Genomic DNA, 55,456 nt, shown 5'->3' with positions numbered 1-55,456 from the left:
CCGGGGTGGGCCGCGGTGGAGCCGGCGGGAGGGCGGTCCAGCGGCGCCCGCGGTGGACGCCGGAGGTTAACGATCGCTAACCTGCGGGCGTGACGACCCTCAAGGCGCTGACCGACGACCTGCACGAACGCCTGGCCGTCGTCCGGCGCGGCGGCAGCGAGAAGTCCCGGGAGCGTCACGTCGCCCGCGGGAAGCTCCTGGCCCGCGACCGCGTCGACCGGCTGCTCGACCCGGGCAGCCCGTTCCTGGAGCTCGCCCCCCTCGCCGCGACCGGCATGTACGACGACGAGGTCCCCTCGGCAGGCATCGTCGCCGGTATCGGCCGCGTGTCCGGCCGCGAGTGCGTGATCGCCGCGAACGACGCCACCGTCAAGGGCGGCACCTACTACCCGATGACGGTGAAGAAGCACCTCCGCGCGCAGACGATCGCGGCCGAGCACCGCCTGCCGTGCCTCTACCTCGTCGACTCCGGTGGCGCCTACCTGCCGATGCAGGACGAGGTCTTCCCCGACCGCGACCACTTCGGCCGGATCTTCTTCCACCAGGCCCGGATGTCCGCCCGCGGCATCCCGCAGCTCGCGGCCGTCATGGGCTCGTGCACCGCGGGCGGCGCCTACGTGCCCGCGATGTCGGACGAGTCGGTCATCGTCCGCAACCAGGGCACGATCTTCCTCGGCGGACCGCCGCTGGTGAAGGCGGCGACCGGCGAGGTCGTCACGGCCGAGGACCTCGGCGGCGGGGACGTCCACGCCCGCACCTCCGGCGTCGTCGACCACCTCGCGAACGACGACGCCCACGCCCTGCGCATCCTCCGCTCCATCGTCGAGACGCTGCCCGCCGTCCCCGAGCCGACCCACGCCGAGGTGAGCGAGCCCCTCGAGGACCCCGCCACCCTGCTCGACGTCGTCCCCGCCGACGCGCGGACGCCGTACGACGTCCGCGAGGTGATCCGCCGCGTCGTCGACGGCAGCCGGTTCCACGAGTTCAAGGCGCTGTACGGCGAGACGCTCGTCTGCGGGTTCGCCCGCATCCACGGCTTCGAGGTCGGCGTCGTCGCCAACAACGGCATCCTCTTCAGCGAGTCGGCCACCAAGGGCGCCCACTTCATCGAGCTCTGCGAGCAGCGCGGCATCCCGCTGCTGTTCCTGCAGAACATCACCGGCTTCATGGTCGGCCGCGACTACGAGAACGGCGGCATCGCCCGCCACGGCGCCAAGCTCGTCACCGCCGTCGCGAGCTGCACCGTGCCGAAGCTGACCGTCGTCATCGGCGGCTCCTACGGCGCCGGCAACTACGGCATGTGCGGCCGCGCCTACGACCCCCGCTTCCTCTGGGTCTGGCCCAACGCCCGCATCTCCGTCATGGGCGGCGAGCAGGCCGCGAGCGTGCTGGCCACCGTCCGCCGCGACGGCCTCGAGGCCCGCGGCGAGGAGTGGTCGACCGAGGACGAGGAGGCATTCAAGGCCCCGATCCGCGACCAGTACGAGACCCAGGGCTCGCCGTACTACTCCACCGCCCGTCTCTGGGACGACGGCGTCATCGACCCCACCGACACCCGCCGCGTGGTCGGGATGGCGCTGCACCTCGCCGCCCGCGCCACCCCCGAGCCCGAGCACGCCGGCTTCGGCGTGTTCAGGATGTGAGGACCCCGTGACCACCCTCCTCGTGGCCAACCGCGGCGAGATCGCGCTGCGGGTCTTCCGCACCGCCTCGGCGATGGGCATGCGCACCGTCGCCGTCCACACCGACCTCGACGCCTCCGCCCCGCACGTCCGCGGGGCCGACGCCGCCGTCCGCGTCGACAGCTACCTCGACGTGGACGACGTCGTCCGCGCCGCCCGGGAGTCGGGGGCCGACCTGGTCCACCCCGGCTACGGCTTCCTCTCCGAGCGCGCCGCGTTCGCCCGCGCCCTCGACGACGCCGGGATCACCCTCGTGGGCCCCAGCGCCGACGTCATGGACGCGATGGGCCGCAAGGACCACGCCCGCGCGATCGCCGAGCGCGCCGGCGTCCCCGTCGTCCCGTCGTACGACGTGGAGCGCCCCGAGGCGATGACCTTCCCCGTCCTCGTGAAGGCCGCCGCCGGGGGCGGCGGCAAGGGGATGCGGGTCGTCCGCTCCGCCGGTGAGTACGACGAGGCGCTGGCCGCCGCCCGCCGCGAGGCCGCCGCCGGGTTCGGCGACGACACGATGCTGGTCGAGCGGTACGTCGAGCGCGGCCGCCACGTCGAGGTCCAGGTCGTCGGCGACACCCACGGCACGGTGATCCACTGCTTCGAGCGGGACTGCTCCACCCAGCGGCGCCACCAGAAGGTCCTCGAGGAGGCCCCGGCCCCCACCCTCACGCCGGAGCAGCGCACCGAGATCACCGAGGCCGGGGCCCGGCTGGCCCGCGAGGTCGGCTACGTCGGCGCCGGCACCGTCGAGTTCCTCCTCGACGCCGACACCGGCGAGTTCTTCTTCCTCGAGATGAACACCCGCCTCCAGGTCGAGCACCCCGTCACCGAGATGGTCACCGGCCTCGACCTCGTCGCCCTCCAGCTCCGCGTCGCCCTCGGCGAGCCGCTCGGGCTCGCCCAGGACGACGTCACGCTCACCGGCCACGCCGTCGAGGCCCGGGTGTACGCCGAGGACTCCTGGGCGGGCTTCCTGCCGCAGGCCGGCACCGCCACGCTCGTGCGCTGGCCGTCCGGCGAGGGCGTGCGGGTCGACCACGCGCTGGAGTCCGGCCAGGTCGTGCCCACGGCGTACGACCCGATGCTCGGCAAGGTGGTCGCCGCCGGCGCCGACCGCGAGGAGGCCCGCGCGCGCCTGCTGGACGCCCTCGACGGCACCGGGGTGCTCGGGCTGACGACCAACGCCGGGTTCCTCCGCGCCCTGGTGGCCACCGACGCCTTCCGCGACGCGACCATCGACACCGCCTGGCTCGACCGCACGACCCTCGAGCCGCCCACCGCGGACGTCGCCCGCACGGCCGCCGCCTGGGTCTCCGCGATGCTGGCCGCCCACGCCTCCCCGCCCGGCCCGTTCGCCGCCGACGGGTTCCGCGCCGGCGGCCCCGCCGCGCCCACGCTGGTGGACCTGGACCACGTGGTCGCCGTCGACCGCGCCGCCGGCACGGTCGACGGGGTCCCGGTCACCCAGGTCTCGGCCGCGGACCACGTCCTCGAGCTGCGGGTGGACGGCGAGCCCGTCCGGTCCGTGGTGAACGTGCAGCCCCACGAGGTCGAGGCGACCCACCGGGGGCAACGGTGGGTGCTGACCCCGCCCGACCCCGCCGCCGGGGACGCCGTCGACGTCGCGGGCGGCACCGTGCTCGCCCCGATGCCCGGCACCGTCGTCGACGTCCGCGTCGCCGAGGGCGACGCGGTCACCGAGGGCCAGGTCCTCGGGACGATGGAGGCCATGAAGATGGAGCTCGCCCTCAAGGCGCCCTACGACGGCACCGTCACCGCCGTCGGCGCCTCCGCCGGGGCACAGGTGCCGATGGGCCACGAGCTGTTCGTCGTGGAGGGGGCGGAGGAGGCATGAGCACGCCGATCGCCGGCCTGCCCGAGCGCATCACGATCTACGAGGTCGGCCCCCGCGACGGCCTGCAGAACGAGTCCGAGCCGATCCCCACCGCCGTGAAGGCCGGGCTGGTCACGCGTCTGCTGGACGCCGGGCTGCCGGTCGTCGAGGCCACGAGCTTCGTCCACCCCCGCTGGGTGCCGCAGCTCGCCGACGCCGGGGAGCTCCTCGACACCCTCGCCGCCGAGCTCGGCGACGGGGCCAAGGACCTCCCCGTGCTCGTGCCGAACGACCGCGGCCTCGACCGGGCGCTGGAGCGCGGCTGCCGCCACGTGGCGGTCTTCGGCTCGGCCACCGAGACGTTCGCGCAGCGCAACCTCAACCGGTCCTGGGACGCCCAGTTCGCCATGTTCGAGCCCGTCGTGCAGCGGGCCCTGGCGGCGGGTGCGACTGTCCGCGCCTACGTGTCGATGTGCTTCGGCGACCCCTGGGAGGGCGCGGTCGAGGTGGACCGCGTCGTCGAGACCGGGCAGCGGCTGCTCGCGATGGGCGCCACCCAGCTCAGCCTCGGCGACACCATCGGCGTCGGCACCGCGGGCCAGGTCGGCGACCTCGTCGCCCGGTTCGTCGCCGCCGGTACCCCGCTGGAGGCGCTCGCCCTGCACTTCCACGACACCTACGGCCAGGCGCTGGCCAACGTCCTGGCCGGCCTGCACGCCGGCGTCACGACGTACGACGCCAGCGCGGGCGGTCTCGGCGGCTGCCCGTACGCCGAGTCGGCCACCGGGAACCTCGCCACGGAGGACCTCCTGTGGCTCTGCCGCGGCCTCGGGATCGAGACCGGCGTTGACCTCGACGCGGTCGTCGCCACGAGCCGGTGGGTCGCCGGGCACCTGGGTCGGCCCAGCCCCAGTGCGGTCGTGAGGGCGCTGGCAGACTGACCCGGTGAGCCGCCGCGTCATCCTCCACGTCGGTGCCCCGAAGACCGGCACGACCTACGTGCAGGACCGCCTCAGCCTCAACGCGGTCGAGCTGGCGCGGCACGGCGTCCACTTCCCGTCGCGCAACCGGCTCGTCGACGCCTCCCGCTTCCACTTCCGCGCGGCCCTCGACCTGCTCGGCGAGGACTGGGGCGGCGAGCCCGGCCACGCCGAGGGCTCCTGGGACGCCATGGTCCGCCGCGTACGACGGGTCTCCGGCACCGCGATCATCAGCCACGAGATCCTCGCGCCGGCCCCGAAGGCGGCGATCGCCCGGGCGATGGCCGACCTGGCGGGCCGCGACGTCCACATCGTGTACGCCGTCCGCGACCCCGCCCGCCAGCTGCCCGCCGCGTGGCAGGAGAGCGTGAAGCAGGGCGGCCGCTGGACCTTCGCGAACTTCCTCGACCGCGTCGAGAAGGGCAAGCCCTGGTTCTTCCACGCCCTCGACCTGCCCCGGGTGCTGTCCCGGTGGGGCGCGCAGCTCCCCCCGGAGAACGTGCACGTCGTCACCGTGCCGCACCAGCGCGACGAGCGGCTGTGGCAGCGCTACCGCCAGGCGTTCGGCATCGAGGAGGCGTGGGCGCCGGTGGACAGCGAGGCCGTCAACACCTCCCTCGGGATCGCCGAGACCCAGCTGGTCCGTCAGCTCAACCGTCGGGTCGAGCGCGGGGCGCGCAAGTCCACGGCGTACGACCGGCTGATCCGGGAGATGCTCGCCCAGGAGCACCTCGTCCACCGCCGCTCGCCCCCGGTGCGGCTGCCCCCGGACCGCTACGGGTGGTCCTACGAGCAGGCCGACCTGTGGATCGACTGGCTGAAGGGCAGCGGTGTCGACGTCATCGGCGACGTCGAGGACCTCCGCCCGGTGCCGCCCGACCCCGACGTCCGCTGGCGCGACCCCGACAAGGTCACGGCGCGGCCCCTGCTCGCCGCCGCCCTCGACGCGCTCGAGGCGATGACCGACGAGGCCGCCACCCGGACCCCGAACGAGATGCAGCTCTCCAGCCGGGTCCGCACCGGCGTCGACCGCCTGCGGGGGCGCTGACGTGGCCGACCCGACACCGGACCCCGTCGCGCTCGCCCACGCCTGGGTCGCCCACCTCGTCGACGGCGGGACGACCCCGTGGACCGACGTCCTCGCCGCGGGCTCGGTCCCCGGCCGGGTGCTCGACGCCGAGGCCGACACTGCGCCGCTCCCCGGCGCCCAGCAGCTCGAGGTCGTCCGGCAGCTCAACGCCCGCAGCGCCGCCGACGGGCACGGCACCCACGACCCCCGCCTCGCCGCCGAGGTCTTCGCCGTCGCCCCACCGGGCCGCGGAGCGCTCGACCTCCCCCTGGTCGGCCTGCCCGCCCGCACGTACGGCGCCCGCCCGGTCGACCCCGCGGCCCTGCCCGCCCCCGAGCTGCTGCGGGTGGCCACCGGCGTCCTCGCCGAGCGCCTGGTCGGCGAGCTGCTGCCCGACGAGCCGACCGAGCCCGCCGCCCGGCGGGTGACCGGGGCCGTGGCCCGCCACCTGCCCCGCCGCCGCGCGTTCCGGCTGGCCGGGCCCGCCGTCCGCGTCGACGGCCTGCGCCACCGCCTGGCGGAGCTCGGTCGCCGCCCGGGCGGGCGGGACGCCACGACGTACGTCGTCGGTGCCGGGATGGGCCGCCTCGTCACCGACGCCTGGACCACGCGCGTGCTCGACGGTGCCGCGCCGTCGTGGCCCGAGTGGCTCGCGACCTGGGCGGACCGCGACGCCTGCCCCCGCCGGGCCGACCTCGCCGCGACCGCCGACGCCTGGGCCGAGCGGTCCGGCGGGCCGGGCCGCGTCGAGGTGCTGCTCGACCCCGGGGTGCTCGCCGACCTGCTCGCCGTCCGTGGACCCGTGCGGACCACCCCGGCGATGCCCGCGGCCGCGGTGGAGCTGCTGCGGCAGGTCTCCGGGGTGCTCGGCGTCCTCGTCGACCGTCCCCGTCGCAGCCGGCTGCTCACCGAGGGCCTGCGCCCCCGCCTCGTCGGCGCCGCCGGACCGCCCCTCGTCGTCCCCGCGGCGTACGCCGACTGGCTCACGCGACGTGGCCAGGGGCTGCTCGGCGACCTCCGCGCCGGTGGCTACCGTGTGCACGGCCCGACGGACCTCCTCGAGCACCCGCTGACCGACGCGTCGGTGCCGGGGGTCGGCGAGCCGGACGACGACCGCGTCCTCGCGCTCGCCCTCGACACCCTCGCCGACAGGAGGACCCCGTGAGCCACACCGTCCTCCTCCACGTGGGGACCCCCAAGACGGGGACCTCGCACCTCCAGGACGTCCTCTTCCGCAACCGCGAGCGGCTCGCCGAGCAGGGCGTGCACTACCCGGCGGAGCGGTTCGACGGGCAGTTCCTCGCCGCCCTGGACCTGATGCGGATGCCGTGGGGCGGTCTCGAGACGCAGGCCGTCGGCGCCTGGAACGCGCTCGCCGCCCAGGTCCGCGAGGCCGACGGCCTGAGCATCGTGTCCCACGAGGTGCTCGCCGCGGCCTCGGCCTCGGAGGTCGCGCGGGCGCTGGCCTCGCTCGGCCACGGCGACGGCACCGAGGTCCACCTCGTGCTGTCGGTCCGCGACCTCGCGCGGCAGGTCCCCGCCGAGTGGCAGGAGAACGTCAAGCACCGCGCGACGCTGCCCTACGGCCGGTTCCTCGACAAGATCCGGGACCCGGAGCGCCGGGGCCGCATCCCCAGCTGGTTCTGGGCGGTGCAGGAGGTGCCCGACATCCTCGACCGGTGGGGCGCCGCGCTGCCGCCGGAGCGGGTGCACGTGGTCACCGTGCCGCAGCCCGACGCGCCCCGCTCGCTGCTGTGGGAGCGGTTCTCGTCGGTGATGCGGCTCGACGGCCTCGACCTGGACCTCGACTCCGAACGGTCCAACCCGTCGCTCGGCGTCCCCGAGACCGCGATGCTGCGGCGGCTGAACCGCAAGGTGAACCGTGTCGTCGAGCCCGCGGCGTACCGGCCCCTGGTGCGGGAGCTCATTGCCCACCGCACGCTGTCACAGCGCACGAACACGGCCCGGCTCACGCTGCCCCCCGACGTCCACCCGTGGGCGGTCGAGCTCTCGGACACGTGGATCAGCGAGATCCGGTCCCGCGGCTACGACGTCGTCGGGGACCTCGAGGAGATGCGCTGCGGCCCGCCGCCGAAGCGGTACGTCGACCCCGACGCGCCCCGCGAGAAGCAGGTGGCGTCGGCGGCGACCACGGCGCTGCGCGCGGTCCTGGAGGAGCACGTCCGGCTCCTCGAGGAGCGGGACCGGCTGGTCGAGGAGCGCGACGAGGCGCGGTGGCGCGCCGACGCCGCCCTGTCGTCGCGCGTGCGGGCGCGGCTCGAGGGCAACCTGGCGGGCCGGGCGGCCGTGAGGGCCTACCGCTGGGGGCGGGGCAGGAACTCCTTGTCCGCGTAGCGGCCGAGCTTCCAGGTCGAGTAGCCGTCGGTGCTGGCGCCCACGACGCCGCCGACCACCGGGACGCGTCGTCCGACGGTGCCGGCCAGGCGCTTGCCGATCACGCGGCCGATGAGCTCCTGGGCCACCGCGTTCGACAGGGCCGTCGCCAGCTCGGGGTCGTCCGCGGGGGCGGTCGCCATGGCCATCGGGGGAGCGGGGATGATCTTCTTCTTGATCATCCGCTTGACGTCCTCCTCGCCGAGCAGGCAGACGAGGACGGCGTTGCGGACGCGCGCGTCGGCGAGGTCGTAGCCACGCAGGTGCGCGATGGCGGCGATCAGCCGGCACTGCAGCAGCGCCAGGCCCGTGATGTTCGCGGGGGCGGCCACCGTCATCACCGCGATGCCGCCGAGGTTGGTCACGAAGCCCTGGGCGCCGCCGAGCCGCACGTGGGTCTCGATGAGGGCCTTGACGGCCTTCTCCTGGTCGCCGTTGGTCTTCGCCAGCGCCTTGTCGGCGGCCGCGGCGGCGCCGGGCAGCGGGCCCACCCCCTCGATCGCCCGGGCGAGCGCCTCACGCACGAGGCTCGCCGTCATGCGGGGCGAGATGTTGGTGACCTTGGGCGCCAGCGAGCGCCCCACGTTCTGACCGATACCCATGCGGGGATCCTACGGAGGTCACCCCCGCGGCGGCCTAGGTTGGTCGGGTGCCCCTCGAACCGAGTCCGTCCGCCTGGGACATGGCCGCCGTCGCGCGCGCCGTCGCCGACGGAGAGGCGGACGGCGACCTGGTCGCGGTCGGGGCCGACCTCGAGCCGGGCACGCTCCTGGCGGCGTACCGCACCGGCCTCTTCCCGATGCCCGCCGGGCCCACCGGCTCGCGGCGCAGCCGCCGCTCGCCCCCGGCCTGGTACTCCCCGGTCGACCGCGGCGTCCTGCCTCTCGACGGGCTCGTGGTGTCGCGGTCCCTGCGCCGCTCCGCCCGGGACCTCGAGGTCCGCGTCGACACGGCGTTCACCGACGTCGTCCGCGCCTGCGCCGACCCGTCGCGCGACGGGTCGTGGATCTCGACCGAGATCAGCGACGCGTACGTCTGGCTGCACGAGCTCGGCTGGGCGCACAGCGTCGAGACGTGGCGCGACGGCGAGCTCGTGGGCGGCCTGTACGGCGTCGCCATCGGCGGGCTGTTCGCGGGGGAGTCGATGTTCCACCGCGCCACCGACGCCTCCAAGGTCGCCCTGATGGGCCTGGTCGACGTGCTCCGGGCCGACGGCGACGAGCGGCGGCTGCTCGACGTCCAGTGGCGCACCGACCACCTCGCGACCCTCGGGGTGGTCGAGGTCGGGCGGTCCGACTACCTGGAGCGGCTGTCCGTCGCGCTCACCGCACCGCTGCCGGAGCGGTGGCGTTGAGCCCTGGCGACGAGCCCTGGCGACGGGCCCTGGCGACGGGCCCTGGCGCTAGCTGACGTACGGCGCGGCGTCGGTCTCGCTGACCATCGGCCGGCCGGCGGCCTCCCAGTCGAGCATGCCGCCGTCGAGGTTGACGGCGTCACGGCCCTGCGAGGTCAGCCAGGCCACGACACGCGCGGAGCGGCCGCCGACCTTGCAGACCACGAGGAGCTGGCCGTCGGGGACCTCGTCGGCGCGCTGGCCGAGCTCGGACAGCGGCAGGTGGACGGCGCCCTCGACGTGCCCCGCCTGCCACTCGTCGTCCTCGCGGACGTCGAGCACGGTGAGGTCCGCGGGGACCGGGTCGGGGACGGCGTCGATCGCGACGGACGGCACGGGCGGGTGCATGCGGCCATCCTGCCCCGGATCCCGCCGCCCCGTACGCTCGGGGACATGAGCAGGGGTGTCGCGCTCCGGTTGCTCGGGGCCTGCCTGGTGGCCGTCCTCGCGGGCGGCCTGCTCGGCATGCACACCCTCGGCCTCCACGGGACCGCCCACGGCGGGCACTCCTCCGACGCGGTCCACGCCGCGAGCGACGGCCACCACGCCGGGCCGGCCGACCGGGCGGCCGACCACCAGGAGGACGGCGGCCCCGCGGACGGGACGGCCATGGCCTGCCTCTTCCTGCTGGTCACCCTCGGCGCGCTGCTCCTGCTGCCCCGCACGGGCGGCGGGCTGCGCGGAGGGCTGGGGCTGCCGCGGCCGCCCCCGCTCGCCCGTCTCCTGCCGGTGCTCGTCGTCGACCGCCGGCCACCACCCGTCCACGCCTGGTCCGTCGTCCGGTGCTGAGGGGTCGGCACACCGCCGACCCCCGACGTACCGATCACCGACGACCCCAGGAGACCCACCGATGCGCACCACCACCGCGCTGCTCGCCGCCGCCCTCACGACCACGCTGCTCGCCGGCTGCGGCGCCGACGACTCGTCCGCGACCGAGCAGACCCTGTCCGACACCGAGCACAACGACGCCGACGTGACGTTCGCGCAGGACATGATCCCGCACCACGCCCAGGCGCTGACCCTCGTCGACCTCACCCTCGACCGCGACGTCGACCCCGGGATCGCCGACCTCGCCGAGCAGATCCGCGCCGAGCAGGCCCCCGAGATCGAGACCATGGCCGGCTGGCTGTCCGACTGGGACGAGGAGGTCCCCGAGACCGTCCGCGACCACTCCAACGCCGGCCACGGCGGCGGGGCCGCCTCCGACGCGATGCGGGAGATGGAGGCCGACGGCGACGCGCCCGCGATGGCCGGCATGCTCACCGCCGACCAGCTCGAGGCGCTCGAGCAGGCCTCCGACGACGAGTTCGGCGCGCTGTGGGTCGACGCGATGATCGCCCACCACACCGGCGCCATCGCCATGGCCGAGGCGGAGCAGGCCGACGGCAGGTACCGCCCCGCCGTCGAGCTCGCCGGCGACGTCGTCGAGGCCCAGACGGCGGAGATCGCCGAGCTGGAGCAGCTGCTCGGTGGTTGAGGTGTGAGGGCCCCCGGGCCCGAGCCTCGAAACCCGGTGAGGTGGAGACCGTCCGCTCACCGGGTCTCGTGGCTCGTCGCTGGCGCTCCTCGCACCTCGACCTCCGGGCGCCGCGCGGGTCGAGACCGTCGGGCGCGTCAGCGCGTCTGGCGGCTCAGCAGCTCGAGGAACTCGTCGGCCATGTCGAGCTGCCGGGCGAGCGCCGTACGCCGCTCCTCGGCCTCGACGGACACCTGCCGGAGGCGGTCGCGGGCGGCGGCGCGCGAGGCGTCGTCCGCGTCCGACCCGCGCAGCACCTCGAGGTCGTCCATGACCGCGCCCATGGCCTCGAGGGTGAAGCCCAGGGGCTTCATCCGGCGGATGACGAGGATCTTGTCCACGTCGTCCTCGGTGTAGAGCCGGAAGCCGCCGTCCGTGCGGCCGGAGGGCCGGAGGAGGCCGACCTCCTCCCAGTGGCGCAGGCTCCGCAGCGACAGCTCCGTGCGGGCGGCCACCTCCCCGATGTGCATCACGGTGACCATCCTGTCGTGTCCGCGGATTCGGACTCTACCCTTACGTAAGGGTAGGTTTGCGTCCCGTGCCCACCGCCACCCTGACGACGTCCCCCACCGTGCGCGACGTCCTCCGCTCGCCCCGCCTGCTGCGCACCGAGGCCCTGGCCGGTCTCGTGGTCGCGCTGGCCCTCATCCCCGAGGCGATCTCGTTCTCCATCATCGCCGGCGTCGACCCGCGGGTCGGGCTGTTCGCGTCGTTCACGATGGCGGTCTCGATCGCCTTCCTCGGCGGACGTCCCGCGATGATCTCGGCCGCGACCGGGGCGATCGCCCTGGTCATCGCGCCGGTGATGCGGGACCACGGCCTGGACTACCTGCTCGCGACCGTCGTCCTGGGCGGGCTCATCCAGGTGGTGCTGGGGCTCGCCGGCTTCGGCCGGTTGATGCGCTTCATCCCGCGCTCGGTGATGGTCGGGTTCGTCAACGCCCTGGCGATCCTCATCTTCATGGCGCAGGTCCCGTACCTCGTCGACGTCCCGTGGGTCGTCTACCCGATGGTCGCCGTCGGCATCGCGATCATCGCCGGCCTGCCGCGGGTCACCACCGTGGTCCCGGCCCCGCTGGTGGCGATCGTCGCCCTGACCGGCTTCACCGTCCTCGGCGCCCTCACCGTGCCGGACGTCGGCGGTGAGGGGGAGCTGCCGGACTCGCTGCCGTCGCTGCTGGTCCCGAACGTGCCCCTGACGCTCGAGACGCTGCAGATCGTCGCGCCGTACGCGCTCGCGATGGCGCTCGTCGGGCTGCTGGAGTCGCTGATGACGGCCAAGCTCGTCGACGACATCACCGACACGCCCTCGAGCAAGACCCGCGAGTCGTGGGGCCAGGGCGCCGCGAACGTGATCACCGGCTTCACCGGTGGCATGGGCGGCTGCGCGATGATCGGCCAGACGATGATCAACGTGAAGGTCTCGGGTGCCCGCAGCCGGGTCTCGACCTTCCTCGCCGGCCTCCTGCTGCTCGTGCTGGTGGTCGGGTTCGGCGACGTGGTGGCGATCATCCCCATGGCCGCCCTCGTCGCGGTGATGGTCATGGTCTCGGTGGCGACCTTCGACTGGCACTCGGTCCGGCCCGCGACGCTGCGCCGGATGCCGCGCTCGGAGACCCTCGTGATGCTCTCGACCGTGGTCGTCACCGTCGCCACCCACAACCTGGCGATCGGCGTCGTGGTCGGGGTCCTGGTGGCGATGACCCTGTTCGCCCGCCGCGTCGCGCACGTGACGGACACCGAGCGGTCGGTGGTGACCGACCCGGACGGCGTCCCCGCCGCGGTGTACCGCGTGACCGGCGAGCTCTTCTTCGCCTCCTCGCACGACCTGGTGACGCAGTTCGACTACGTCGCCGACCCCGAGCGGGTCCGCATCGACCTGACCGACGCGCACGTCTGGGACGCCTCCACCGTCGCCTCGCTCGACGCGATCACCACCAAGTACGCCCGCCGCGGCCACGAGGTCGAGATCGTCGGCCTCGCCGGACCCAGCGCCGAGCGCCACGAGCGCCTCACCGGGCGGCTCACGTCGCACTGAGGTGGCGGTCGGCTCCGGCGGCCGCGCGGTCGGTACTCCCGGACGTTCAAACCGTGACTTCAGCCGGATCCGGGCCGCAACGGGGAGTACGGCGGCTGCCGGTCCCGCAGTGGGCTGTGGCGGGCAGTCCCTGACGTTCTGGCCCATTTCGGTGTGCCGCCGGGCCTTCAGCCCGACCACGTGCGGGTGGTCCGGGCGCAGCTCGCGGGCGTCCTCGACCAGCACTATCCGCTTCGCGGGAGGCACGGTCGAGAGCAGCGGCGCCAGCAGCGTCGTCTTGCTCAAGCCGGTGCCGCCGGAGTCAAGGAACGCCGCCCGGGAGGCCACGAGGTCGACGAGCACGCGCGCCGTCGGCGCTCACCGAGCCCGCGGCGACGAGCTCGGCCAGCGTGTGGGCGCGCATGCGCGGGACGCGCAGCGACAGCACCGTGCCGGTCCGGGCGACAGGGGCGAGGACGGCGTGGAAGCGGCGGACGGCCGCGTGAGAGGCGAAGAGAACGCCCGTCGGCTCCAGCCCGTCCCGCGGTCGACGAACACCTGCTCGGGGCCGTTGACCAGCACCTCGGTCACCCCGGGCGATCGAAACAGGGGCTCCAGCGGCCCGGCGCCGACGACGTCGCGGCGAAGCACCTCGTGCACGGCGAGGACCGTGGCGTCGCCTACCGGGCAAACCGTCTCGCCGAGCGCGGCGGCGACGCAGTGGGGGGTCAGGCCGGCGGGCTCGTTGGCCCGGATCCGGGTCACAACGTTCGGATTACGGGAGTCCCGGGGCCAGGCTGGTTCCTGACGTTTCGACCGTCTCTAGGGCGGGATCGTGGTCGCACCGTCAGGAATGGAGCTCGCCGCCGGCCCTCGGTGGGCCGCAGCGGGTAGTCCCCGACGTTCTGACCGTGTTTCGGCCCGAATCCGGGCCGTAACGTCGGGGAGTACGTCGGCTCACCGGGTCTCGAGGCTCCTCGCCAAGGCTCGTCGCACCTCGACCGGCGGGAGTGGCGCTACTTCAGCAGCCGCGACATCCGCCGGTCGGCGAGCGGCTTGCCGCCGGTCTGGCAGGTCGGGCAGTACTGCAGGCTCGAGTCCGCGAAGGACACCTCGCGGACCGTGTCCCCGCACACCGGGCAGGTCTGGCCGGTGCGGCCGTGGACGGCGAGGTTGGCCTTCTTCTCGCCCTTGAGGTCGGCGGCGGGCTTGCCGCTGGCGCGGGCGACGGCGGCGCCGAGGACGTCGCGGATGGCGGCGTACAGGGTCTCGACCTCTGTCTCGCTCAGCGAGCTCGCGGGCTTGAACGGCGACATCCGCGCCGCGTGCAGGAGCTCGTCGGAGTAGGCGTTGCCGATGCCGGCGATGGTGCCCTGGTGGCGCAGGACGCCCTTGACCTGGGCGCGGCCGGCGTCGGCGAGGATCCGGCGCAGGACGTCGATCGTGAACGCGTCGGCCAGCGGGTCCGGGCCGAGGCGGGCGATGCCCTCGACGTCGGCGGGGTCGCGGACGACGTACAGCGCGAGCGACTTCCGGGTGCCGGCCTCGGTGACGTCGAGCCCGGACGGCGCCTGCTGGCCCTCGGGGGTGTCGAGGACGATGCGGGCGGCCATCGGGGACTTGTTGCTCGGCTTCGGCGGCAGGGTCGGGACCTCGTCGCGCCACCGGACCCAGCCCGCACGCGCCAGGTGCATCACCAGGTGCAGCCCGGACGCCGAGATGTCGAGGAACTTGCCGTGCCGGGTCACGTCGTCCACGAGCGTCCCGTCGAGGGCGGACGCCGGGGGGTCGTAGGTCTTCAGCGCGCTGAACGCGGCGAGGTGGACGTTCGTGATCGCGCGGCCGGACAGCCGACCCCGCAGGTCCAGGGCCAGCGCCTCCACCTCGGGCAGCTCGGGCACGGCGTCATCCTATTCACCGCACCGTTCACCTCCGGGTCCCTCGCGGGGCGTAGCCTCCCCGCGCCCCAGCAGCGAGGACCGGAGGCGGCCCATGACCGTGCTCGACAACGCCGTCTACGTCGACGGACGACGTCACGCCGAACCCCCGACGCTCGAGGTCACCTACGAGCTGCTGCGCGACCAGCAGGGGATGGGGTGGATCGGCCTGTACCGCCCCGACCCGGGGGAGGTGCGGTCGGTGGCGGCCGAGTTCGCGATCCACGAGCTGGCCGTCGAGGACACGATCGCCGCCCACCAGCGGGCCAAGCTCGAGCGGTACGGCGACGTCCTGTTCACCGTCCTGCGCCCCGCCCGCTACGTCGAGGCCGACGAGCGGGTCGAGTTCGGCGAGCTCCACGTCTTCACCGGCGACGACTTCGTCGTCACGGTCCGTCACGCCGAGTCGCCGGACCTGGCCCGGGTACGCCGTCGGCTCGAGTCGCAGCCCGCCCTGCTGCGGCTGGGCCCCGAGGCGGTCCTCTACGCGATCCTCGACCAGGTCGTCGACGAGTACCTCCCCGTCGTCGAGGGCCTCGAGAACGACATCGACGAGATCGAGGACCAGGTGTTCGCCGGCGACCCGTCGGTCTCGCGGCGCATCTACGAGCTGTTCCGCGAGGTCATCGAGTTCCAGCGGGCCACCCGCCCGCTGCTGCGGATGCTGACCGACCTGGCCGCCGGCTTCGAGAAGTACGGCGTGGACGACGAGCTGCGGCGCTACCTGCGCGACGTCCACGACCACGCGATCCCGATCGTCGAGCGCGCCGACGGCTTCCGGGTGCTGCTGCAGAACATCCTCACCGTCAACGCGACCCTGGTCGGTCAGCGCCAGAACGAGGAGACCCAGCAGCTCACGGCCACCAGCCTCGCCCAGAACGAGGAGGTCAAGCGGATCTCGGCGTGGGCGGCCATCCTCTTCGCCCCGACCCTGGTCGGCACCGTCTACGGCATGAACTTCGAGGTCATGCCCGAGCTCGACTGGACCTACGGCTACCCGATGGCGATCGGGCTGATGCTGCTCATGGGCGTCGCCCTGTACGCCGCCTTCACGCGCCGCGGCTGGCTCTGAGCCGCGCCGTCGTCGCCAGGGCGACGACCGACGGAAGCCGTGCGGATCGGGTCGGCGTGGGGCATGATGCCGCCCGTGACCGACGGTGGGGGCGGGCCCAGGACGCTGCCACGCTCCCCGCAGGGCGGGCCGACCTCCCTGGACGACGTCGCCGACGGTGACCTCGACGACCCGGTCCTGCGGCGACGCGCCTTCCTCGCCTGCGCCTGGCTGGCCGCCCTGTCCATGGTCTACGCGGTCCTCTTCCTCGGCGGCTGGCTGCTGCTCGACAACCGGCGGCTGGCCGGGGTGGCGGTCCTCGCCGTCGTCGGGGGAGCGGTCGACCTCCTGTGCGCACGGCTGGTCCTGGCCGGACGGCTCCAGGCCGGCGTCCTGCTGTTCGCGGTCAACGTCCTCGGGGTGATCTGCGCGATCTCGTTGCTGGTGCCCGAGGAGGTCATCACCGTCGTGGTGGCCAGCATGCTGCCGGTGGTGTTCACCATGCAGTTCGTGGCCGGGTGGCCGGCGCGGCTGATCGCGGTCGCGGGCCTCGCCGTGGCCCTCGTCGCGATGGTCGGGAGCCACGGGCTGGGTCGAAGCTCGGGCCTCGACCCCGAGGTGCTCGCGTGGGTCGACACCGGCGGCGGGATGCTCGCCCTCGTCGGGCTCGTCGTCTTGTTCGCCCAGGCTCGCGGCGTGCTCGAGACCCGGACCCGGCTGCTCATCGACTCGCGGCGCGAGGCGGAGGAGCGTCGTGTCGGCCTGGAGGTCGCGCGCCGGTCCGCAGCACTCCAGGACGAGTTCGTGAACCTCGTGAGCCACGAGCTGCGCACCCCGCTGAGCTCCATCCTCGGCTACACCGAGCTGGTGCTCGACCAGGTCGCCGACCGCGCCGACCGCGCCGACCGCGCCGACCAGGCCGACCACGCCGACCACGCCGACCACGGAGCGGCCCCGGACCCGCAACGGCGGATGCTCGAGGTCGTGCTGGCCAACGCCCACCGGCTCGACACCCTGGTCGCCGACCTGCTCGACGTGGCGCGCCTCGAGCCCGGCACCCTGCGGATCGAGGTCGAGCCGCTCGACGTCGTGGCACTCGTCGGCGACGTGGCGAGCGCCGTCGCGCCGCTGGTGTCGGGCAAGGACCAGACGCTCGCCGTCAGCTCGTCCGCGGCGTCGGTGCCCCTCGTGGGCGACCCCCGCCGGCTCGAGCAGGTCGTCACGAACCTGGTCTCGAACGCCCACAAGTACAGCCCGCCCCGGTCGACGATCGACGTCACCGTGGGGCTCGACGGGTCGGAGGTCACCATCGCGGTGCGCGACCGCGGCATCGGGATGACCACCGCGGAGCTGGACCAGCTCTTCACCAAGTTCTTCCGGGCCGACCGGGCCTCCGTGCGCGACACCCCCGGCACCGGTCTGGGGCTCGTCATCACCCGCTCCATCGTCGAGCTCCACGGCGGCCGTGTCGGTGTCGAGAGCGAGCTCGGCGCCGGCAGCACCTTCACCGTCCACCTCCCGCTCGACCCGGAGGCCGCGGCGGCGGGGTGAGACGCAGGGTCAGGCGTCCTCGTGCTGCTCGCGGTGCCGCTTCTTCATCCGCCGGTACGTCGGGTCGTCGGCCGCCGCGCGCCAGGCCGCCTTGAACACGGCCGCGGCCGCCACCTTCTCCGGGTCCTGGTCCTCCCGCTCGAGCCGCGGTTTCTCGGCCCGGCCGTGGGCCCCGCTGACCCCCTTCTTGTCCTCCGGCACCGGGCCGTCGTACTTCTTGCCGCCGCGGTGGTTGGCGTACCGGCGTGAGCGGGTGTAGCCCATCTGCAGGAACTTGCGCGCCATGTCGGCGCCGACGAAGTCGTCGTCCGCGAGGTAGGCGTGGAAGCGCTCGGTGATCGCCTCGGAGGACTCGCGGGCGGCCTCCTCCGTCGCGAACCGCCACAGCGGCAGGAGCTCGGACTTGTACGGCTGCACCCGCAGCACCCCCTGCTCGCCGCGGCCCACCGAGTAGAGCTCGGGGTGCTCGCGGAGGTCCAGGGAGTCGTAGTCCAGGGAGTAGTCGAACTCGCGCACGTCGCAGCGGTACCCCGGCGCCGCGATGGGGCAGGATGCCGCAGCATGAGGCCGCAGGTCGTGTCGCACCGCGGGACCGGGGACTCGGTCGCCGAGCACACGCTCGGGGGCTACCTGAAGGCGCTCGAGGACGGCGCCGACGCGCTGGAGTGCGACGTCCGCCTGACCGCCGACGGCCACCTGGTCTGCGTCCACGACCGCTCGATGGGTCGCGACACCGTCGGGCCGCAGCTGATCTCGACGCTGACCCTGGACCAGCTGGACGACACCGACCTCACCGCCCTTCACCGGCCCTGGGCCGACCTCGACGACGAGGCGCCCGAGCGGGACGAGGACGGAGACCGGGTCCTCACGTTGCGTCGCCTGATGGAGTGCGTGGCCGATCACCGCACCGCGTCGGGCCAGCGCGTCGAGCTCGCGGTCGAGACCAAGCACCCCACCCGGTACGCCGGGCTGGTCGAGCGCCGCGTCGTCGAGCTGCTCCGCGACTTCGGCTGGGGCCGGGAGGGCTCCCCGGCCCGGGTCATGAGCTTCTCCTACGTCGCCCTCCAGCGGGTACGCCGGCTCGCGCCGCGGGTGCCCGTCGTGATGCTGGTCGACCACGCCCACTACTGGCCGTTCCTCCGACAGGTGGTGGGCGACGACTGGATCATCGGCCCCGGCGTCGAGGACCTCCGGGACCACCCCGGCCTGGGGCGGCGCCTCGTGGAGGCCGGCCGCGAGATCCACGTGTGGACCGTCAACACCCGCGCCGACGTGGAGCTGTGCCGGTCCTTCGGTGTCTCGGCGTACATCACCGACCGGCCGGCGTTCGTGAGGTCCCTGGTCGACGGCTAACTTGGCGCCCATGGCGAAGACGTCCCGCACCCGAGCCCAGACCGCGAGCAGCACCACCGGCGCGAGCGCCGGCGCGGGGGGCGAGGGCCAGGTCGGTCCCCGCCAGCCCTGCCCCTGCGGCTCCGGCAAGCGCTACAAGAACTGCCACGGCGGCGCGGACGGCGGCGCCACGGCGTACGTCGCCCGCCCCTTCGCGGGCCTCGCGATGGAGTGCGACCTCGTCGCGCTCAAGGACCTCGTCCCCGCCGCCACCGCGCCGCTGACGCTGAGCGACGCCGCGGAGAACCCCCACGACCGGGCGGTCCGGCTCTGCACCCTGCTGCCCGGCGCCACGCCGGCGCTGGTCCGCGAGGACGGCACCGTCTGGCTGGGCCTCCAGGTCCAGCACGCGTACGGCGACCCGTCGCGCGACCTGGCCGCCGTCCTGGAGCGGGCGCTCGTCGCGCCGGCCGGGGAGGCGGTCGTCGTGACGGCAGCGCCCGGCGCCGGGCCGCGGCTGCAGGACCTCGTGGCCGATGTCGAGCTCGACGTGACCGTCCACGACGGCTTCTCCTTCTGGGCCGACGACCTGGACCAGGAGTCCCGCGACGCGATGGGGGAGGCGCTCGGCCAGGCCGACTCCGCGGCTGTCCCGACCGTCCGGCTCGACGGCGTGGGCGCGGCGTACTGGTGCGACGTGTCCACCAAGGAGCACCTGCGCTGGGTGCGCCCCGAGCCCGAGGACGCGCTGCTCGACGCCCTCGCGCGGCTGCACGCCGCCGACGCCAGCCGCCTGACCGACGACTCCCGCCTGGTGGGGATGTTCCGCTCCCACGGCGTGCTGTGCCCGGTGTGGGACCTCGCGGTCGGCACCGGCGCCGGGGCGGTCCAGGAGCCCGCCGAGCGCTTCGACGCCGCGCTCACCGAGGCGCTCGCCGCCACCGGGTCGCTCTCCGCCGCCGAGCGCGCCGCCCGCAGCGGCCTGGCCAACCGGCAGGTCACGATCCGCTGACCGCACCCGCCTCGGCGTGGCTGAGCACGGCGTCGACGAACAGCGGCCACAGGTGCGGCGGCGGCAGCTGGTGGCCGACGCCCGGCAGCTCGACGTACGACGCCCCGAGCTGCTCAGCGAGGACGGCGCCGTGGCCGGGGAACAGCGGGTCGGCGTCCCCGTGCACCACCAGCGCCGGCACGCGGGCGACGTCGGCCGCGCGGACGGTGGCGCCCTCACGCTCGACCGCGACGAGGTGGTTCGTCAGGCTCGCCGCCAGGTCCGGCGTCCGCGCGACGACCCGGGCGGCCAGGGCCCGCAGGCGCGGCTCGTCCCAGCCGTCGGGCCCGGCGAAGGCCCGCTCGCCCTCGACCAGGGCGTCGACGGCGGCGGCCGGGTCGGACCAGTCGGGTGTCGGGGACTCCTCGGCGAACGTCGCCATCAGCGCCTCCGTGGGCGGGGCGAGGTCGAGCCCGTCGGCATCCGCGGGGGAGGTCGAGACCAGGGTCATCGAGACGACCCGCTCGGGCGCGGTCGCCGCGAGCCGCTGTGCGAGCCCGCCGCCCATGGACAGCCCCACCGCGTGGAACCGGGTCGCGCCCGCCGCGCGGGCGACGGCGAGGGCGTCGGCGGCGAGCTCGTCGGGGCCGTACCCGGGCTCGCCCACCGGCCACTGGGTGGAGCCGCCGGTGTCCCGGGCGTCGAACCGGACGACGGGCCGCGAGGCGGCGAGCTCCTCGCAGAGGTCGTCCTCCCACCAGTCCATCGACCAGGTCGCCCCGCCGAGCAGCAGCAACGGAGCCCCTGCGGCGGCGTCCTCACCCCCGACCTGCCAGGTCAGACGGGTGCCGTCGTCGGTCGTGAGCGTGCGCAGCGGTCCCATGGCGGGCCACCCTCGCACGGGCGTGAGCGATCCCACACGCATCGATCACGGAATTGTGGGACCTGAGGTGGTCCGGCGTGCCCTGATCGACTAACTTTCAACAAGTCCGGCCGCTGTTGCCTCCCCCGTCAGCAGCGGCCGGGCATCCACCTCCGGCGGACCCTCAGACGTGGACGCCGAAGTCGGTGGCCACGCCGCGCAGCCCCGAGGCCCAGCCCTGGCCGACGGCCATGACCTTCCACTCCTCGCCCGCGCGGTAGACCTCGACCAGCGACACCGCGGTCTGGATCGTCGTCTCGACGTCGAGGTCGTAGCGGACGACCTCGGCGCCGTCGGGGCCGAGCACCCGCGCCCGGATGCCGGTCGCGTCGGCGAGCGTCTGCTCGCGCTCCTCCGCCTCGTAGACGGAGACGACGACCAGCACGCGGTCGACGCCCTCCTCGAGGTGGGCGAGGTCGACGGAGAGCACCTGGCGGTCGGCGCCCGGGACCTCGTCGACGGGCTCGTCGCTCAGCGTGACCGTGCCGTCGGGGCTCGTGCGCTGGTTGTAGAACACGAGATGGGCGTCGGACAGCACCGTGCCCTCGACACCGATCAGCAGCGCTGCGGCCTGCAGGTCGAGACCGCTGCCCGCGGTCGTGGGCTCCCAGCCGAGGGCGACCCGCACGGTCGCGTCCGCCGGCACGAGGTCGCTGAGGACGAGGTTGTGGCCGCGGGTCAGGGTGGTGCTCGAGGTGTCCGACACGCGGCCAGTTCTACCCCGTGCGGTCGCCGTCCCCGCGCCGCAGGGCCCAGACACGCAGGCCGGAGTAGTCCTTCACCGAGGCCCGTCGTACGCGGCGGAGGGCGAAGCGGCGGTCCTCGGCGGCCGGGGAGTCGCCGTGGTCGGGGCACAGCAGGTCGTGGACGCCCTGGTCGACGAGCACCGCGCCGGGCCGCGCCGCCGAGGTGACCCGGGCGGCGAGGTTGACCGTCTGGCCGAAGACGTCGCCGAGGCGCTGGACGACGGGTCCGTGGGCGATCCCGGCGCGGACGCGGGGGAACGGGTCGTCGTCGTCCTCGCCGCGCTCCACCAGGCCCAGGGCGATCGACGCGGCGGCGGCGGGGCCGTCGGTGACGAGCAGCACCTCGTCGCCGATGCCCTTGATGACGCGACCGCCGGCGGCGGCGTGGTCGGCCACGGCGGCCGCGACCTCGTCCTCGAACGCCTCGACCCACCGCACGAGCTCGCCGGAGTCGAGCCGCTTGCTGGTCGCGGTGTAGCCGACGATGTCGACGAAGACGACGGACAGGGAGCCCGCGCCGTCGTCGGCTGCCCCGTCGTCACCGGGCGCGGCGCCCAGCAGCTCGCCGGACGCGCTGACGAGGTGGCGGCGCCAGATGTAGTTCTGCAGGGTCTCGACCCGGGGGAGCACCTCGTCGGTCAGGGAGGTCAGCGCGGTCAGCCGCCCGGCGGGGTCGTCGCCGGCCGAGGCCGCGACCTGCGCGAGCAGGGCGGTCTGCCACTCCGCGAGCCGGGCGAAGCTGCGGCCCCAGGTCCGGACCAGCGCCGCCTGCGAGTCCTCGGAGAGGACACCGAGCTCGACCAGCTCGCGCGCCAGGCGCAGCGCCTCGACGTCGCGCTCGCCGAACGCGACGGCGTCGTCGTCGACCTGCGCGAAGCCGAGGCGTCGCCACAGCTCCGTCGCCAGCTCGAGCGGTACGCCGGCCTCCGTGGCGACCTGCGTGCGCGTCAGGGTCGGCGGCGCGCCGAGCAGCAGGGACTCGACGTCCGGCCCGGCCTCGCTGTCGGGCTCGGCCACGGGCTCAGCCCTCGATGCGCTCGCGGGCCAGCTCGTCCAGGGCGTCCTTGAACTTCGGGTGGTCGGCGAGCAGCTTCTCGAACTTCTCGCGCGTGTAGTGCAGCAGCACGAGGTCGGTGAGGCTGACGACGGAGGCGGTCCGCAGCGTGTGGTTGACGATCGACATCTCGCCGAGGACGGCCCCCGGGCCGACGCGCGCGAGCTCCTCGCCGCCCTTGCGGACCGAGGCCTCGCCCTCGAGGAGGATGTAGGCCTTGTCGGAGCCGGTGCCCTGGTTGATCGGCGACCAGCCCTCGGGCACGGTCACGCGGGTTCCCGCGGCCTTCACGGCCTTGGCGTCGCCCGAGGGGAGCTTGTCGAAGATCGAGCCGGTCATGGCGTGATCCTACCCAGGTGTAACAGTCGTTTACATCGATCTGTGAGCAGCGTGACGTCCGGGACAGCGCTCAGCCGACCGGGAGCGGCTCGCGGGCGATCGGGCAGCTCATGCAGCGGGGACCGCCACGGCCCGAGCCGAGCTCGGAGCCGGCGATGCGGAGGACCTCGATGCCGGCGGCCTCGAGACGGTCGTTGGTCTCGTCGTTGCGCTCGTAGGCCATGGCGACCCGCGGGGCGATCGCGAGCGTGTTGTTGCCGTCGTCCCACTGCTCGCGCTCGGCGGTGACCGGGTCGAGGCCGGTGTCGATCTGCTCGAGGGTGTCGATGCCCATCGCCTTCGCGGCGGCGACGAGGAACGGCTCGGGCTCCGCCACGCGCAGGCGGACGTCGGCGGCGCCGGCCTCCATGCCTCCTCCGGCGCCCTCCGCCGTCACGGTGTGGGCGACGAGGCTGTCGGCGACGTTGGCGTAGACGACCATCTTGTCGACGTCGACCATCGTGCAGATCGTGTCGAGGTGCATCGTCGCCCGCTCCTGGGCGATCGGCACGGCGAGGACCGTGTGGGCCAGGTCGGCGTGGAAGACCTGGCGGGCGAGGCGCTCGACGCCGGCGGGCGTCGTCCGCTCGCCCACGCCGACGGCGACGACACCGGGGGCGAGCAGGAGGACGTCGCCGCCCTCGACGTGCTCGTGGTGCCAGCCGTGGATCGTGCGGGTCCCGGCGAAGCGCGGGTGGGCGGTGTAGATCAGCTCGGTCAGCTGGGTCTCGCGGCGCCGGGCGGGCATCGCGAGGCTGGTGATGGCGACGCGGTCGCGGACCCACACGCTGGAGTCGCGGGTGAAGAGCAGGTTCGGCAGCGGGTCGATGAGGAAGTCGTCGGGGGCCAGGAGGCTCGTCACGAGCCCGTGGCCGCCGCGGACCTCGTCGTTGCGGATGCCGGCCGTCAGGAGGGTCATCAGCTCGGCCGGCGCGGCGTCGCGCAGCGCCTCGGCGAGGTAGGACCGCAGCGTGTCGCCGAGGTGGAGGCCCGCCAGCGCGGTGGTGATCGCGTGGTTGCGGGCGTCGCGGGACTCGAGGGTCTCGGTGAGCAGCTCGGTCAGGTACAGCACCTCGACGTCCCGGTCGCGCAGCGCCTGGGCGAACGCGTCGTGCTCGTCCTGCGCCCGCGAGACCCACGGCAGGCCGTCGAACAGCAGCCGGTCGTTGTTGCGGGGGGTGAGGCGCTTCAGCTCCGGTCCGGGGCGGTGCAGCATCACGGTCCGCAGCGTCCCGACCTCGCTGTCGGCCCCGGTCGTCGCCCTCGTGTCGTCGCTCATGCGCGTCAGCCTAGGGCTCGACGCCGCCGGTGGCGTCCGGGCGTGGTGGAGCCTCCGCGCGGCCCGCGGGCCCTAGGGTCGCGGGCGTGGAGGTCTCCCTGGTCGTCTCGGTCGTGGTCGCCGTCGTCCTCGCGGGGCTGATCGCGGCCGTCGCGTCCCTGACCGGCACCGTGCGCCGCCTCGACGCCGAGCGCGGCGATGCCGAGCCGGGCGTCGAGCCCCTGCCGGCCGACGTACGCGGGCTCCGGCAGGAGGTCGCCGCCCTGCGCGCCGAGTCGAAGGACGCGCTGCGCCACCTCGCCGTCGTCCGCTACGACGCGTTCGGCGACATGGGCGGCCACCTGTCGTGGTCCGTCGCCCTGCTAGACGACAACGGCCACGGCGTCGTCCTCACCAGCATCCACGGCCGCGCCGAGTCCCGCACCTACGCCAAGAACATCGCCTCGTGGCGCTGCGAGCAGGCCCTCTCCCCCGAGGAGGAGGAGGCCGTCGGCCACGCCCGGCCCGACGCCCCCTGAGTGTCGAGTCGGCACGTCTGCGCAGCTGTACGGCGTCGAGTCGGCACGTCTGCGCAGCTGTTGGGCGTCGAGTCGGCACGTCTGCGCAGGCGTACGGCGGCTCAGCCGCCCGACCCGAAGCCCTCGAGGTGCGCAGACGTGCCGAGTCGACCTTCCTGGGCTGCGCAGACGTGCCGACTCGAGCTCGCTGGGCTGCGCAGACGTGCCGACTCGACGTGACGGGGTCTAGCGGGGGACGCGGACGAGGACGCGGCCGGGCTCGCAGCGCAGGTGCAGCTCGTGGCCGGGGCCGATGGTGTCGCCGTCGAGCTGGCGGGGCGTCTCACCGGGGGTGCGGATGGAGATGGTGCGGCCGGTCATGCGGTTGACGAGGTCGTCGGTGTGGGGGCGGCGGGCGATGACGCGCCAGGCCAGCGGGATCCAGGAGAAGAACCTCCGCGGGTGCAGCAGCACGAGGTCCAGGACGCCGTCGTCGATGGCGGCGTCGGGCAGCAGCGGCATGCCGGCCTGGAGGTAGCCGACGTTGCCGACCACGATCGTGCGGGCGCGGTGCTTCGTGGGCTCGCCTCCGTCGATGCTGACCTCGACGCGGACGGCGGGGTACATGATCGCCTTCACCCCGGAGACGACGTACGCCAGCCAGCCGACGCGGCGCTTGAAGTCCTCGTTGACGCCCTCCATGATCGCGGCGTCGAAGCCCATCCCGGCCATGACCATGAAGTGGGTGTCCTCCATGTTGTCGCCGGACACGGTGCCGAGGTCGATGGCCCGGTCCTGGCCCGACAGGGCGACGTCGAGCGCGGAGCGCTGCACCAGCGGGATGCCGAGGTTGCGGGCCAGCAGGTTCCCGGTGCCCGCGGGCACGATCCCGACGGGGATGCCGGTGCCGGCGAGCTCCGCGCAGACCTCGCGGACGGTGCCGTCGCCGCCGCAGACGATCACCAGGTCGGCGCCGTCGACCGCGGCCGCCTCGGCCATGCCCGTGCCGGGGTCCTCGACGGTGGTCTCGCGGAAGGTCGGCTCCGACCAGCCCGCCGCCTCCGCCATCGTCGTCAGCGTCGAGCGGAAGCGGGGGAGGTCGTCGACCTTCGTCGGGTTGAGGACGACGGCGAGCCGGCGCTCCGAGGCGTAGACCTGCGGCAGCGGCACCGCGTCGACCGCGCGGCTCGTGGGGGGCGGGTTGACCGCCGCCCACAGCACGAGCAGGACGCCGCCGCCGAGCAGGAACCCACCGATCGCGTCGGAGGGGTAGTGGCGTCCGAGGAGCACGCGGTCCAGCAGGACCAGGACGATCAGCACCGGCGCCACCACGGCGACCAGCCGCCGCAGCGCCACGGACCGCACGTGCAGCAGCGTCACCAGCAGGACGACGCCCGCCAGCGCGGTGATCGACGAGGCGTGGCCCGACGGGAACGCGAAGTTCGAGAGCAGGTCGCCGGTGTCCTGCCAGACCGGGCGGTCGCGGGCGACGGCGGTCTTGACCAGGGTGGTCGCGCCCGCGGTGATCCCCATGACCAGCGCCACGAGGACGCCGCTGCGGCGCTGCCCGGTCGCCAGGAGCGCCACGGACAGGACGACGGTGTACATCGTCATGGCCACGGTGCCGAAGAGGTCCTCGACCACGGCGAGCGTCGAGCGCAGCCACGCCATGTCGGTCGCCCACGCCTCGGCGGGCCGGCCCCGGTCGTCGAGACCGCGCAGTGGGGCCCAGTCGGCGAGGACGGCGTACGTCAGGACGGCGAGCAGCGCCAGCAGGACCACGCCCCAGGCGAGCCTCGCACCGCGCGACATGGACAGCACCGTCTGACGTCTCCCTCCGGACCACCCCCACGACGTCCGGGACTCCGGTCCTGGACGACCAGTCAGTATGCCGCCCGCGGGCCCGCCGACGGATATCGACTCCTGGTGCGTCGGTGACCACGTCTAGCCTTGCCGCATGATCGATCCACGGGTGCTCCGCGAGGAACCGGACCGGGTGCGCACGGCGCAGACCAGGCGCGGGCTGTCCTCCGCGCCCGTCGACGACGCGCTGGCCGCCGACGAGGCGCGGCGCCGCACCATCGCCGACTACGAGACCCGCCGCGCCGAGCAGAAGTCGCTCGGCAAGGAGGTGGCGCGCGCCTCCGGTGAGGAGAAGGCCGAGCTGCTCGCCCGCACCCGCGCCCTCTCGGCGGAGGTCAAGGAGCTCGAGGCCGCGCAGGGCGCCGCCGAGCAGGCCTGGCGCGACGCCGTGCTGGCGATCCCCAACCTCGCGCACCCCGACATCCCCGCCGGCGGCGAGGAGCAGTTCGCGCTGCTCGAGACCCGCGGCGAGATGCCGGAGTTCGACTTCACCCCGCGCGACCACGTCGAGCTCGGCGCCATGCTCGGCGCGATCGACGTCGAGCGCGGCGCGAAGGTCTCGGGCAGCCGCTTCTACTACCTCACCGGCGTCGGCGCCGAGCTCGAGCTGGCGCTCGTGATGATGGCGATGGACCAGGCCCGGGCCACCGGGTTCACCCCGATGATCCCGCCGTCGCTGGTCAAGCCCCGCGCCATGGAGGGCACCGGCTTCCTCGGCCAGGCCGCCGACGACGTGTACCGGATCGAGGGCCAGGACCTCTACCTCGTCGGCACCAGCGAGGTCCCGCTGGCGGCGTACCACTCCGACGAGATCCTGGACGGCGCCCAGCTGCCGCTGCGGTACGCCGCCTTCAGCCCCTGCTTCCGCAAGGAGGCCGGCTCGCACGGCAAGGACACCCGCGGCATCTTCCGGACCCACTGGTTCGACAAGGTCGAGATGTTCGTCTTCACCACCCTCGACGAGGCCGAGGCGGAGCACGAGCGCCTGCTCGAGCACGAGAAGGCGTTCATGGACAAGCTCGAGCTGCATTACCGCGTCATCGACGTGGCCGCGGGCGACCTCGGCCTGTCGGCGTCGCGCAAGTACGACTGCGAGGCGTGGCTGCCCAGCCAGGAGCGCTTCCGCGAGCTCACGAGCACGTCGAACTGCAACGACTTCCAGACGCGTCGCCTCGACACCCGCGCCCGGTACGCCGAGGGGATCGGCCCCGTCGCGACCCTCAACGGCACGCTGTGCTCGACCAACCGCCCGATCATCGCCCTGCTCGAGACCCACCAGCAGGCCGACGGGTCGGTGCGGGTGCCGGCCGCGCTCCAGCCGTACCTGGGCGGCCGCGAGGTGCTCGAGCCCCGATGAGCCAGCACACGGTCAACCACGGACACCCCTCCGACGGCTGGCAGCCGAAGCTCGTCGCGCTCGACATCGACGGCACGCTCCTGCGCTGGAACGACACCGACGAGGGCCCCGGGGCCAGCGTCGAGGAGGTCACGCCCGCCGTCCGCGACGCCGTGCGCCGGGTGGTCGACGCCGGGGTGGAGGTCGTCCTCGCGAGCGGCCGGTCGCCGTACGACATGACGCGGATCGCCGACCTCCTCGAGCTGCACGTCGCCGGCGCGCAGCCGCTGTGGGTCGTCGCGGCGAACGGTGCCGTGGTGTTCCGCTACCCGCCGGTCGACGTCGTCCACGAGGAGACCTTCGACGCCCGCGAGTCGGTCGTCGCGGCCCTGGAGCGCCACCCGGAGGCGATCGTGGCGGTCGAGGAGCGCGGCGTCGGCTACCGGATGAACCGGCCCTTCCCGCCCGGGGAGCTCACCGGGGAGCACACGATCGTCGACGTCGCCGAGCTCGTCTCCGAGCCCGTGACCCGCGTGATCATCCGCGACCCGCAGGCCTCCGTCGACGACTTCGTCGACCTCGCCGAGAACCTCGGCCTGGCCGGCACGCAGTACGTCGTCGGCTGGACCGCGTGGCTCGACCTGATGCCCGTCGGGGTCGACAAGTCCTCCGGGCTGTCCCACGTCTGCGAGGCGCTCGGGGTCGACCCCACCGACGTCCTCGCCATCGGCGACGGCCGCAACGACGTCGAGATGCTGTCGTGGGCCGGCCGGGGCGTCGCCATGGGCCAGGCCGTCGACGTCGTCCACGACGCCGCCGACGCCACCACCGGCACCGTCGACGACGACGGCGCCGCCCAGGAGATCACCCGCTGGTTCTGATCGGCTACGACCGAGGGACGAGGTCGTGGCGCCGATCAGGTCGAGCGAGCGTCGCGGCTGAGGGACGAAGCCGCGGCAGCGTGTCGAGACCCGGTGAGACGGGCGACGACCGCGGCCACCTCATGGCGGTCACAGCGACAGCGCGTGGTCCCTCGGCGGCACCCACTGGCCGTCGGCCTCGAGCCGGGCCCAGATGTCGTACTCGGGCGCGAAGAACTCCTCGGCCCGCCGGCGCAGGCCGGGGTCGAGGTCGGCGGGACGGCGGGCGGAGACGTTGGCGCGGCGGAAGCCGAGGTCGACCCCCACGTGCGCGGTGAGGTAGCCCTGCCAGACCTCGGTGGACTCGTAGCGCAGGATCCGGTCGACCCCGACCACCTGTCCCTCGAAGGAGCAGAACCGCGCCGGGCGGCCGATCCCGGTCAGGCTGGGGTGGCGGTCGACGTACCGGGCCACGAACTCGTCGAACGCCATGTCGCCGGTGTAGTTGTGCGCCTTGGCGGTCTCGAGGATCTCGGGGCGGGCGCGGTAGCGCCACCAGCTCTCCAGCCAGCTGACCGGCTCCCGGAACAGGCAGACCACCTCGTACGACGGCCGCTGGTGGCCGAACCCGGCGAGCAGCGGCTCGATCCGCTTGGTGAAGCCCGTGTAGTTGAGGTGCTTGAACTCGTGGCGCAGGACGACGGCGGAGTGCACGTCGAGCGCCTCCTCGACCGCGGTCGAGGCGCACTTGGGCGCGGAGAGCCACACGAATCCTCGGTGGGGCAAGGCCATCACGCCACGACACTCTAGGTGCGCTCTACGGTGTGCGGGTGTCCGCACCCCCGCCGCCGCCCCTGCCGCGGCTGGTGGCGACCGACCTGGACGGCACGCTCCTCGACGCCGCCGGCCGGGTGACCGAGCGGACCCGCGAGGTGCTCGCCGCGCTGGAGGACCTCGGCGTGCCGACCGTGTTCGTCACCGGCCGCCCGGTCCGCTGGATGGAGACGCTGTGGGCGGAGGTCGGAGACGTCGGCCTGGCGATCTGCAGCAACGGCGCGGTGGTGTACGACGTCGCGCGGCACGAGGTCCGCGACGCCCGCCCGGTGCCCGCGGCGACGGTCCTCGCGATCGCCGAGCGGGTGCGGGCGGTGGAGTCGGGCGCCCGGTTCGCCGTCGAGCGGCTCGACGGGATGGCGCACGAGCCGGACTTCGTCGTCGACCCCGAGCGGTTCCGGCCCACCGCCGTCGGTGAGCTGGCCGACCTGCTCGAAGGGCCGGCGGTGGTCAAGGTGCTCGTCCGGCACCCGGAGGCCGACCCGGAGACGTTCTGGCGGGCCGTCGAGGGTGCCTGCGACGGTCTCGCGACCACCACCTGGTCGTCGGTCGGGGCGCTGGTCGAGATCAGCGACCACGGCGTCACCAAGGCGACCACCCTCGAGCTGCTCTGCGCCGACCTCGGGATCGCCGCCGAGGAGGTCGTGGCCTTCGGGGACATGCCGAACGACGTCCCGCTGCTCGCGTGGGCCGGGCGGTCCTACGCCATGGCCGACGCGCACCCCACCGCGCGCGCCGCCGCCGGGGCCGTCGCCGGCCGCCACGACGAGGACGGCGTCGCGGAGGTCCTGGCCGGGCTGTTCGGCCTCGGCCGCTGACCCGACCCCCGCGGTCCGTCGGGGAACCCTCCGGTTTCGTCACCCGTCAGACTGGGGAGAGGTCCGACGGCGAGCAGAGGAGGCGGTCACGGTGGTGCCAGTGGTGACCCGTCTCCTCGCGACCCTGCTCACCACGGTGGTGCTCGCCGGCTCCGCGGTGCTCCTCGGCGCGGCCCCGGCACAGGCGTGCCGCTGCGTGCAGCAGGGCGTGACCCAGCAGGCGCGGGCGGCGGACCTGGTCGTGACCGGGACGATCGAGGGCGTCCGCCAGGGCGGCGCCGACACCGAGCGCGGCACGCAGCAGCAGGGCCGAGGGACCCGCCAGCTCGGGAACCTGACCCTCCTCGTCGCCGTCGACCGCGTGTACGCCGGCGCGCTGCCGGACCGCACCCTCGAGGTGACCACCGCGGCGTCGACGTCCGCCTGCGGGTTGGGCCGGCTGCCCCGCGGCGAGCGCTACGTCTTCTTCCTCACCGCCGACACCCGCGCCCTCCGGGCGACGTCCTGCAACGGCACGGCCCCCGCCCGGACCAGCGAGATCGCCCAGGTCGAGCGCGTCCTCGGCGAGGGCCGGACCCCGGGCACCGGTGCCGACGGCGGCGCTGACGGAGGCACCGATGGCGGTACCGGTGGCGGTACCGGTGGCACCGACGGCGGGTCCGCGGAGCCCGCGGCCGTGGAGCTGACCGTCGTCGACGACGCCCCGCCGCCGGACGCGACCCGGACGGCACTGCCGGGCGGTCTCCTCGCGGTGGTCGGCCTGGTGGGCCTGCTCGTGCTCGGTCGCCTCGGGTCCCGCCGGGCGGGGTAGTCCCTGACGCTGTGACCGTGTCTCGGGCCGGATCCGGGTCGCAACGTCAGGGACTACCCGCGCCGCCCGCCACCCCTGACTGAGCCCTGACCGGGACCCGACGGCGCCGCGACCCGAGTCCCGAGGGCGGCGCAGGGCGCATGCGGAGGGGGCGGTCGGGTACCACGAGATGACCCGGCGACCCCGGGTCGGCCGGTGGCGAACCGGCCGCACGCCGCACGGGAGGGTGCCGCCACGACCGCGCACGCGACCGCGAGACCCGAGACCGACGTCCCGTCGGTCGAGGTCGTCGAGCCTGCCGCCGGGCCATCCGCCGGGCTCACCGCAGGGCCACGGAGCGACGCGGACGCCGTCGACGCCCTGCTGGCCACGACGCTGCGGCGCCGCGGCCGGACCCTCACCGCGCTGTCTCCCGAGCTGGCGCCGATGGTCGCGGCCCTCGAGGCCGCCGGACGCGGCGGCAAGCGGCTCCGCGCGACGTTCTGCCTGCTCGGGGCCCGCTCGACCGCCGCGGGACCCGCCCCCGGGGACGTCGAGGTCGGCGCCGCGGTGGAGATGTTCCACCTCGCGGCCCTCGTGCACGACGACCTCATGGACCGCAGTGACACCCGCCGCAACGAGCCGACGGTGCACCGCCGCTTCAGCGACTCCCACCACGAGGCGGCGGGCCGTGGGGACTCCGAGCACTACGGCCAGGCGATGGCCGTGCTGGCGGGCGACCTGTGCCTGACCTGGTCCGACGACCTCCTGGCGACCGGGGCCGGGCGGGCCGAGGACCCCGCCCACGCCGCCGCCGTCCGGGAGTCGTGGTCCCGGATGCGCGACGAGACCATCGCCGGGCAGTACCTCGACGTCCTGGGCCACACCCGGGACGGCGTCTCCCCGGCGTACGCGCGACGGGTGCTGCGCTACAAGGCCGCGTCGTACACGGTCCAGCAGCCGCTGCTGCTCGGCGCCCGGCTCGCCGGGGCGCCCGACGGGCTGCTCGCGGCGTACAGCGAGATCGGGCTCGCGGCCGGGGAGGCGTTCCAGCTGCGGGACGACGTCCTCGGGGTGCTCGGTGACCCGACCCTCACGGGCAAGCCGGTGCTGGACGACGTCCGGGAGGGCAAGCGGACCGTGCTGGTCGCCCTCGCGGGCGACGCCGCCACCTCGGCGCAGCGCCGCGTCCTCGACGCGGCGCTCGGCGACCCGGAGCTGGGTGCCGAGGGGCTCGGAGCGGTGCAGGAGGTCCTGGTCGCGACCGGCGCGGTCGCGCAGGTGGAGGACCGCATCACGTCGCTGGCCACCCGGGCGCTCACGCTCACCTCGGCGCTGCCCGTCGACGTCGAGCACCGCGAGCGCCTGGCGGCCCTCATCGGCCTCTGCGCGTGGCGGGACGCCTGAGCGAGGGCCGCGGGCCGGGAGGGACCTCGGCCTGGACGCCGCGCCGTCCCCACCAGACCCACCAGATCATGGACTGGGCGACCAGACTGAACCCGAAGAGGAAGTCCTCGACCGGTGCGTGGCCGACGCGCCAGCCGAGGATGGCGTCGGGGTCGTACAGGAAGACCCCCCGCGAGGTCAGCCACTCGTTGGTGAGGGTCTGGAAGAACAGCACGATGGCGTACGAGACCCAGAACGCACGACGGGTCAGCAGGCGGGTGCGCAGCACCCACAGGTCCAGCACGACGGTGACGACGATGCCGAGGAGGGAGGCTTCCGTGTGGGTCACGACGCCTCCCCGGGTCCGCCCGGGGCGTCCCGCGGTACGCCCGCCTCGTCGCCGACCGGCCAGCCCCGCATCGACCGCACCGCCTCGAGCGTCATGACGGACGCGAGCGGGACGACGAGGAAGAACAGCCACTCCTCGACCGGCAGGCCGCCCGGCAGGTCCAGGCCGAGCGTCTGGTCGTGGTCGAAGCGCCAGTGCCCCGCGGCGGTGGCGGCGAGGTCCCACAGCACGAACGGCACCCCGACGCAGACGACGACGAGCGCGAGCCGCCGCAGCCGGGCGTACACCCGGGTCCGCAGCAGCACCTCCAGCGGCAGCGTCGCGACGACGACGAAGACGAGCATCGCGACGTACGTGAGGCGCTCCACGCCCCCATCCTTGCGCGGTGGGTCATGAGCGCGGCGGCCCCGTCCGGTGCGTCGAGGGCGGCCGCCGAGGTCCGTGGCCTGGCCCGCGGCACCCGGGAGGTGCTCGCCGGGCGCGACCTCGGCGCGGCGGCGGCGACGCTGACGTACTACGCGGGGATCGCGGTCGTGCCCTGGCTGCTGCTCGCCGTGTGGACGACGACCTGGTGGTGGGGCACCGACGGCGCCGAGCGGCGCCTCTCGGCGCTGCGGGTGCTGGTGCCGGACGACATGGGCGGCCGGATGCCGTACGACGAGCTGGTGCGCGCCGGCACCCACCTCGGTCTGGTCGGGGCGCTGATCGTGCTGTTCCCCGCGTCGTTCTACGGCGAGGGCCTGCGGCGGGCGGCGCTCGCGCTCGCGCCGGCGCCGGACCGCTTCACCGGCTGGCGCGGCCGCGCGCTGGTGATGGTGCCGCTGGTGGTGCTCCCGGGCCTCGCGTGGGTGTTCTTCGCCGTGGGCGAGCGGATGGTGCCGCTGAGCCCCGAGGGCGGCGGCGGGGGCGCGACCACCCTGGTGATCCGGGTGCTGGTGGGGTTCACCCTCGTCTGGCTGGTGCTGTCCCCGCTGCTGGCGTGGACCTTCCGGTACGTCGTCCCCGGCCGCCCACGGTGGTGGGTCGCGGTCCTCGGCGGCCTCGCGACGGGCTCCTGCCTCGCCGGCTTCCTCCACGGCTTCCAGCTGTTCCTGGCCATCCCGATCGACGTCGGCATCCCCTTCGGCGGACTCGGGGTCGTCGGCGGCGTCGTCGCGGTGGGGCTGTGGCTGTTCGTGCTGCACCTGTGCCTGCTGCTCGGCTGGGCCACCACCACCGCGCTCGAGGCCCGCGCCGCCCGTGGGTCGGTCGCCGGCGGGGAGGACGCGCCGTGAGCCGCTGGGAGGGCCAGGGCCCGTACGCCGAGCTGCGGGTCTGGGGCACCGCGTCCGTCCTGCCCGCCCTCGGTCGGATGGCGCTGGGGCGCCGGCACCTGCGCGACGTGCCCGGGCTGCGGTTCGCGAAGCTGCTCGGGACCGGGTCCGGCGAGACGTTCCGGCCGCAGGACGCCGACCCCGGTCACTGGGCGCTGCTCACGGTCTGGGCCGACGAGGACGCCCGGTCCGCGTTCGCCGAGTCGCGGCTGGTGCGCGCCTGGCAGGGCGACGCGACCGAGGAGCTCACGGTGTCGATGACCCCGCTCACCAGCCGCGGCCGCTGGTCGGGGGTCGAGCCGTTCGCGGAGCCCGTGGCCGGTCCGGAGGGGACCGAGGGTGGGGGGCGGTGGCGCGGCCCGGTCGCCGCGATCACCCGCGCGCGGCTGCGGACGCTGCGCACGCCGTCGTTCTGGCGGGCCGTCCCGGCCGTCGCCGACGACCTCGGTTCGGCCGCCGGGTTGCGGGTCGCCGTCGGGATCGGCGAGTCACCGGTGGGGTTGCAGGGAACCTTCTCGATGTGGGAATCGACCGACGCCCTCGTCGGCTTCGCCTACCGCAGCGCCGCCCACCGCGAGGTGGTGCGCCGTACGACGCCCGCTCGGTGGTACGCCGAGGAGATGTTCGCCCGCTTCGCCGTCACCGGCACCAGTGGGACCTACCGAGGAGAGGCACCATGAGGCTGCTCGCCGCGCTGCTCGCCGGTGGCGCGGTCGTGGTGCAGATGGCGTTCCCGTTCACCGACGGCGGCACGCTGCTGCTGACCGTCGCCAGCGTCGTCCTGCTCTCCGGCGCGGCCGTCGTCCACGCGGCGGCGTCGCGGGGCGTCCGCGCGGCCGTCGTCCTGGTCGCGGTCGCGGGTGGCGGCGGTCTCGTCGCGGAGGCGGTCGGCGTCCGCACCGGGGTCCCGTTCGGCGACTACGCGTACTCCGGGACGCTCGGCTGGGAGGTCCTCGGCGTCCCGGCCCTGGTGCCGATGGCCTGGACGATGATGGCCTGGCCCGCCCTGCTCGTCGCGCGGTGGCTGGTGTCGCGGGCCGTGCCCGGCGGCTCGCCCGTCGCCGTGGCGCTGCTCGGCGCCTGGACGCTCACCGCCTGGGACGTCTTCCTCGACCCGCAGATGGTCGACCTCGGTCACTGGACCTGGGAGGACCCGACCCCCGGGCTGCCCGGCGTCGACGGCATCCCGCTCACCAACTTCGCCGGCTGGCTGCTGGTGTCGCTGGCGATGGTCGCCGTGCTGGACCGGCTGGTGCCGGAGGGCGAGGGACGCGCCGCCGTCCGCGACGCCGTCCCGTTCGCGGTCTACCTGTGGACCTACTCCTCCTCCGTCCTGGCGCACGCCGTCTTCTTCGGCCGCCCGCCGGTGGCTCTCGTCGGGGCGGTCGTGATGGGGCTCGTCGCGGTGCCGCTGGCGATCACCTGGGCCCGTTCGCGCTCGCGCTCCGCCCCGACGCGGGTCCCGGAGCGGGTCGGGCGGTGACGGGGGCCCCGGTGCGTCTGCTCGCTCGGCTGGGGGCGGGTCTCGCGGTGGCCTCGCTCGGGCTGACGCTCGACAACCTGCGCCGCGTCCGCAGCCCCGACCCTGACGCCGTCCCCGCACCCGAGCGCCTGGCCGTGCTGCTGCCCGTCCGCGACGAGGCCGCCCACGTCGCCGGGTGCCTCACCGCGGTCCTGGCGGCCGCCGACTGCTGGCCGGGGCCCGTCCGGGTCCTCGTCCTCGACGACGGGTCGACCGACGCGACGCCCGCCGTGCTGCGCGAGTACGCCGTCGACCCCCGGGTCGAGGTCCTCGCCGGCATCGAGCGGCCCGCCGGGTGGCTCGGCAAGCCGTGGGCCTGCGAGCAGCTGGGTCTCGCCGCGCTGTCGGGCGGCGCCGACGTGCTCGTGTACGTCGACGCCGACGTCCGGCTCGCGCCCCGGGCGCTGAGCTCCTCGGTGGCGCTGCTCCGCGACGCGGGCCTCGACCTGGTCTGCCCCTACCCGCGGCAGGTGGCCGACGGCCCGCTCGAGCGGCTGGTGCAGCCGCTGCTGCAGTGGTCCTGGATGAGCACGCTGCCCCTCGGGCTCGCCGAGACGTCGCCGCGGCCCTCGCTGGCCGCGGCGAACGGCCAGCTGCTCGTCGTCGACGCCGCGGCGTACGTCCGCGCCGGCGGCCACGCCGCCGTCCGGGGCGAGGTCGTCGAGGACGTCGCGCTCCTGCGTGCCCTCAAGGCCGCCGGTGGTCGCGGTGTCGTCGCCGAGGGCAGCGGGGTCGCCACCTGCCGGATGTACGACGGCCCGCGGGCGCTGCGAGAGGGCTACACCAAGTCGCTCTGGGCGGCCTTCGGCTCACCCGCCGGCGCGGTGGGGGTGACCGCACTGCTGACCCTGGCGCACGTCGTCCCGGCCGCCGCGGCGCTGCGGGGCTCACGGGTCGGGGCCGTGGGGTGGCTGGCGAGCACGGCCTCCCGGGTGCTGGTGGCGCGTCGTACGCGGGGGCGGGCGCTGGACGCGCTCGCCCACCCGGTCTCGGTCCTAGCGTTCGCCGGGCTGGTCGGGGAGTCGCTGGTCGCCCGCCGCCGGGGGACGCTGACGTGGAAGGGGCGACCGGTCCATGGCTGAGTCCGTGGCTGAGGCCGAGGGCCGCCGGGTCGTCGTCGTCGGCGCCGGCGTCGGCGGACTCGCCGCGGCGGCACGGCTGGCGGCGCGGGGCCACCGGGTGACGGTGCTGGAGCAGGGCGACACGGTCGGCGGCAAGCTCGGGACGCTGCGACGCGACGGGTTCGTGTTCGACACCGGCCCGTCGCTGGTGACGATGCCGCACGTGCTCGCCGACCTGCTGGCCGCGATCGGGGCGGACGCCGACGCCGTCCCTCTCGAGCGGCTCGACGTGGCGTGCCGCTACCGGTTCGCCGACGGCGTCGTGCTGGACCTGCCGGGGGACGTCGCCGCCGTGCCGGCCGCCCTCGACGCTGCGCTCGGCTCCGGCCGGGGTGAGCAGTGGACGGCGTTCCTGGCGCGCGCGGAGCGGATCTGGGACGTCACCCACGGTCCGTTCCTGGAGTCCCCGATCACCCTGGGCGACATGGCGCGGCTGTCGCGCCGGGTGCCGGACGTCGCCACCGTCGCGCCGTGGCGGAGCCTGCGGTCGCTGGGCCGCCGCTACCTCCGCGACCCCCGGCTGGTGATGCTGCTGGACCGGTACGCGACGTACACGGGCTCCGACCCGCGGCTCGCGCCGGCCGCGCTGGCCTCGGTGCCGTACGCCGAGCAGGCGTGGGGGTCCTGGTACGTCCCCGGCGGGCTCGGCCGCATCGCGACGGTCCTGCGGGAGCAGCTCGAGGCGCTGGGCGGCACGGTCGAGACCGGTGCCGAGGTGACCGCGGTGCTCATGGACGGCGGCCGGGCGAGCGGCGTACGCCTGGGCGACGGCAGCACCCGGCCCGCGGACGTGGTGGTCGCCAACGCGGACGCCGCGCAGCTCTACGGCCGGCTCGTGCCCGGACGGGTCGGCCGTCGCGCCGCCGCCCGGCTGGCCCGCGCGACGCCGTCGCTGGCGGGGTTCGTGCTGCTGCTGGCGCTCGACGACCCGCCGCCGGCGCCGCACCACCAGGTGCTGTTCGCCGAGGACTACGACGAGGAGTTCGACGCCGTCTTCGGCCGTGGCGGCCCACCGCGGCCGGTCGCCCGCCCGACCGTGTACGTCGCCGCGCCCGACGACCCCGCCGTCGTCCCGGGCCCGGGCACCGGGGCGTGGTTCGTCCTGGTCAACGCCCCCCGCCACGACCCGACCCCGGGTTCGACCTCCGGCGTCGACTGGGACGCGCCCGGCCTCGCGGCGTCGTACGCCGACGACGTGCTCGCCGTCATGGCCTCCCGCGGGCTCGACGTGCGTGGCTCGATCCGCCACCGCACGGTGCTCACCCCCGCCGACCTCGAGCGCGCCACCCTCACCCCCGGCGGCTCGATCTACGGGACGTCGTCCAACGGTGCCCGCGCCGCCTTCCTCCGCCCCGCCAACCGCTCCCCGCTCCCCGGCCTCTTCCTCGTCGGCGGCTCCTCCCACCCCGGTGGCGGACTCCCCCTCGTCATGCTCTCCGCGCGGATCGTCGCCGACCTGGTGGGCCCGCCCTAGGCGCGAGACGTGCCGACTCGAGGTCCCTGAGGTGCGCAGACGTGCCGACTCGGCCCTACTGCAGCGCGCGGCGTACGGCGGGGGCGAGCTGGGCGAGGCCGACGAGGGTGAGGACGACGCCGGTGACGGCCACGACGCCGGCGAGGGCGGCGGCGTCGAGGTCGGGGAGCACCGAGACGCCGAGGGCGCGGGCGGCCCACTCGACGCCCGCGAGGAGGACGCCCATGCCGCCGACGACGACGCGGGTGGGGCGCTCGCCGACGGTGACCGCGCCGGGTCCGACCATCCCTGCGGCCTGGGCGACCGCGCGGAGGAGCTCGTGGAGCAGCAGCCCGACGGCGTACGCCGCGCAGACCCACCCGGGCGCCCCCAGGGCGAGCAGGGCGAGGACCAGCAGCAGGTCGCCGAGCCGGTCGGCCACCGCGTCGACCAGCTTCCCCCACGCCGAGGAGCGACCGAGGAGGGCGGCGAGGGCCCCGTCGACCCCGTCGGCGAGGCCGCTGGCGACGACGAGCGGCACGCCCAGCATCACCCATCCGTCGCCGAGCAGGCACACGAGGGGGACGAGCGCGGTCAGCAGCACCCCGGCGGCCGACACGACGTCGGGGGAGACGCCCCGCGCCGCCAGGGGCCGCGCGATCCCGTGCGACAGCCGCACCCACCCCGACACCCACGCCGAGGTGGTCGGGTCGACGCCGCCGTGGCGCCGCGACCAGGCGTCGTACGCCGCGGAGGCGTCGGACGCGTCGTCGGGGCCGGCTGGCACGGGCTCAGGCCCGGGCGGGCGCGGGCTCCGGGGTCGGGCCCACCGAGCGGTCGCCACGGACGCGCTTCAGCACCAGCTCGGCGCTGATCAGGCACATCGGCAGGCCGATGCCCGGCACGGTGCTGGAGCCGGCGTACAGCAGCCCGTCGACCTTGCGCGACCGGTTGCCGGCCCGGAAGAACGCGCTCTGCCGCAGCGTGTGCGCCGGCCCGAGCGCGCCGCCGCACCAGGCGTTGAGGTCGTCGACGAAGTCACCGGGCCCGAGCGTACGGCGCAGGACGACCCGCTCCGCGAGGTCCGGTACGCCGGCCGCGGCGGCGACCGCGGCGATCGCGCGGTCGGCGACAGCCTCGACCGCCGGCTCGCCGGCGCCCCCCGTGCCGCCGTGCCCGAGGGTGTCGGGGTCGGGCTGGACGGGCACGAGCACGAACACGTTCTCGTGGCCCGCCGGGGCGACGGAGGCGTCGGTGGCCGAGGGCTTGCAGACGTAGAGCGAGGCCGGGTCGGGGGTGTGCGTCGGTTGCTCGAAGATCGCGTCGAAGTTGGCCTGCCAGTCGGCGGTGAAGAACAGGGAGTGGTGCGCCAGCTCCGGCAGCTCGCCCCGCACGCCCAGGTAGACCAGCACCGCCCCCGGCCCGGAGGTGGCCTTGTCCCACCAGGCCTGCGGGTAGGTCTGCAGCGACCGGGGCAGGAGCCGGGTCTCGACGTGGTGCAGGTCGGCCGCTCCGACCACCAGGTCGGCCTCGGTGACCTGCTCGGCGCCGTCCGGCGTCGAGCGCCACCGCACGCCGGTCGCCGCCGCGCGGCGCGACTCGCCGCGGCGCGGCCGGCGGGGCTCGGTGGTGATCGCGAGGGCCTCGGCGCCGGTGCGGACGTCGACGCCCGCGTCGACGGCGAGCCGGGTCATCGCCTCGACCAGCCGGGTGAAGCCGCCGTCCGGGTAGCGGACGCCGTCGGCGAGGTCGAGGGCGCTCATCAGGTGGTACATCGCGGGCGCCCGGTCGGGGGAGGAGCCGAGGAACACCGCCGGGTAGCCCAGCACCTGACGCAGCCGCCGGTCGGTGAAGCGCGCGGCGACGAACGACTCCAGCGAGCGGGTCAGCAGGGTCGCCAGACGGGGCGCGCGGCGCAGCACCGCGCGGCCGGCGTACGCCGCGGCGGAGTCGAAGCTCGTGTAGAGGAACCGGTCGACGGCCAGGTCGTAGACCTCGCGCCCGGAGCGCAGGTAGTCGGCCAGGCGCTTCCCGGCCCCCGGCTCGATGCTCTCGAAGAGCGCGAGGTTGCCCTCCTCGTCGGCGGCGACGTCGAAGGGCTCGTGGCCGTCGGCGAAGACCCGGTAGCCCGGGTCGAGGCGCACGAGGTCGAGCTGCTCCTCGGTCGTCGTGCCGAGCAGCCGGAAGAAGTGGTCGAACACCTCCGGCATCAGCCACCACGAGGGGCCGGTGTCGAACCGGAACCCGTCCGCCGACCAGGAGCCCGCGCGGCCGCCGAGCTCGTCGTTCTTCTCCAGCAGGGTGACGGCGTGGCCGTCGCGGGCCAGCAGCGCGGCCGTGGCCAGACCGGCCACCCCACCGCCGACGACGACGACGCGCTGGGGGGTGGTGGTCGTGGCGGCGCTCACGGGCGTCCTCCTCGGGCGACGGCGCGCGCGACGACGCGGGCCTTGGTGGTCGTCGGCACGCTGACCCGGCGGCGTCTCAGCTCGGTCACGGGGACCGCGCGGAGCCGGCGGGACAGCTCGCCGAACAGGTCGTGCGCGGCGCACACGGCGACGCGGCTGTTGCGGGGCAGGGCGGGGACGACCTCGGCCGCGGCCGCGAGGTCGGCGTCGACCTCGTCGAGCCAGCGGTCGCGTGCGGGGTCCTGGTGGGCGGGGTCGCCCTCGGGCTCGAGGCCGGGGAGGTAGGAGCGGCCGAGCTCGGCGGTGTCCTCGGCGAGGTCACGCACGAAGTTGACCGTCTGGAAGGCCGCGCCCAGCCGGGAGGCGCCGGGGGCGAGGGCGTCGTACCGGCGGTCGCGGGCGGGCTCGGCGGCGAGGAAGGCCCGCAGGCACATCAGGCCGACGACCTCCGCGGAGCCGTGGACGTACGTCGCCAGGCTCGCCTCGTCGTGGACGCGCCGGTCGAGGTCGGTGCGCATCGAGGCGAAGAACGGGGTGACCAGGTCGGGCGTGATGCCGCAGCGGCGGGCCGTCCGGGCGAACGCGTGGACGACGAGGTTGGCGCTGGAGCCGTGGGTCATGGCCTCGCCGACCTCGGCCTCCAGCGCGTCGAGCGACGCCCGCTGCCGGGCGCGGCCCTCCGGCGGGACCGGGACGTCGACCACCTCGTCGGCCACCCGGACCAACGCGTAGATCGTGCGGACCTCGCCCCGCACCGACGGGCCCAGCAGACGACTGGCCATCCCGAAGGAGCTGGAGAAGGAGTCGATGACCAGGGCGGCGCTCGCCTCGGCGACGGCGTCGTACGTCGCGGTGGCCGCGGCGACCTGGTCGCCCCGGCGGGTCAGGGTGCTGCTCACCCCCTGCCGTACCCAGGGGAGGCGGCGCCCACCACCGCCGGGCCGGGCGGTGCCCGCGCTCAGAGGTACATGCCCCCCGAGCCGGGGCCCTGCTGACCGCCCTGGCCGGGCTGTCCCTGCGCACCCGGCTGCCCCTGCGGGGGCATGCCCTGGGGGCCACCGGGGACGGCGCCGGGCGGGAGGGCGCGCCGCATCTGCTCGAGCTGGGCGCGCGCGGCCATCTGCTGGGCGTAGATCGCGGTCTGGATGCCGTGGAAGAGGCCCTCCAGCCAGCCGACCAGCTGCGCCTGGGCGATGCGGAGCTCCCCCTCGCTGGGGGTGCCCTCGGCGAAGGGCAGCGACAGGCGCTGCAGCTCCTCGACCAGCTCGGGGGCGAGACCGGCCTCGAGCTCGGTGATCGAGGACTGGTGGATCTCCTTGAGGCGGGCGCGGCTGGCCTCGTCGAGCGGGGCCGCCTTCACCTCCTCGAGCAGCTGGCGGATCATCCCGCCGATGCGCAGGACCTTCGCGGGCTGCTCGACGAGGTCCGCGAGGTTGCGCTCGCCGTCCTCGTCGCCGTCCCCGTCACCACCGCCGCCGGCCATCGCGGCCAGGGCGCCCGCGGGCACGGTGCCGACCGGCTGGCCGTCCGGGCCGATGATCACGACCTGGTCCTGACCTCCGGGCTGGTCCGACTGCTGCTCGCTCATGCCTCCAGCGTAGGGGCCGTCACGAACCGCTCACGTCGAGGACGATCTTGCCGCGGTGGCCGCCGGACTCCATGCGCTCGTGGGCGCGGGCGACGTCGTCGAGGCCGAGGACGTCCTCGACGAAGATCTTCACGCGGCCGTCGCTGACCAGCGGCCACACGTGCTCGACGACCGCCGCGCAGATCGCCGCCTTCTCCGCCGGCGGGCGCGCACGCAGCGAGGTGGCGTGGACGGCGCCCCGCTTCGGCAGGAGCTTCGAGAGGTCGAGCTCGCCCTTCGCCCCGCCCTGCATCCCGATGACCACGACCCGGCCCTCGGTGGCGAGGACGTCGACGTTGCGCGGCAGGTAGGAGCCGCCCATGTTGTCCAGGACGACGTCGGCGCCGTGGCCGTCGGTCCACTCCTTGACCTCGGCCACGAAGTCGCCCTCGCGGTAGTCGACGACCAGGCCGGCGCCGAGCTCGCGGCAGTAGTCGGCGCTGGCCGCGCCCGCCGTGGTCGCGACGCGGGCGTCGTACGCCGCGGCGAGCTGGATCGCGCAGCTGCCGATCCCGCCGGACCCGCCGTGGACGAGCAGCACCTCGCCGGCCTGCAGGCCCGCGCGCATGAAGACGTTCGACCACACGGTGCAGCTGACCTCGGCGATGCCCGCGGCGGTGACGAGGTCGATGCCGGCCGGGACCGGCATGACCTGGCCGGCGGGGACGGCGACGCGCTCGGCGTACCCGCCGCCGGCGAGCAGGGCGCAGACCTCGTCGCCGACGGACAGGTGCTCCACGCCCTCGCCGAGCGCGGCGACCGTGCCGCTGCACTCCAGGCCGATGATCTCGGAGGCGCCGGGCGGCGGCGGGTACATGCCGCGGCGCTGCAGGGTGTCGGCGCGGTTCACCGCCGTGGCGCGCACCTCCAGCAGGACCTCGCCCGGACCCGCCTCGGGCTCCGGCACGTCGTCGGCCACCCTCAGGACCTCGGGACCACCCGGCTCGTCGACCACCACTGCGCGCATGGTGGGCAGCCTAGGGCGTGTCTCTCACTGTCTGGCCCGTCGCGAGCGTCGTCCCACGGTTTGCCTCGCAAGGCCGAGGAGGGAGGCGGCCCGGGGTTGGCCGCCGACTGACGAGAACGCCGCGAGGCAACCGTGGGGCGGCGCGTAGCAGGCCACGACAGTGAGAGACATGCCCTAGGTGGCGGTGCCGACGGTGAGGTCGCGCCGCATCAAGAGCTCGCGCAGCTCCGGGGGCGCGGCGGGGTCCTCGACCTTGCCGGTGCCCCCCTCGACGGCCCGGAACCCGAGACGCTCGTACGCCGCCCGGGCGCGGCCGTTCTGCTCCCGCACGTGCAGCAGCAGGGCGTCGCCTCCCTGCGCGGCGGTCCAGGAGGCGACGTCCTCGACGAGCGCGTCCGTGACGCCGCGCCCCCGCGCGTCGGGGGCGACCCACATCGAGATCAGCCACCAGCCGCTGGAGGCGGGGTCGTCGGGGTGCCCGGGCTGGACGGCGACCATGCCGACGTCGCGCCCGTCGAGCACCGCGAGCCGGAACGTCGCGCGGGGCGTGTCGAACCGGGTGCGCCACCGGCGCTCGTCGGCGTCGACCCAGTCGGCGTGGCGGGACCCGAAGGCCTCCGGCGCGTCGGCCAGGGCCGCCAGCCGCAGGACGGCCCACCGCTGCCAGTCCTCGGCGCCGATGTCGTCGAGGCGGATGCCGCGGACCGCGGCGAGGTCGGCGGGGGTGTCGACGTCGACGCCCTCGTCGTCCTCGGGCTCGACCTCGGCGAGGTCGAGCCCCGCCAGCAGCCGGTGGACCGGGAGGCCCTCGGCCGGGCCGGGCGGTCGGGCGTCGCGCAGCCGGGCGGCGTCCAGGACCATCGCGAGCTGGCGGCGTCGGTCGGCACCGAGCAGGACGGCGCCGTCCCCACCCTCCGCCGCCTCCCGGAGCCGACCGAGGGTCGCCCGGGTCACGCCGGGCATGTCCACCGCGAGCACCACCACCGCGTTGACGCCGGGCACGGCGTCGAGCCCCGCCAGGATCCCCGCCCCCGGTCCGCCACCAGGCGGGTCCTCACGCACGGTGCGGAGCGCGGGCCGCTCGGGGACGGCGTCGCCGACGACGACGACCTCGTCGGCGTCGGACACCGCCGCGAGCGCGAGGTCGAGGAGGGTGACGTCGCCGCGGCGGAGCGCGGCCTTGGGGGTGCCGCCGAGCCGGCGGGCGCCCCCGCCGGTGAGGACGATCGCGCCGAGTGTGCTCACGGCTCGATCCTGGCAGGCTGGGGCGATGAGCGAGCAGCTGCGCGTCAGCCTGGTCCAGGCCGCCTCCGGCCTCGAGCCCGCGGGCAACCGGGAGCTCCTGGCCGCCACCGCGGCCGACGTCCCCGCCGGCACCGACCTCGTCGTGTGGCCCGAGGCGTTCGCCCGCGACTTCGGCAAGGCCGGCTCCGACGTGTCCGCCCACGCCGAGACCGTGTGGGGCGCCGACGGCGAGCCCGGACCCTTCGCGGCCGCCGTCGAGCGGGTCGCGCAGGAGCGCTCGACCACGGTCGTGGCGGGCATGTTCGAGACCTCCGACGACCCGGCCCGGCCGTGGAACACCCTCGCGGTCGCGGGTCCGGGCGGCGAGCGGGCGTCGTACCGGAAGATCCACCTGTACGACTCCTTCGGCTACCGCGAGTCGGACCGGCTGAGCCCCGGGCCGACGAGTCCCGTCACGACCGTCGAGGTGAACGGCTTCGTGCTGGGCCTGATGACCTGCTACGACCTGCGCTTCCCCGAGCACGCCCGGATGCTGGTGGACGCCGGCGCCGAGGTGCTCGTCCTCCCCGCGGCCTGGCTGGCCGGGCCCGGGAAGCTCGAGCACTGGCGCACCCTGCTGGCCGCGCGGGCCATCGAGAACACCGTGTTCGTGGTGGCCGCCGCCCAGCCGGCGCCGCGCTACACCGGGCACTCGATGGTGCTCGACCCGATGGGCCGCTTGCTCGGCGAGGCGGGCGACGAGGCGGGCCGCGTGGACGCCGTCCTCGACCGCGCGGTGCTCCTCGAGGCCCGCGGGACCAACCCGTCGCTGGCGAACCGCCGGTTGTAACGTTCCTCCGATGTCGCAGACCTCCGGGCGTCGCCGCGCGGCGATCCCGACCCCGGGCCCGGTGGCCCGGTGGCGCGGCAGGGTGGAGGCCCTGGGCGCGAGCCGGCTGCCGGTCGTCGCCTGGTTCGTCCTCGTCGGTCTCGGCGTGGTGCTGCTCGGCCTGCGCGCCGCCGACCTCGGCCCCCGCGTCCTCGCCGACGTCGGGTCCGTCGTGGTCGCCAGCGCCTTCAGCTGGTCGCTCGCGGCCCGCACCGGTGGTCGGCCCGTGCTGTTCGGCGGGCTCGCCGCGATCCTCGGGACGGCGGCCGTCGTCACCGACCTCGACGAGCTGCGCACCGGTGCCGCGGTCCTGACCTGCAGCGTGGCCGCCGTGCTGGGGGTGATGGTGACGGTCCCCGCCCGGCGCTTCCGGGTGGCGGTCCGGGAGGTGCTCATCGCCTCCGTCGTCGGCGCCGTGGGAGCCATGGCCAGTCTCGGCTTCGAGCCCGTCGTCCGCCTCGCGCGGTTCGAGTACGCCACCCTCACCATCGCGCTCGCCGCGTCCTTCGCGGTCGTCTGGCGCCTCGGAGCCGGTCTGCACGGGCTCGGCCGCCGTGGCCTCGTCGTCGTCCTCGGGGGAGCGGCGCTGCTCGCCGTCGCCCTCACGTACGCCGAGCTCCTCCGCTCCTACGGGTCGCCCGGCCTCGTCGAGTCGGTGCTGTCGTCTGTCAGCGACGTCCGCGCCACCCTCGGCGCCGTCCCGCGCCCCACCCAGGCGTTCATCGGCATCCCCGCCCTGGTCTGGGGCTGCCACATGCGCGCCCGTCGCCGCCAGGGCTGGTGGGTCTGCGCCTTCGGCGTCGCCGCCCTGCTGCCCCTGGCCCACGGCCTGGTCAACCCGGCCGCCTCCCTGCTCGAGGTGGTGCTGTCGTTCGGCTACGGCCTCGTGCTCGGGCTGGCCCTCGGGTACGTCGTGATCCGCGTCGACCTCGCCCTCACCGGGCCCCGGGGCGCCCGTGCCCGGCGCGAGGAGGAGGCGTCCGCCCGACGCCCCGAGCCCTCCCGCACCCGCGCGCTGCTCTAGCGCCTCCGGCGGGGGTAGGTTGCGGCCATGGCACGCGAGAAGCTCGAGGCGATCACCGCGGAGATGGTGGCCAACGTGATGGCCGTCGAGGTCGCGATCGGCGACACCGTCGCCCCGGGTGACTCCGTCGTGCTGCTCGAGTCGATGAAGATGGAGATCCCCGTCGTCGTCGAGCGGGCCGGCGTCGTCCGCGACATCAAGGTCGACCCCGGCGACGTCGTCCAGGAGGGCGACATCCTCGTCGTCCTGGGCTGAGCCGAGTCGGCCCGAGCGCACCTCGTGGGGGCGCCGAGTCGGCCCGAGCGCACCTCGTGGGGGCGCCGAGTCGGCCCGAGCGCACCTCGTGGGGGCGCCGAGTCGGCCTGAGCGCACCTCCTGGGGGCGCCGAGTCGGCCTGAGCGCACCTCCTGGGGGCGCCGAGTCGGCCCGAGCGCACCTCCTGGGGGCGCCGAGTCGGCCCGAGCGCACCTCCTGGGGGCGCCGAGTCGGCCTGAGCGCACCTCCTGGGGGCGCCGAGTCGGCCCGATCGGACGACGCCGCGGACTCGTTCCTCGGCGACGGCTCAGCCAGCGATGGCGGGTGCGGCCCCGGTGTCTCGACACGCCCGTCGCGCCCTCGTTCCTCGGGCGCGGGGCTGCTCGACTCGATCCACCACGCCGAGTGCTCGTTCCTCGCACTCGGCTGTGGATCGCAGAGGGGGCGGGATTCGAACCCGCGGTCGACATCACTGCCGACGACCGCTTTCAAGGCGGTTCCCTTAGGCCGCTCGGGCACCCCTCCAGCGCGGTCCCGGGCGCTGCCGGGGTCCGCTCGCCTGCGATCCTAGGGGTGTGCGTACGGACTACCGACTCTCCCCGCGGGTCGTCGCTCGCGTCGTCGGCGGGCTGCTGCTCGTGCTCGGCGTCGTCGTCCTGGTGCTGACGGTCGTCGTCGCCGCCCTCGACCTGCCCACGTGGACCCTCCTCGTCGTCGCGCTCGGCGCGCTGCTGACCGTCAGCGGCACCGCCTGGTTCGTCGCCCGCACCGGCTGGGTCCTCCGCGTCACCGACGAGGGGTACGTCGTCCGCTTCGTCCGCGGGGTCGGCACCGACCGGGCGCGCTGGAAGGACGTCGAGGACGCCGTGACCGCCACCGTGGGGGGTACGCCGTGCGTCGTCGTGCGACTGCGTGACGGTCGCTCCAGCACCATCCCGGTGACCCTGCTGACGGTGGACCGCGAGCAGTTCGTCCGGGAGCTGCAGGAGCACCTCCGGCGCGGTCAGGGCCTGCGTCCGCTCTGATCCGTCAGCCCGGCCGGAGGCCGTGGACCAGCGCGGCGAGCGGATCGGGCAACCGGTTTCGGCCCCACCGACCGGCCCTTGTAGCCTGTGCGGGCTGCCGGGGAGGCGTCGCCTAGTGGCCTATGGCGCCCGCCTGCTAAGCGGGTTGAGGGTGATCCCCTCTCGCGGGTTCAAATCCCGCCGCCTCCGCAGCCGACCGTGGTCCGGGCGTCGTCCCGGACCACGGTCCACCCCGTCGGGGTACCCCTGTGCGGCGGTCACTTCGGTGATTCCCGCGACTCGCGGACACGCCGGGCCGCACACTGCCTGCATGACGGTGCACACACGTGCGTTGTACTGTCCACGCGTCCCGCCAGGAAGCTCACCCCCCGCCGCAAGGCACCTCTCTCGGGTTCCCGGCCCAGGGTCCGGTTCCGTGCGCCTTTTTGCAATTCTTTGCATTGCAGATTTCTGAGGGGGCAACTCTCTGCTGCACAAGTCTGCAGCACCGCATGATGGGACCTCGTGAGGAAGCCACCCCGGGCTTCCCCCGATCCCCGCGGGAGCGTCATGAAGCACCTTCGCCGTGCCGGCACCTCGATCGTCGTCGCCCTGTTCAGCGTGGGCCTCGTGACCGTTGCCTCCGCCCCCGCAGCGAACGCCGACGACGACGGCGCATCGGCCGCCAAGACCAAGACCAGCACGGTCTCGACGTACAGCCGTCGGGACAGCAGCTGGGGCTGATCACCAGACCTGGCCCTCACTCCCCCCGAGGGCCGTGGACCCCGAGACGAGGACCAACCCCCCGGTCCGTGAGCCTCCCCCCGGCTCGTCTCGAGGATTGAGGGCGGCGACCGACTCCGGTCGCCGCCCTCACTACGTCCGGACCCCTCGGTCGACCTAGTCGGCCGGGGGGTCTGCGTCGTCGTCGGTGCCGGACACGCCGAGGCGGCCCATCTCGTGGCCGAGCTGGAAGCGGCTCTGGACCTGGTACTCCTCCTTGAGGTCGGCGATGTAGCCCGCGTAGGTCCTCGGACTGACCCCGAGCCGCTTCGCGCTGACCGGGTCGGAGTGCCCCTCGACCAGCATGCGGATCGTCATCGCGCGCTGCTCGGCGGCGATGCTCTTCATGACGTCCTTGTCCTTGCTGGTGAACGGCCGGCCCCGCTCCCAGTGGCGCTCGAAGACGTCGACGAGGTAGGCGACCAGGGAGTGCTCCCGGATCACCAGGGCGGCGTCGGTTCCCGCTGCACTGGGGATGACGGCCACCCGGCGGTCCACGACGATCAACCGGTTGAAGAACTCGTCCAGGGTCCGGATCTCGCCGCCCCGCTCGGTGACAGCCGCGACGTAGGCGTGGGTGAACGTGCTGCGTCGCGCGGCGTGCTGGTACAAGGTGCGGATCTTGACGCCCCGCTCGAGCGCAGCCAGGTCCCTCTCCGTGGCGGCCTCGAGGGACGGCGCGCTCCGGCCGGTCTGGGGCTGGGCCGTGAGCATCTCCGTCTCGAGGTCGGAGACGAGAGAGGCGATGAAGGCGTTGATCGCCGCCTTGCCCCGCACCTCGGTGTAGGGCCCGGCGGCGGGCTGGGGGGCGCGTCGCCAGGTCTGCGCCAGCGTGGCGAACGTGGTGGCCCACTGCGACGACTCGGTCAGCAGCTGCGCCCCGCGCTGCCCCAGTGGCGCCACGACCCGTGACTGCACCGAGGCGGGGTCGACGGCGACGAACTGGCGCCCCGAGGCGTCGACCGTGAACAGCCCCAGGTCCACCAGCAGTCGGCAGGCGTCGGCGTGCGAGCCGTCGTCGACGACACGCACGTCGTCGACGTCGATGCCACCGGAGGCCAGGGCCAGCTCCCAGAGCTCGGCGCCGGCGCTCTCGAGCAAGGCACGGCGATCAGGCCCGAGGTCGTCCATGGATGTCCCCCCCTCGCACCCCCGCCCGGTCATTCTGCACCAGGCGGGGGAGCGGGGGTCGGACTCAGGCTCCGAGGCGCGTGCGCAGGCCGTCGAGCTCGGTCCACAGCACGGCGGGCATCTGCTCCCCGAACTTCTCGAACCACTCCTGGATCTGCGGCAGCTCGGCCTTCCACTCCTCCGGGTCGACCGAGAGGGCGGCCTCCAGGGCCTCCCGGGTCATGTCCAGGCCGTCGACGTCGAGGGACTCCGTGGTCGGCACGTGGCCGATCGGGGTCTCGCGGGCGGCGGCGAGACCGTCGATGCGCTCGACGACCCACTTCAGCACCCGGCTGTTCTCGCCGAAGCCCGGCCACAGGAAGCCGCCGTCGTCGTCGCGACGGAACCAGTTGACGTAGAAGATCTTCGGCAGCTTGGACGCGTCGTTGTCCTTGCCCATCGCGATCCAGTGGCTGAAGTAGTCACCGGCGTGGTAGCCGATGAACGGCAGCATCGCCATCGGGTCGCGCCGGACGACGCCCACCTGGCCGGTCGCGGCCGCGGTCGTCTCGCTGGACAGCGTCGCGCCGAGGAAGGTGCCGTGGACCCAGTCGCGGGCCTCGAAGACCAGCGGGACCGTGGTCTTGCGGCGCCCGCCGAAGAGGATCGCGTCGATCGGGACGCCGCGCGGGTCGTCGTACTCGGCGGCGAGGATGTCGCACTGCTTGATCGGGGTGCAGTAGCGGCTGTTCGGGTGGCTGGAGAGGAAGTCGGCGTCCGGCGTCCAGTCCTCGCCCTTCCACGACGTCGCGTGGTCGGGCATGTTCTCGAGGCCCTCCCACCAGATGTCGCCGTCGTCGGTGAGCGCGACGTTCGTGAAGACCGAGTTGCCCTTGTTGATGGTCTTCATCGCGTTCGGGTTCGTGTGCTCGTTCGTGCCGGGCGCGACGCCGAAGAAGCCGTACTCCGGGTTGACGGCCCACAGGCGGCCGTCCTCGCCGATGCGCATCCAGGCGATGTCGTCGCCGAGCGTCTCGACCTTCCACCCGGGGATGGTCGGCTCGAGCATCGCGAGGTTCGTCTTGCCGCAGGCGCTCGGGAAGGCGGCGGCGACGTACTTCACCGTGTTCTGCGGCGAGGTGAGCTTGAGGATCAGCATGTGCTCGGCGAGCCAGCCCTCGTCGCGGGCCATGACGCTCGCGATGCGGAGGGCGTAGCACTTCTTGCCGAGCAGCGCGTTGCCGCCGTACCCGGAGCCGAAGGACCAGATCGCCCGCTCCTCGGGGAACTGCACGATGTACTTGGTGTCGTTGCAGGGCCACGCGACGTCGTCCTGGCCCGGCTCGAGCGGCATGCCGACCGAGTGGAGGCAGGGGACGAAGTCGGCGTCGAGCTCCTCCATGCGCTCGAGCACGTGGCTGCCCATGCGGGCCATCACGCGCATCGAGACGGTGACGTACGCCGAGTCGGTGATCTCGACGCCGAACATCGGGCGCTCCGCCTCGAGGTGGCCCATGACGAAGGGGATGACGTACATCGTGCGGCCCTTCATGCACCCGGCGTACAGCCCGCGCATGAGGACCTTCATCTCCTCGGGGTCCATCCAGTTGTTGGTGGGCCCGCAGTCCTTCTCGTCGACCGAGCAGATGTAGGTGCGGTCCTCGACGCGTGCGACGTCGATGGGGTCCGAGGCGGCGTGGAAGGAGTTCGGCTTGATCGCCGGGTCGAGACGCGTGAAGGTGCCGGAGGCCTCGAGGGCCTGCGTCAGCTGCGCCCACTCCTCGTCCGAGCCGTCACACCACTGGACGCGGTCGGGCTGCGTGAGCGCCGCGACCTCGTTGACCCAGTCGAGGATCCCTCGGTGGGTGGTGGGCTCCTGGAGTTCCGCGGTCATGCCTGGTGGTCCCTCTCGTTCACCCCGGTCCGAGCGTGTCGCCGGGGTCGTGGAGTCTCGGTGTGCGCCCGCCTGGCGTCGTTGCTCGGCGGTCGGTTTGTGGTCCTGCGGGGGCGGGGCCCCCGGAGGGTGGCGCCGAGGCTACAAGGGCCCCAGGACAGGGGCATATTGGATCGATCAAGCCTCGCCGGACAGCCGCTCGACCGTCTGCCAGGCCTGTCTCTTGGGCAACCCGCGGAGCACGATCGAGTCTCGGGAGACCCCCGAGGACGGCGGCACCACGACCTGCAGGCCGCCGTCACCCTCGAGGACCTGGTCGTCCCGGGGCGTCGGCAGCGGCAGGGGTGTGCCGTCGAGGTCGAACGTCAGGCGGACCTGCCAGGTCAGCCCGCCGGCCTCGGTCCGGGTGGTCGCGGAGAGCAGCGTGAGGCGGCGGGGTGGCCCCACCGGGCGCACCTCGAACACCGCCGACGACCCGCACAGCCGCTCGATCTGGTTGGCGGTGCAGGGCTCGTCGACCGCCGTACGGCGTGCCGCGCTGATCGTGAGCCCCCGCCGGCCCTCGAACGACGGCGCGCCGCCGCCGGTCCCCGTGTCGCCGTCGTCGTTGCCGGTGTCGCCGTCCAGCTCGGGCGCGCTGAGCGCGGGCCCGGACGATGACGCCGCCGGCGCGTCCGGCTCGGTCGACGACCCGGTGCCGCCCGAGCAGGCGGACAGCCAGAGGGCCGCGAGCAGCAGGGCGGCGGCGGGCCCGGTTCGTCGGGTCACCACCCGATCCTCCGGGGCCGGGCCAAGCCTGTCGAGGACCACCTGATTTCTCCCTGCCCCTCAGGGTCGGCTAAAGTCGACGGGTCGCGCGAGCGGCGGGCGCCTGTAGCTCAACGGATAGAGCATCTGACTACGGATCAGAAGGTTTGGGGTTCGAATCCCTACAGGCGCGCAGGACGTGAAACCCCAGGTCAGGGTCCCTGACCTGGGGTTTTGCCCGTCTTGGCCCCCTGGGGAGGTTCCGGGCTGGGCGGCCTCCCGAAGGGTCGAAAAGGGCGCGGGCACACAGTGGGCACACTTGCGAATCCGGCCACTCCCGCGCGGCCCGTCGGCGCCGATGGCGTGCTCCGGCTGCGACCTGCCCCCGAAGGGTGGCCCGACGGGGCGTCGCGAGGCGCCCGAGGACGGCGGGGCCGCGGAATTTACGGGCGTCAAGGACTGCCACCTTCCGTGTGAGAGGTGGTCGAGGATCCCAGCAACGGCCGCCCTGTGCTACTTATAAGTGTGCGAAATCTTGACGGTCGTTGCAACGGCAACCTGCAATGGGTTGCCTCGGTCGACGTCGGCCAACGCTGTGTCCGGTGTCGCGGCCGGCGGTGACGATGAACCTCTACTACGAGGGCGAGCCCGAGCGCCTCTCACGCGATCAGGTGGTCCGAGAGGCGCGGTCGCGCGCCCGTCTACGTCTGGCCCAGCGCCACCTCGACGAGGCGGAGGAGAGGCGTGACGTGGCGTTCCTGGTGGACGCCGGATTATCACTGGGAGCGGTCGCCCGCCACACGATGCTCAACCGGCGTCAGGTCAACAGACAACTGGAGGCCTGGTTGCGCTTGAAGGCTGACCGGCGTCTCGCCCTGGATGAGCAGGCGCGGCAAGCCATCGCGACGGCGGTCCTCGATATGCCGTTCGACCAGCACGTCATCGAGCGACTCCTCGGGAGGCTCGCTTCGCTGCGGGCCGGCAAGCAATCCGATGAGTTGGTTTCCGGTGAGGGGGAGGTCGAATGGCAAATTCGGCAGATCGACTGGTCCCGTGAGGTCGGTCTGCTCGATGCGGCGCAACTTGATCTACTAAGGGACCGCGCGGCGCTACGGAGTGAAACCTCGGCTGAGCCGGACGATTAGTCGATGAGCGGGTTCGTCGGCGACCTGTCTCCCGGGCTGATCGCGGTGCGGCCTCGGCGTCAACGTCGCTCACGCGGCCGGTGCTAGATGGTCTCCGTATGAACAGCCCGCGCGGATTCGCGGGACAGCAGCACGTGGGCAAGCGTGCGCTCGGTGTCGGTCTCGACGACATCCACGGCCAGCCGATGGTCAAGGCCGAGCCCTATGGCAATGCCGTTGGGTCGGCCATAGGAGGCCAGTCTCGTTATCCAGTAGTCACGCATCTGCTCTCTGAGCGCCGGACCGGAGCAGCGACGGTCGGCGCGCAGGGTCACCACGTGGTCAGGGTAGACGTGACTGCCGGCGCTCCAGCCGACCTCAACTGATCGTTCGGCCGTGTGGTTCATCAGGGTCCCTAGGTGCGCCCGCGTCTCCTCGTTACCGTGCAGCAGGATCAGGCTGGCCGTGAGCCAGTGGCCGGGTCGGTCGCGCGCAAGGCGCTCGAGAAGCTGTCGCAGCGCGAATGGCAACACCTGGGACGGCCGGTCGACGGGCCGTGAGAGCAGGCCCTGACGAGCGAAGTACCAGGTGTCGATCTGCTCGGTGTAGCTGAGGAGCCGGTAGACATCCGGGGCGTCTGCCCGGTCGAAGATGTCGTCGAAGAACAGTCCGTCTGTGATGTAGTGCCCAGCCCAGTCAAGTTCGTCGTGAGCCTGCACCTTCTGCTCCGCCTCCAGCCTGAGGCGGCGAGTGATGTAGTGCACGAGTTCTGCACCCTCGAGCAGGTCGGTGACCGCCAGGAAGTCGTAGAGCGACAAAACCCAGGGCACCTGGGGCGCATCCGGCATGGTGACGAGGTGTCGTAGCTTGTGCACCTCGGTCGCCCAGACCGTGACGCTGTCGAGGCAGACGACGACCTCGACTGTCAGCGGCGCTGAGAGGGCTGTGGACTGGGTGGAAGTGAATCCTAGCGCGGCGGGCCCGTTATCGATGAGCGCTCGCTGCAGGCGTGCGTGCTGGTGTGCCGCGTCGTTGATGACGTGCTCTACGTCTTCGCCCATGGAGGGAGCGCCGCGTCGGGCCGCGGGTGAGATCCGGCCGGCCTTGCATTGGATCCGAAAAGCGACGTCGTCGCAGGAGACGAGTCCATCGAGGTCACTGTCGTCGTCGGGGGCCCGCCACGCAACGCCCGACCAAGATTGTGATCCCGGCAGGCGAGACGACAGCCTCTCGGCCGTGAACTTCTCCATCCATGTAGCTCGCGCGCGGTCGTAGTCTGCCCAGATCTGCCTTCCGGCAGTTCTCAACCTGTCTTCCATGAGAGGCCTCAAGGCCTCGGGGAGGCCGCTTGGGGCGGGGATGACGTACCCGGCCGAGGTCTTCAGAACAGGTGATGTCGTCAACGGGTGCCCCCCGCACGGGGTGCTGTGGTGACGAACGTCAAAGCTTCTCGGCTCGCAGCTGTGGGCTTCGAGCCATGCGGTCGCGGTGGCGGCGTCGATGCCGTCGGCCGGGTCGATCAGGTCGGTGGCGGTAACGGTGATGAGGTCTAAGGAGTCTCGGAGATGGGTGGCCTCGATGAAACGTCGAAAGACTCGTTTCTGCTGGGTCGGACTCAGTTCGCGCAGCTCGGCCGGAAGCTGGTTCTTGCGGCGCATCCGCGCGAGCATCTTGCCCGCTTCCCGGTACTCCGCGCTCATGGTCACGAACTTGTCGCGAACGCGGCGGCTGTGCACGGCGAGGACCGCCTGCCCCAATGCCCACGACTGGCGCGCGGTGAAGCCCATGATCCGGCCGCACACCTGATCGAACGGGTCGAGGCACCCGCGGAGGACCATCTCCACGTGCTCGGAGTAGCCGCTGTTGCGGATCATCAGATCGTTGAGCTGAGCGGTGCGCCGGTACTCCTCGAAGTGGGCGTCGGCACCGTCGTGAACGGCGGCGACGGAACGAAGCTGGATCAGTTCGCTCGTCATCTCGAACGCGCCTCGTACATCGTCGACGACCCGACTCGCCTTTGTGAGCCAGTCTAGGGGCGGGACACCCGCCGGATCCTGTTCGTCGGTGGTCTGCTCGGTGGTCTGCTCGGTGGTCTGCTCGGTGGTCTGCTCGGTGGTCTGCTCGGTGGTCTGCTCGGT

The 55,456-nt window shown here is 74.1% G+C and carries 56 protein-coding genes, 3 tRNA genes and 1 pseudogene (1 of these 60 cut by a window edge); 34 read left to right on the top strand and 26 right to left on the bottom strand.

The features are described from left to right. The 7 genes in view from Q0858_RS20875 to Q0858_RS20845 are tightly spaced (at most 19 nt apart) and all read left to right on the top strand, a layout consistent with a single transcriptional unit that may run on beyond the window. Positions 1–70 carry the 3' portion of a DUF389 domain-containing protein gene (locus Q0858_RS20875; protein ID WP_299058293.1) on the top strand. It extends 911 nt beyond the left edge of the window, so the window shows 70 of its 981 coding nt (coding positions 912–981); its start codon lies beyond the left edge, outside the window; the stop codon is at positions 68–70. Between the two features lie 19 nt (positions 71–89). Beyond that, positions 90–1,643: a carboxyl transferase domain-containing protein gene (locus Q0858_RS20870; RefSeq protein ID WP_299058292.1), complete on the top strand. Its 1,554-nt coding sequence runs from the start codon at positions 90–92 to the stop codon at positions 1,641–1,643. Between the two features lie 7 nt (positions 1,644–1,650). Next, positions 1,651–3,531 (top strand): biotin carboxylase N-terminal domain-containing protein, encoded by a 1,881-nt coding sequence (locus Q0858_RS20865; RefSeq protein ID WP_299058291.1) that lies wholly within the window; start codon positions 1,651–1,653, stop codon positions 3,529–3,531. Beyond that, positions 3,528–4,451: a hydroxymethylglutaryl-CoA lyase gene (locus tag Q0858_RS20860; RefSeq protein WP_299058290.1), complete on the top strand. Its 924-nt coding sequence runs from the start codon at positions 3,528–3,530 to the stop codon at positions 4,449–4,451. The genes Q0858_RS20865 and Q0858_RS20860 overlap by 4 nt, the downstream gene beginning before the upstream one ends. Before the next feature lie 4 nt (positions 4,452–4,455). Next, positions 4,456–5,538: a hypothetical protein gene (locus tag Q0858_RS20855; RefSeq protein WP_299058289.1), complete on the top strand. Its 1,083-nt coding sequence runs from the start codon at positions 4,456–4,458 to the stop codon at positions 5,536–5,538. 1 nt (position 5,539) lies between these two features. Then, positions 5,540–6,724, top strand: a complete 1,185-nt coding sequence (locus Q0858_RS20850; RefSeq protein WP_299058288.1) for a hypothetical protein — start codon at positions 5,540–5,542, stop codon at positions 6,722–6,724. Continuing rightward, positions 6,721–7,914, top strand: a complete 1,194-nt coding sequence (locus Q0858_RS20845) for a hypothetical protein (protein WP_299058287.1) — start codon at positions 6,721–6,723, stop codon at positions 7,912–7,914. Before Q0858_RS20850 ends, Q0858_RS20845 begins: the two co-directional genes overlap by 4 nt. On the opposite strand, the gene Q0858_RS20840 is transcribed toward Q0858_RS20845, so the two are convergent. Then, positions 7,875–8,555: an EcsC family protein gene (locus tag Q0858_RS20840; protein WP_299058286.1), complete on the bottom strand. Its 681-nt coding sequence runs from the start codon at positions 8,553–8,555 to the stop codon at positions 7,875–7,877. The genes Q0858_RS20845 and Q0858_RS20840 overlap by 40 nt on opposite strands. A gap of 47 nt (positions 8,556–8,602) precedes the next feature. Here Q0858_RS20840 and aat point away from each other — a divergent pair, with 47 nt between their 5' ends. Next, on the top strand, positions 8,603–9,307 hold the full coding sequence (gene aat, locus Q0858_RS20835; RefSeq protein WP_299058285.1) for a leucyl/phenylalanyl-tRNA--protein transferase: 705 nt from the start codon (positions 8,603–8,605) through the stop codon (positions 9,305–9,307). A gap of 48 nt (positions 9,308–9,355) precedes the next feature. On the opposite strand, the gene Q0858_RS20830 is transcribed toward aat, so the two are convergent. Continuing rightward, positions 9,356–9,694, bottom strand: coding sequence for a rhodanese-like domain-containing protein (locus tag Q0858_RS20830; protein ID WP_299058284.1), 339 nt, complete (start codon positions 9,692–9,694; stop codon positions 9,356–9,358). Positions 9,695–9,739: 45 nt separating this feature from the next. Between Q0858_RS20830 and Q0858_RS20825 the strand changes: the two genes are divergently transcribed. Together Q0858_RS20825 and Q0858_RS20820 are read left to right on the top strand one after the other, a co-directional pair. Next, entirely contained in the window at positions 9,740–10,135 is a 396-nt protein-coding gene (locus tag Q0858_RS20825) for a hypothetical protein (RefSeq protein ID WP_299058283.1), read from the top strand. A gap of 61 nt (positions 10,136–10,196) precedes the next feature. Beyond that, positions 10,197–10,823, top strand: coding sequence for a DUF305 domain-containing protein (locus Q0858_RS20820; RefSeq protein ID WP_299058282.1), 627 nt, complete (start codon positions 10,197–10,199; stop codon positions 10,821–10,823). A gap of 137 nt (positions 10,824–10,960) precedes the next feature. Here Q0858_RS20820 and Q0858_RS20815 read toward each other — a convergent pair whose 3' ends face one another. Next, positions 10,961–11,332, bottom strand: coding sequence for a MerR family transcriptional regulator (locus Q0858_RS20815; protein WP_299058324.1), 372 nt, complete (start codon positions 11,330–11,332; stop codon positions 10,961–10,963). Positions 11,333–11,400: 68 nt separating this feature from the next. Here Q0858_RS20815 and Q0858_RS20810 point away from each other — a divergent pair, with 68 nt between their 5' ends. Beyond that, on the top strand, positions 11,401–12,900 hold the full coding sequence (locus tag Q0858_RS20810) for a SulP family inorganic anion transporter (RefSeq protein WP_299058281.1): 1,500 nt from the start codon (positions 11,401–11,403) through the stop codon (positions 12,898–12,900). Positions 12,901–13,038: 138 nt separating this feature from the next. Here Q0858_RS20810 and Q0858_RS20805 read toward each other — a convergent pair. After that, a pseudogene (locus tag Q0858_RS20805) lies at positions 13,039–13,227 on the bottom strand (ATPase, T2SS/T4P/T4SS family); the annotation flags it as partial. A 668-nt stretch (positions 13,228–13,895) separates the two neighbouring features. Beyond that, positions 13,896–14,780 (bottom strand): DNA-formamidopyrimidine glycosylase family protein, encoded by an 885-nt coding sequence (locus tag Q0858_RS20800; RefSeq protein ID WP_299058280.1) that lies wholly within the window; start codon positions 14,778–14,780, stop codon positions 13,896–13,898. Between the two features lie 91 nt (positions 14,781–14,871). Here Q0858_RS20800 and Q0858_RS20795 point away from each other — a divergent pair, with 91 nt between their 5' ends. Together Q0858_RS20795 and Q0858_RS20790 are read left to right on the top strand one after the other, a co-directional pair. After that, positions 14,872–15,888 carry a magnesium and cobalt transport protein CorA gene (locus Q0858_RS20795; RefSeq protein WP_299058279.1) on the top strand — a complete coding sequence of 339 codons (1,017 nt, stop codon included), beginning with the start codon at positions 14,872–14,874 and terminating at the stop codon, positions 15,886–15,888. 75 nt (positions 15,889–15,963) lie between these two features. Beyond that, positions 15,964–17,418: an ATP-binding protein gene (locus tag Q0858_RS20790; RefSeq protein WP_299058278.1), complete on the top strand. Its 1,455-nt coding sequence runs from the start codon at positions 15,964–15,966 to the stop codon at positions 17,416–17,418. A gap of 9 nt (positions 17,419–17,427) precedes the next feature. Here the strand turns inward: Q0858_RS20790 and Q0858_RS20785 are convergent, their stop codons facing one another. Further along, positions 17,428–17,934, bottom strand: coding sequence for a DUF4385 domain-containing protein (locus Q0858_RS20785; RefSeq protein WP_299058277.1), 507 nt, complete (start codon positions 17,932–17,934; stop codon positions 17,428–17,430). 45 nt (positions 17,935–17,979) lie between these two features. On the opposite strand from Q0858_RS20785, the gene Q0858_RS20780 reads away from it, so the two are divergent. Together Q0858_RS20780 and Q0858_RS20775 are read left to right on the top strand one after the other, a co-directional pair. Beyond that, on the top strand, positions 17,980–18,771 hold the full coding sequence (locus Q0858_RS20780) for a glycerophosphodiester phosphodiesterase family protein (RefSeq protein ID WP_299058276.1): 792 nt from the start codon (positions 17,980–17,982) through the stop codon (positions 18,769–18,771). 10 nt (positions 18,772–18,781) lie between these two features. Then, the gene (locus Q0858_RS20775; protein WP_299058275.1) at positions 18,782–19,762 is read left to right on the top strand and encodes a DUF5926 family protein; all 981 of its coding nucleotides are present in this window, start codon (positions 18,782–18,784) and stop codon (positions 19,760–19,762) included. Here Q0858_RS20775 and Q0858_RS20770 read toward each other — a convergent pair. From Q0858_RS20770 to Q0858_RS20750, 5 genes are all read right to left on the bottom strand, one after another. Then, positions 19,749–20,624: an alpha/beta hydrolase gene (locus tag Q0858_RS20770; RefSeq protein WP_299058274.1), complete on the bottom strand. Its 876-nt coding sequence runs from the start codon at positions 20,622–20,624 to the stop codon at positions 19,749–19,751. The genes Q0858_RS20775 and Q0858_RS20770 overlap by 14 nt on opposite strands. 163 nt (positions 20,625–20,787) lie before the next feature. Next, positions 20,788–21,369: a TerD family protein gene (locus Q0858_RS20765; protein ID WP_299058273.1), complete on the bottom strand. Its 582-nt coding sequence runs from the start codon at positions 21,367–21,369 to the stop codon at positions 20,788–20,790. A gap of 10 nt (positions 21,370–21,379) precedes the next feature. Continuing rightward, positions 21,380–22,426, bottom strand: coding sequence for an adenylate/guanylate cyclase domain-containing protein (locus Q0858_RS20760; protein ID WP_299058272.1), 1,047 nt, complete (start codon positions 22,424–22,426; stop codon positions 21,380–21,382). Positions 22,427–22,430: 4 nt separating this feature from the next. Continuing rightward, positions 22,431–22,802, bottom strand: coding sequence for a cyclic nucleotide-binding domain-containing protein (locus Q0858_RS20755; RefSeq protein WP_299058271.1), 372 nt, complete (start codon positions 22,800–22,802; stop codon positions 22,431–22,433). Positions 22,803–22,872: 70 nt separating this feature from the next. Then, positions 22,873–24,120 (bottom strand): arginine deiminase, encoded by a 1,248-nt coding sequence (locus tag Q0858_RS20750; protein WP_299058270.1) that lies wholly within the window; start codon positions 24,118–24,120, stop codon positions 22,873–22,875. Positions 24,121–24,206: 86 nt separating this feature from the next. Here Q0858_RS20750 and Q0858_RS20745 point away from each other — a divergent pair, with 86 nt between their 5' ends. Next, positions 24,207–24,638, top strand: a complete 432-nt coding sequence (locus tag Q0858_RS20745) for a DUF4446 family protein (RefSeq protein ID WP_299058269.1) — start codon at positions 24,207–24,209, stop codon at positions 24,636–24,638. 225 nt (positions 24,639–24,863) lie between these two features. On the opposite strand, the gene Q0858_RS20740 is transcribed toward Q0858_RS20745, so the two are convergent. Next, positions 24,864–26,429, bottom strand: coding sequence for a diacylglycerol kinase family protein (locus Q0858_RS20740; protein ID WP_299058268.1), 1,566 nt, complete (start codon positions 26,427–26,429; stop codon positions 24,864–24,866). Between the two features lie 145 nt (positions 26,430–26,574). Between Q0858_RS20740 and serS the strand changes: the two genes are divergently transcribed. Both serS and Q0858_RS20730 read left to right on the top strand, forming a co-directional pair. Then, complete coding sequence (gene serS / locus Q0858_RS20735; RefSeq protein ID WP_299058267.1) at positions 26,575–27,837, top strand: serine--tRNA ligase; 1,263 nt, start codon at positions 26,575–26,577, stop codon at positions 27,835–27,837. Then, positions 27,834–28,697, top strand: a complete 864-nt coding sequence (locus Q0858_RS20730; protein WP_299058266.1) for an HAD family hydrolase — start codon at positions 27,834–27,836, stop codon at positions 28,695–28,697. The genes serS and Q0858_RS20730 overlap by 4 nt, the downstream gene beginning before the upstream one ends. Before the next feature lie 129 nt (positions 28,698–28,826). On the opposite strand, the gene Q0858_RS20725 is transcribed toward Q0858_RS20730, so the two are convergent. After that, the gene (locus tag Q0858_RS20725) at positions 28,827–29,444 is read right to left on the bottom strand and encodes a hypothetical protein (protein ID WP_299058265.1); all 618 of its coding nucleotides are present in this window, start codon (positions 29,442–29,444) and stop codon (positions 28,827–28,829) included. Positions 29,445–29,506: 62 nt separating this feature from the next. Here Q0858_RS20725 and Q0858_RS20720 point away from each other — a divergent pair, with 62 nt between their 5' ends. From Q0858_RS20720 to Q0858_RS20710, 3 genes are all read left to right on the top strand, one after another. Continuing rightward, the gene (locus Q0858_RS20720; RefSeq protein ID WP_299058264.1) at positions 29,507–30,328 is read left to right on the top strand and encodes an HAD family hydrolase; all 822 of its coding nucleotides are present in this window, start codon (positions 29,507–29,509) and stop codon (positions 30,326–30,328) included. A gap of 100 nt (positions 30,329–30,428) precedes the next feature. After that, positions 30,429–31,139, top strand: a complete 711-nt coding sequence (locus Q0858_RS20715; protein WP_299058263.1) for a hypothetical protein — start codon at positions 30,429–30,431, stop codon at positions 31,137–31,139. Between the two features lie 195 nt (positions 31,140–31,334). Further along, entirely contained in the window at positions 31,335–32,525 is a 1,191-nt protein-coding gene (locus Q0858_RS20710) for a polyprenyl synthetase family protein (protein ID WP_299058262.1), read from the top strand. Here the strand turns inward: Q0858_RS20710 and Q0858_RS20705 are convergent. Both Q0858_RS20705 and Q0858_RS20700 read right to left on the bottom strand, forming a co-directional pair. After that, entirely contained in the window at positions 32,494–32,853 is a 360-nt protein-coding gene (locus tag Q0858_RS20705) for a lycopene cyclase domain-containing protein (protein WP_299058261.1), read from the bottom strand. The two genes, Q0858_RS20710 and Q0858_RS20705, sit on opposite strands and share 32 nt — an antisense overlap. Then, entirely contained in the window at positions 32,850–33,221 is a 372-nt protein-coding gene (locus tag Q0858_RS20700; RefSeq protein ID WP_299058260.1) for a lycopene cyclase domain-containing protein, read from the bottom strand. The genes Q0858_RS20705 and Q0858_RS20700 overlap by 4 nt, the downstream gene beginning before the upstream one ends. 24 nt (positions 33,222–33,245) lie before the next feature. Between Q0858_RS20700 and Q0858_RS20695 the strand changes: the two genes are divergently transcribed. From Q0858_RS20695 to crtI (Q0858_RS20675), 5 genes are read left to right on the top strand one after another with little or no spacing between them, the layout of a single operon-like run. Continuing rightward, entirely contained in the window at positions 33,246–34,127 is an 882-nt protein-coding gene (locus Q0858_RS20695; RefSeq protein ID WP_299058259.1) for a YhjD/YihY/BrkB family envelope integrity protein, read from the top strand. After that, on the top strand, positions 34,124–34,846 hold the full coding sequence (locus Q0858_RS20690; RefSeq protein ID WP_299058258.1) for a hypothetical protein: 723 nt from the start codon (positions 34,124–34,126) through the stop codon (positions 34,844–34,846). The genes Q0858_RS20695 and Q0858_RS20690 overlap by 4 nt, the downstream gene beginning before the upstream one ends. Next, entirely contained in the window at positions 34,843–35,649 is an 807-nt protein-coding gene (locus Q0858_RS20685; protein WP_299058257.1) for a carotenoid biosynthesis protein, read from the top strand. Before Q0858_RS20690 ends, Q0858_RS20685 begins: the two co-directional genes overlap by 4 nt. An 11-nt stretch (positions 35,650–35,660) precedes the next feature. Next, positions 35,661–36,770, top strand: a complete 1,110-nt coding sequence (locus Q0858_RS20680; protein WP_299058256.1) for a glycosyltransferase family 2 protein — start codon at positions 35,661–35,663, stop codon at positions 36,768–36,770. After that, positions 36,763–38,283: an NAD(P)/FAD-dependent oxidoreductase gene (gene crtI / locus Q0858_RS20675; protein ID WP_299058255.1), complete on the top strand. Its 1,521-nt coding sequence runs from the start codon at positions 36,763–36,765 to the stop codon at positions 38,281–38,283. Before Q0858_RS20680 ends, crtI (Q0858_RS20675) begins: the two co-directional genes overlap by 8 nt. 55 nt (positions 38,284–38,338) lie before the next feature. Here the strand turns inward: crtI (Q0858_RS20675) and Q0858_RS20670 are convergent, their stop codons facing one another. The 6 genes from Q0858_RS20670 to Q0858_RS20645 all read right to left on the bottom strand — a co-directional run bounded on the left by Q0858_RS20670 (position 38,339) and on the right by Q0858_RS20645 (position 44,509). Next, positions 38,339–39,049 carry a CDP-alcohol phosphatidyltransferase family protein gene (locus Q0858_RS20670; protein WP_299058254.1) on the bottom strand — a complete coding sequence of 237 codons (711 nt, stop codon included), beginning with the start codon at positions 39,047–39,049 and terminating at the stop codon, positions 38,339–38,341. Between the two features lie 4 nt (positions 39,050–39,053). After that, positions 39,054–40,670, bottom strand: a complete 1,617-nt coding sequence (gene crtI / locus Q0858_RS20665; protein ID WP_299058253.1) for a phytoene desaturase family protein — start codon at positions 40,668–40,670, stop codon at positions 39,054–39,056. Further along, positions 40,667–41,569, bottom strand: coding sequence for a squalene/phytoene synthase family protein (locus Q0858_RS20660; RefSeq protein WP_299058252.1), 903 nt, complete (start codon positions 41,567–41,569; stop codon positions 40,667–40,669). Before Q0858_RS20660 ends, crtI (Q0858_RS20665) begins: the two co-directional genes overlap by 4 nt. 59 nt (positions 41,570–41,628) lie before the next feature. Next, positions 41,629–42,153 carry a bacterial proteasome activator family protein gene (locus Q0858_RS20655; protein WP_299058323.1) on the bottom strand — a complete coding sequence of 175 codons (525 nt, stop codon included), beginning with the start codon at positions 42,151–42,153 and terminating at the stop codon, positions 41,629–41,631. A 124-nt stretch (positions 42,154–42,277) separates the two neighbouring features. Beyond that, positions 42,278–43,264, bottom strand: coding sequence for an NAD(P)H-quinone oxidoreductase (locus Q0858_RS20650; RefSeq protein ID WP_299058251.1), 987 nt, complete (start codon positions 43,262–43,264; stop codon positions 42,278–42,280). 174 nt (positions 43,265–43,438) lie between these two features. Next, positions 43,439–44,509 (bottom strand): GNAT family N-acetyltransferase, encoded by a 1,071-nt coding sequence (locus Q0858_RS20645; protein ID WP_299058250.1) that lies wholly within the window; start codon positions 44,507–44,509, stop codon positions 43,439–43,441. A gap of 25 nt (positions 44,510–44,534) precedes the next feature. On the opposite strand from Q0858_RS20645, the gene Q0858_RS20640 reads away from it, so the two are divergent. From Q0858_RS20640 to Q0858_RS20630, 3 genes are read left to right on the top strand one after another with little or no spacing between them, the layout of a single operon-like run. Continuing rightward, positions 44,535–45,338, top strand: coding sequence for a carbon-nitrogen hydrolase family protein (locus Q0858_RS20640; protein ID WP_299058249.1), 804 nt, complete (start codon positions 44,535–44,537; stop codon positions 45,336–45,338). A gap of 10 nt (positions 45,339–45,348) precedes the next feature. After that, positions 45,349–46,401, top strand: a complete 1,053-nt coding sequence (locus Q0858_RS20635) for a hypothetical protein (protein ID WP_299058248.1) — start codon at positions 45,349–45,351, stop codon at positions 46,399–46,401. 27 nt (positions 46,402–46,428) lie between these two features. Further along, positions 46,429–46,656, top strand: a complete 228-nt coding sequence (locus Q0858_RS20630) for a biotin/lipoyl-binding carrier protein (protein ID WP_299058247.1) — start codon at positions 46,429–46,431, stop codon at positions 46,654–46,656. 436 nt (positions 46,657–47,092) lie between these two features. Here the strand turns inward: Q0858_RS20630 and Q0858_RS20625 are convergent. Continuing rightward, positions 47,093–47,181: transfer RNA gene (locus Q0858_RS20625), tRNA-Ser, on the bottom strand. 50 nt (positions 47,182–47,231) lie between these two features. Here Q0858_RS20625 and Q0858_RS20620 point away from each other — a divergent pair. From Q0858_RS20620 to Q0858_RS20610, 3 genes are all read left to right on the top strand, one after another. Continuing rightward, positions 47,232–47,681 (top strand): hypothetical protein, encoded by a 450-nt coding sequence (locus tag Q0858_RS20620; RefSeq protein WP_299058246.1) that lies wholly within the window; start codon positions 47,232–47,234, stop codon positions 47,679–47,681. Positions 47,682–47,782: 101 nt separating this feature from the next. Further along, a tRNA-Ser gene (locus Q0858_RS20615) sits at positions 47,783–47,870 on the top strand. A gap of 360 nt (positions 47,871–48,230) precedes the next feature. Beyond that, positions 48,231–48,404: a hypothetical protein gene (locus Q0858_RS20610; RefSeq protein ID WP_299058245.1), complete on the top strand. Its 174-nt coding sequence runs from the start codon at positions 48,231–48,233 to the stop codon at positions 48,402–48,404. Positions 48,405–48,560: 156 nt separating this feature from the next. Here the strand turns inward: Q0858_RS20610 and Q0858_RS20605 are convergent, their stop codons facing one another. From Q0858_RS20605 to Q0858_RS20595, 3 genes are all read right to left on the bottom strand, one after another. After that, positions 48,561–49,544: a LuxR family transcriptional regulator gene (locus Q0858_RS20605; protein ID WP_299058244.1), complete on the bottom strand. Its 984-nt coding sequence runs from the start codon at positions 49,542–49,544 to the stop codon at positions 48,561–48,563. Between the two features lie 94 nt (positions 49,545–49,638). Beyond that, positions 49,639–51,447: a phosphoenolpyruvate carboxykinase (GTP) gene (locus tag Q0858_RS20600; RefSeq protein WP_299058243.1), complete on the bottom strand. Its 1,809-nt coding sequence runs from the start codon at positions 51,445–51,447 to the stop codon at positions 49,639–49,641. Positions 51,448–51,624: 177 nt separating this feature from the next. Then, positions 51,625–52,215: a hypothetical protein gene (locus Q0858_RS20595; protein ID WP_299058242.1), complete on the bottom strand. Its 591-nt coding sequence runs from the start codon at positions 52,213–52,215 to the stop codon at positions 51,625–51,627. A gap of 99 nt (positions 52,216–52,314) precedes the next feature. Between Q0858_RS20595 and Q0858_RS20590 the strand changes: the two genes are divergently transcribed. Both Q0858_RS20590 and Q0858_RS20585 read left to right on the top strand, forming a co-directional pair. After that, a tRNA-Arg gene (locus Q0858_RS20590) sits at positions 52,315–52,387 on the top strand. A 430-nt stretch (positions 52,388–52,817) separates the two neighbouring features. Continuing rightward, a complete protein-coding gene (locus Q0858_RS20585) occupies positions 52,818–53,339 on the top strand; it encodes a hypothetical protein (protein ID WP_299058241.1) in 522 nt (173 codons plus the stop codon). A gap of 83 nt (positions 53,340–53,422) precedes the next feature. Here the strand turns inward: Q0858_RS20585 and Q0858_RS20580 are convergent. After that, a partial coding sequence (locus Q0858_RS20580) for a hypothetical protein (protein WP_299058240.1) occupies positions 53,423–55,456 on the bottom strand: 2,034 nt, incomplete at its 5' end.

Source organism: uncultured Nocardioides sp., from assembly GCF_947489365.1.
GTDB lineage: Bacteria > Actinomycetota > Actinomycetes > Propionibacteriales > Nocardioidaceae > Nocardioides.
Note: the sequence above shows the minus strand (reverse complement) of the source record. Positions and strands in the feature narration are given on the sequence as shown.

Excerpts from the sequence above, each read along its gene's own strand:
- Q0858_RS20860 (WP_299058290.1), top strand. The coding sequence starts at position 3,528 with ATGAGCACGCCGATCGCCGGCCTGCCCGAGCGCATCACGATCTACGAG.
- Q0858_RS20840 (WP_299058286.1), bottom strand. The coding sequence starts at position 8,555 with ATGGGTATCGGTCAGAACGTGGGGCGCTCGCTGGCGCCCAAGGTCACC.
- Q0858_RS20830 (WP_299058284.1), bottom strand. The coding sequence starts at position 9,694 with ATGCACCCGCCCGTGCCGTCCGTCGCGATCGACGCCGTCCCCGACCCG.
- Q0858_RS20825 (WP_299058283.1), top strand. The coding sequence starts at position 9,740 with ATGAGCAGGGGTGTCGCGCTCCGGTTGCTCGGGGCCTGCCTGGTGGCC.
- Q0858_RS20820 (WP_299058282.1), top strand. The coding sequence starts at position 10,197 with ATGCGCACCACCACCGCGCTGCTCGCCGCCGCCCTCACGACCACGCTG.
- Q0858_RS20815 (WP_299058324.1), bottom strand. The coding sequence starts at position 11,332 with ATGCACATCGGGGAGGTGGCCGCCCGCACGGAGCTGTCGCTGCGGAGC.
- Q0858_RS20795 (WP_299058279.1), top strand. The coding sequence starts at position 14,872 with ATGACCGTGCTCGACAACGCCGTCTACGTCGACGGACGACGTCACGCC.
- Q0858_RS20780 (WP_299058276.1), top strand. The coding sequence starts at position 17,980 with ATGAGGCCGCAGGTCGTGTCGCACCGCGGGACCGGGGACTCGGTCGCC.
- Q0858_RS20775 (WP_299058275.1), top strand. The coding sequence starts at position 18,782 with ATGGCGAAGACGTCCCGCACCCGAGCCCAGACCGCGAGCAGCACCACC.
- Q0858_RS20770 (WP_299058274.1), bottom strand. The coding sequence starts at position 20,624 with ATGGGACCGCTGCGCACGCTCACGACCGACGACGGCACCCGTCTGACC.
- Q0858_RS20755 (WP_299058271.1), bottom strand. The coding sequence starts at position 22,802 with ATGACCGGCTCGATCTTCGACAAGCTCCCCTCGGGCGACGCCAAGGCC.
- Q0858_RS20750 (WP_299058270.1), bottom strand. The coding sequence starts at position 24,120 with ATGAGCGACGACACGAGGGCGACGACCGGGGCCGACAGCGAGGTCGGG.
- Q0858_RS20740 (WP_299058268.1), bottom strand. The coding sequence starts at position 26,429 with ATGTCGCGCGGTGCGAGGCTCGCCTGGGGCGTGGTCCTGCTGGCGCTG.
- serS (WP_299058267.1), top strand. The coding sequence starts at position 26,575 with ATGATCGATCCACGGGTGCTCCGCGAGGAACCGGACCGGGTGCGCACG.
- Q0858_RS20730 (WP_299058266.1), top strand. The coding sequence starts at position 27,834 with ATGAGCCAGCACACGGTCAACCACGGACACCCCTCCGACGGCTGGCAG.
- Q0858_RS20695 (WP_299058259.1), top strand. The coding sequence starts at position 33,246 with ATGAGCGCGGCGGCCCCGTCCGGTGCGTCGAGGGCGGCCGCCGAGGTC.
- Q0858_RS20685 (WP_299058257.1), top strand. The coding sequence starts at position 34,843 with ATGAGGCTGCTCGCCGCGCTGCTCGCCGGTGGCGCGGTCGTGGTGCAG.
- crtI (WP_299058255.1), top strand. The coding sequence starts at position 36,763 with ATGGCTGAGTCCGTGGCTGAGGCCGAGGGCCGCCGGGTCGTCGTCGTC.
- Q0858_RS20655 (WP_299058323.1), bottom strand. The coding sequence starts at position 42,153 with ATGGCCGGCGGCGGTGGTGACGGGGACGGCGACGAGGACGGCGAGCGC.
- Q0858_RS20650 (WP_299058251.1), bottom strand. The coding sequence starts at position 43,264 with ATGCGCGCAGTGGTGGTCGACGAGCCGGGTGGTCCCGAGGTCCTGAGG.
- Q0858_RS20640 (WP_299058249.1), top strand. The coding sequence starts at position 44,535 with ATGAGCGAGCAGCTGCGCGTCAGCCTGGTCCAGGCCGCCTCCGGCCTC.
- Q0858_RS20635 (WP_299058248.1), top strand. The coding sequence starts at position 45,349 with ATGTCGCAGACCTCCGGGCGTCGCCGCGCGGCGATCCCGACCCCGGGC.
- Q0858_RS20630 (WP_299058247.1), top strand. The coding sequence starts at position 46,429 with ATGGCACGCGAGAAGCTCGAGGCGATCACCGCGGAGATGGTGGCCAAC.
- Q0858_RS20610 (WP_299058245.1), top strand. The coding sequence starts at position 48,231 with ATGAAGCACCTTCGCCGTGCCGGCACCTCGATCGTCGTCGCCCTGTTC.
- Q0858_RS20600 (WP_299058243.1), bottom strand. The coding sequence starts at position 51,447 with ATGACCGCGGAACTCCAGGAGCCCACCACCCACCGAGGGATCCTCGAC.
- Q0858_RS20585 (WP_299058241.1), top strand. The coding sequence starts at position 52,818 with ATGAACCTCTACTACGAGGGCGAGCCCGAGCGCCTCTCACGCGATCAG.